Here is a 57060-nt window from a genome sequence, read left to right as displayed (position 1 = left end):
GCAAGCAGCTGCGCATTAAGGCCGAGCGCAATGCCGCTACCCAGTCGCTGCTGGTGGAGTCGCTGTCGGGCATTCAGACTGTCAAGGCACAGAATATTGAGCTGCGCACCCGTTGGAAGTGGCAGGAGCGCTACGCCGAATATGTCAGCGCCGGGTTTAATACGGTGCTGACCTCCACCACCGCCAACTCGGCCAGCAACTTTCTGAACAAGCTCTCAGCCCTGCTAGTGCTGTGGGTGGGGGCCTACCTAGTGCTGGAGGGGCAACTCACCCTAGGCCAGCTGATCGCCTTTCGGATTATTTCGGGCTACGTGACTGCGCCGATTTTGCGCTTGGCCCAGCTGTGGCAAAACTTTCAGGAAACGGCTCTGTCCTTGGAGCGGCTGTCTGACATCATTGACCACCCTCAGGAGACCGAGGCCGACGAGGCCAACCAGATTCCGATGCCCGAGATTACTGGGCAAGTCACCTTCGAGAACGTGGCCTTTCGCTTTGCGCCCTCGGGGCCGCTGCAATTGGCCAGCGTTAGCCTAGAGTTTCCGGCGGGGATATTCATCGGTGTAGTGGGCCAAAGCGGCTCGGGTAAGAGCACTTTGATGAAGCTGCTGCCTCGCCTCTACGAGCTAGAGTCGGGCCGCATTCTGATCGACCACTACGACATCAGCAAGGTCGAGCTGCATTCGCTGCGGCGGCAGATTGGCATTGTGCCGCAGGATAGCCTGCTGTTTGAGGGCACTATTCAGGAGAATATTTCGCTCACCAACCCTGACGCCGAGCCCAGCGTGATTATTGAGGCGGCAAAAATTGCCTGCTGCCACGATTTCATTATGGATTTGCCCCTGGGCTACAACACCCGCGTTGGCGAGCGGGGCTCGACCCTGTCGGGGGGGCAGCGACAAAGAATTGCGATCGCCCGCACCATTCTGCAAAATCCACGCCTGCTGATTTTGGATGAAGCCACCAGCGCCCTCGACTACGATACCGAGCACCAGGTCTCGATGAACCTCAAAGGCTGGGCCGAGGGTCGCACGGTATTCTTTATCACCCACCGACTCAACACCATTCAGCAGGCCGACCAGATCTTGGTGATGGAGCAGGGCTCAGCGGTCGAGCTGGGCACCCACGCCGAATTGATGGAACTCCAGGGGCGCTACTTTACTCTCTACCAACAGCAGCTCAGCGGCGTTTAGGCTAGCAGCAGATAATTTTGAATTTTTAGTTTTGAATTTAATTCCTACCCCGCAATTCAAAATTCAAACCTCAAAATTTAAAACCCTCCATTACCCATCTACCCACCCACTCCCCGACTCCCCTACTTCCCCCATTCCCCAACCATGGTTCGCATCAACAGCATTCCCCCTACTCAATCGCAGACCCCTGACCCAAACGGCGACGCCGTGCTGGCCAACCAGCCCTCGCGGCAAAAGGTGCAGTTCGACAAGCCGGTGATTCTTCGCCAGTCACCCCGTTGGTCGCGAGCGGTGGTGTGGAGCCTGGTCGGAGTGACGGCGTTTACCTTGGCCTGGGCGTGTTTGGCTAAGTTTGAGGAGGCCATACCGGCCCAGGGCAAGCTAGAACCCAAGGGCATGGTGCAGCCGGTGCAGGCTCCGGTGGGCGGTGTGGTGCGGGAGGTGCTGGTAACCGAGGGACAGGCTGTGGAGGTAGGTGACCCGCTGCTGCGGTTTGACCCCGAGACCACCCAGGCCCAGCTCACCTCGCTGGAGACCATTCGCACCAAGGTGCGGGAAGAAAATGCCTACTATAAGTCGCAGCTAGCTGACAATACTGAGGCCAGCGCCCCGGTGGATATTGCTCCCGGTCTGGTGCAGTTAACCAGCAACCGCGCCGCCTTGGTGGCCGAAAACGCCCTCTATCGCGCCCAGCTAGCGGGGGATGTGACAGGGGAGAGCTTGCCTGTCGCCCAGCGCGATCGCCTACGGGCTTCTAATGCTGAACTCAACTCACGCCTCAGCATCGCTAACTTGGAGGTGGATCAGCTGCGTCGTCAGCTCACCCAGACCGAGGCTCAGCTGGCCAATGCCCGCGATGCCCTGCGGGTTAACCAAAATATTCTCGATCGCATTCGGCCGCTGTATGAGGCGGGGGGCATCGGCGAAATTCAATATCTCCAGCAGGAGCAGGAGGTGAACAACCGCCAAACCGAGGTCAACCGCCTGGTGGAGGAAGGGCAGCGGCTAGAGCTGGCGATCATCCAGGCCCAAGAGCAATTTCGCAATACCTCGATCGCCTCCCAAGACGACTTGCAGCAGCGCATCGCCGCCAACAACAACCAGATCGCCACCATTGACAGCCAGCTAACCAAAACTATTCTCGAAAACGACAACCGCCTGCAAGAGCTCGATAGCCAAATTGCCCAGCTCCAGCAGACCCTCACCTACCAAGAGCTGCGCGCCCCGGTGAACGGCACGGTGTTTAATCTCAAGGCCAACCAGGCGGGCTACGTGGCCAACTCCACCGAGCCGATTCTTGAAATTGTGCCCAGCGATGCCCTGGTGGCACGGGTGTTTATCACCAACCGCGACATTGGCTTTGTGCGCGAAGGGATGGAGGTCGATGTGCGCATCGACTCATTCCCCTACAGCGAGTTTGGCGATGTGAAGGGCACTCTGACCCGGATTGGTTCTGACGCGCTGCCCCCCGATCAGATCAACCCCACCTTTCGCTTCCCGGCAGAGATTACCCTAGGCGATCAGGTAATTGCGATCGATGGGCAGCCCGTGAAGCTGCAATCGGGCATGTCGCTGAGCGCCAATATCAAGACCCGACCCCGGCGGGTGATTACCATCTTCTCTGACCTATTTGTGCGCAAAATCGACACGATTAAGACGGGTGGCTAGCAGCCAAGACAGCACTCAAAGCTTTGGTTAACTGAGGTTTTAAGGTGTGAGGTGCAGGGTTTGAGGTTGCCCCTCGCGCCCTAAACCTTGCACCTTAAACCCCTTTTTCAGCTTGTCTTTCCCCAGGCCAATTTTTTCGTGGCGATGCATTCATAGAAAAAGCAGACTAAGTCATCCTGATTTGATAGAATAGCGTCTATGTAAAAAGCGCCGTTGCTTGATTGGGGAGGTTGTTCGTTGATTCATGCCACGCTGCACCAGCTTAAGGTTTTTGAAGCAACTGCCCGCCACGGCAGCTTTACCCGGGCCGCCGAAGAACTCTACCTGACCCAGCCCACGGTGTCGATTCAGGTGAAGCAGCTGACTAAGGCGGTGGGGCTACCTCTGTTTGAACAGATCGGCAAGCGTCTCTACCTCACCCAGGCAGGGCAAAAGTTGTTAGACACTTGCCAAGAAATTTTTGACGGCCTCGACCAGTTTGAGATGGCAGTGTCTGATCTCAAGGGTCTCAAGCAGGGCCAGCTGCGTCTAGCGGTGATCACCACGGCCAAATATTTTGTGCCCCGGCTACTGGGACCATTTTGTCAGCGGTTTCCCGGCATTGATATTTCGCTGAAGGTGACTAACCACCAGCAGATTCAAGAGCGCATGGCCAACAACGATGACGACCTCTACATCATCAGTACGCCGCCCGAACAGCCCGACCTGAAGATTTACCCCTTTCTTGAAAACCCCCTAGTGGTGCTGGGGCCGCAGGACCACCCGCTGGTGGGCAAGGCGCGATCGCCCATTAGCGTCCTCGATGGTGAGCAGTTCATCATGCGCGAGCCCGGATCGGGAACCCGTCACGCGGTGCAAAAGCTGTTTGCTGAGCACGATATAAATGTGAAGGTGCGGTTAGAGCTGGGTAGCAATGAGGCGATCAAGCAGGCGATCGCAGGCGGTCTGGGCATCTCGGTGCTGTCGCTGCACACCATTATTTCTGAAGGCACCAGGGGTGAGTTTGCCATTCTTGACGTTGACCATTTCCCCATCGATCGCCACTGGTATGTGGCCCACCTGGCGGGCAAGCAGCTCTCGGTGGTTTCTCAGGCATTCTTAAACTACCTGCTAGAAGAAAGCCACACCCTGGTAGAAAACCTGCTGCCGGGGATTAGTCGAGCACCAGCTGCGATCGATCCTAAGGGCGCAGAACTGCTGACTAAGGTCTAGCCTGAGCAGATGAGGCTACCTAAGCCACCTTCAAAAAGAGGTCTTGATCTTGGCTAACCAATAGACTTACCCCCTTTTTTGGGGGGTCGCTACCCTGACCGTGAAACAACTCTCGCTCGAACAACGCGAACTGGTATCGTCGCTCGTAAAGCGGCTTGGAATGATCCGTGGGATCAGGGCAGTCGTGCTTGGCGGGTCGCATGCCCGCGGCCGCGCTCAGCCAGGGTCGGATATCGATTTTGGCATCTTCTACTCAGAATCAGATCCTTTCTCTATCCAAAGCCTTCGTGAGCTGGCTGACGCCGTCGACAACACCGCCGCACCAGTGGTCACAGACTTTTATGAGTGGGGTCCCTGGATTAATGGTGGAGCCTGGCTGACCATTGGCGGCCAGCGCGTCGATTTCCTCTATCGCAGCCTTGAACACCTAGAGCGGGTCATCGCCGAGGCAGAAGCAGGCCGGTACGAGCTTCACTATGCCCAACAGCCACCCTTTGGATACTTCAGCGGGACGTACCTTGGCGACGTTGAGGTATGTGTTCCCCTGTTCGATCCCGAGGCCCGGCTCGATTTGCTAAAGCGGCGGGTCGCGAACTACCCGGAGGCCCTGCGCCACTCCGTAGTGCAAGACTATCTTTGGATGGCGGAATTCGGCCTTACTGCATTCGCCCGCAAGTTTGCCATGCGCTCTGATGGCTATGGGACGGCAGCTTGCCTAACCTGTGCCGTGAACCAGCTGATATTGGTGCTTTTCGCTTTGAACCGCACCTACCTGATCAACGACAAGACGGCCCTTGAGGAGATTGCCGAGTTTAAGCAGGCCCCGCGGGAGTTCGGGCTGCGGGTGCAGAAGACGCTCGCGCACCTCGGTGCGTCTCCTACAGAACTCATCGCTGCTGTCGAGAGTGTCGCACAACTGGTTCGGGAGACAGTTGACCTAACAGACGGGCTATACAAGCCACGCTACCCGCTACCAACGTGATTGGGGCCAATCAGCATATTGTTTGATTAAAGGATTTATTCAAAATATTGATGCCTAGCTCACGGCCTAGTCATTCGGTAGTTCTACCTACCCATCGTGTCGCCTCGTTATTAGAGCTGAAATGTCTAACTGGCCTTTTCCGTGCCACAACTATCCCGCTGATTCAACGTTTAAAAAACTTTGGATGGCCAAGCAAGATTGCGCTACGTTGAGAGAAACTTAGGAATAAATTGTGGTAGATATTACTTCTTTCAAGAGGGGGCGTTGTAGATGCGGGCAGGTTCAATTTGAAGTAAGTTCAAAACCTCTGATCACCATGGCCTGCCACTGCACCGGCTGCCAGCAAATGACATCCAGTGCCTTTTCGCTGAGCGCCCTCTACCCTAGCGAAAGCTTCAAAATTACGTTGGGTAGCCCGGTAATTGGCGGTCTGCATGGTGCGACTCGCCATTATTTCTGCGGCCACTGCATGAGCTGGCTTTTTACCCGCCCTGAAGGTCTAGATGACTTCGTCAATATTCGCGCCAGCCTCATGGAAGATGCTCAAGCGTTCAGCCCGTTCATCGAAACATACACGGACGAAAAACTGCCTTGGGTAACAACGCCTGCCACCTATAGCTTCAGTAAATTTCCGCCACCAGAACAGTTTCCGGCGTTACTTGCAGAATTTGCCAAATGATATGGCTTACAAAAAGTGAATCTTTGCTATCTCCACTTAGGCATAGATTGGTTCCTTCCGTTCGGCCCCCACTTGTGTTGGAATGAGTTTTGTTGAGTTTTACTAGCACGTCACTCAACTTACGACTACGCAGAGGTTAGGTCGGTAAACGCAGGGCTACAGTGTAGGACGGACGCTGGGATTTTTCTCGCTGGGTTTTAACAAGGCGAAAATCTTGGTCGATATAGAGGTGGTCGAGGCGAGGTCGGGCTTGGGCGATTTGCTCGTATTGCTTTGTCGTGACGCGATTTTTACCCTGCGCGGGCTTAGTGGTTTGCGGTTGAGATGCAGGATTTTTTTGATGATCGGCTACAGTTTGATTGAACCAAGTTTGAGCCGCATCAGCGCTAAAGGAAGGTGAACCAAAGCGCAAAACCTGTCGGATGCAGACATTTTGAATTTCCCAATAGTCTTGCCCCATTTGCCCTAGGGCCGAGGGGTGATCTGCTTCGGCCAGTGCTTGAACTCCGTAGCTCTGCATGATCATAAAATCGTAGCTGAGTAGCCAGCGAGAGACCCAGCTTAGGATTGGAGTTTCACGACCAGGTTTGTAGCGGGCTAAATTGGCGTAAAAGCCATTGTCGTCAAAAATTTGATAGGACTCGTGATGCACCCGGCCTGGAATGATGTCTTGAAACGGAATGGTAGACCAAATAGGTAGCCAAATTCCTTTTAGCAGCGGGATTTGTTGATTCAAATCGGGAGTAGGGTTGCGGCGTTCTAACTCGTCGAAGAGTGGCAGCAGGATCTCGTTGGCAAAACGGACTTTTTTGGCCATTGGCTCGGACTCCCGCTCGTCTACCTGCTTTAGCAGGCTAGATTTTAAGGCGGAGGTGTCGGCCGCTGCCAGGGCAGCAGTTTCAAAGGGGGGGGCTAGTAAACCAGAGCTCATACCTAGATTCGCCTCATGCAATAAGCCTACAGGCTGCGATCGCCTCCAAAGGCTGGTCTTTGATCATGTCCCTGCTAAGCAAAGGCCGAGTCGCCCAGGGATGGGGGCACATCCTGCCACCGTCCGTTGCCCACCGCTCGCACAGCTTCTTTAAGGCTGACATCTCCCGTGTAGAGGGCGCGACCCACGATTACGCCGGTAACTCCCTGGCTCTCTAGAGCCAGCAGACTGAGCAAATCGCGCAAAGCACCCACGCCACCGGAGGCGATCACTGGCATCGACACGGCTTCGGCCATGGCTCGCATGGCTGGAATGTTGGGGCCTTGCAGGGTGCCGTCGCGCTGGATATCGGTATAGATCACTGCCGCCGCGCCGCGCTGCTCCATTTGCTGAGCGAGGGCGATCGCATCCACCTCCGACGTTTCCAGCCAGCCCCGCGTCGCCACCTTGCCGTCGCGGGCATCGATGCCAACGATGATCTGGCCGGGGAATTCGCCGGCCAAGTCGCTGACTAACTCGGGATTCTCGATCGCAGCAGTACCGAGAATGGCGTAGCGCACGCCCAAAGAGAATAGATCGGTGACGCGGGCGCGATCGCGTAGCCCGCCCCCCACTTCGATGGGAATATCCACTGCTTGGGCGATCGCCTCTATGGCCTGCCAGTTCTCGGGCTTACCCGACTTGGCCCCATCGAGATCCACCAGGTGCAGCCGGGTTGCCCCTTGATCTACCCATTGCCGCGCCACCTCCACCGGGTTGTCGTTAAACACCTCGGTCTGGGCATAGTCGCCCTGGTAAAGCCGCACACAGCGACCCTCAATCAAATCAATAGCGGGGATAACTTCCATGGGTAGCGGAGATGTAAATTTTAGGCAGAATTCTATGCGCCAAGCCTACCTATTCTATCGGGCTATACCCTATTCACCGGTCCCAAATTCCCGTAGACTCCTAAATGCGAATCACCACCGAGAGCCATGCTAGACCTGACTGGTAAAAACGCCCTGGTAACGGGTATTGCCAACAATAAATCCATTGCCTGGGGCATTGCCCAGCAGCTGCACAAAGCTGGGGCTAACCTGGGCATCACCTACCTGCCCGACGAAAGAGGCCGGATGGAAGGCAAGGTCAAAGACCTGGTTGACCCCCTCAACCCCAGTCTGTTTTTGCCCTGCAACGTGCAGGACGAAGCCCAGGTCGAGCAGGTGTTTAGCACTATCCAAGAAAAGTGGGGCAAGCTCGATATTCTGATTCACTGCCTAGCCTTCGCCAACCGGGATGACCTGACGGGCGACTTTAGCAACACGTCTAAAGCGGGCTTTCAGCTGGCCCTGGATGTCAGCGCCTACTCATTAATTACCCTGGCGCGCGGGGCCAAGCCGCTAATGACCGGCGGCGGCAGCATTGTCACCCTCACCTACCTAGGCGGCGCGCGGGTGGTGCCCAACTACAACGTCATGGGTATCGCCAAGGCAGCGCTAGAAATGAATGTGCGCTATCTGGCTTCCGAGCTTGGCCCCAACAATATTCGCGTCAACGGCATTTCCGCTGGCCCCATTCGCACCCTGGCGTCGTCGGCAGTGGGCGGCATTCTCGATATGATTCACCACGTTGAAGAAGTTGCGCCGCTGCGCCGCACTGTAACGCAGACTGAAGTAGGCAACACTGCCGCTTTTCTGTGCAGCGACCTATCGACGGGCATGACCGGGCAGATTCTCTACGTCGATTCTGGCTACTGCATCATGGGCATGTAGGGGCCGTAGATCCTAGGGTTCTTGAATGATAGACAGACCTGGTACAAGGTTAAAAAGAACCCTGAGATCTGGCTGTTGAAGATGGCTAAGTCGAGCTAGCTAGAATAGAGCCTGGAATTGTAGGGAACAACTCGACGAATGACGAGAGCATTCCTTCGGCCTAGGCTGTGGACGGTGGTAGGTCTGGTGGCCGTAGGTGGGCTACTGCGGGTTACGGTGGATTGGCGACTACTGGGGCGATCGCTCACCTATCCCGACACCCCTATCACCTCGGCGGACTGGTATCAGCCCCAGCAACTAGTCCCCGGCGTTGGCCCCCAAGCTCCACCGCTGGTGAAGGTCGAGACGACCGAGATTCCTCCTGAAGCGCTGCAAAAAGCCTTGGACTTTGCCGAGGAGCAAAATTCGGTGGCGCTGCTGGTGATGCACCGCGATCGCCTTGTTCTAGAGCAATACTGGCAGGGCCACCAAGCCAGCGACCCCGTCAACTCAATGTCGATGGTGAAAACCCTGCTGGCGCTGCTGATCGGCGTAGCGATCGACGAGGGGCATATCGGCTCCATCCAAGATCCCGTCGGCACCTACCTTTCAGAATGGGCTAACGACCCCAGGGGCGACATCACCCTAGCCGACCTGCTCTACATGCAGTCAGGCCTGCGCAACGACAACCGTATCGATACACTACGCTCTGATCTGGTGCAGCTCTACGGTGGCTCAAATACCCAAAAACTTGTGCTGGATATTCCTTTGGAAAGCGCTCCTGGCAAGGTGTTTGACTATAGCAACTTCAATTCGCAACTGCTCAGCTTGGTGCTAGAGCGGGCCACAGGAGAATCCTTTGGTGATTACCTAAGTAACCGCCTCTGGCAGCCGTTGGGTGCCGGAGATGGTTTTCTCTGGCTAGACCGTCCGAGGGGGAGCGCGAAACCCTTTTGCTGCTTTTTTGCTACCGCCCCAGACTGGGTGCGGCTGGGGCAGATGCTGCTGCATGGGGGTAAAGTAGGCGATCGCCAAATCATCCCCGCAAGCTGGCTGGAGCAAATGTTAGAGGAGTCGCCCCTAGAGCCGACCTTTGGCATGCACATTTGGCTCAAGGCTCGCACCGCCGACTATCCCCAGGTCAACCGAGCCTCGTCGGCTGCCTTTGCCGCTGCCGACACGTTCTATCTCGACGGTCGCCACCATCAGCGGGTTTACGTGATTCCATTAGAAGAGCTGGTGATTGTGCGCTTGGGCGAAGAGCCTCCCGCCTGGAACGATGCGGTGATCGTGAATGTGATTGTAGAGGGGTTGCGATCGCGGCAGTAAAGCGGCCCTACTGAGTCAGTACCGTAGCCTGGACGCTCCTGTGAAAATTCAAGCTAACTATCTTGGCGACGCTATAGCTTGAGGCCTCCTGCCTAGGAAGGCGAAGCTTTGGTTTTCCTTAAGGCCAACTTTTTGGAGGGCCGAATGTGGTTTACTAGCATTTTTCTATCGCGAGATGAGCGTTCCCAATGCTGCGGCCTTCTGATCTAGACTTGCCGTTGCCCTTCCGTGCTCAGCGATTGGTGCAGCGGGTTGCTGTCATTGTTGCCGTAGTATGTTTTCTGGGGTTGCTAGCGACCAAAACCGAAGGCGCACCGCCACCCCACGAGCCGCTGGCTACCAATTTCCTGTCCCAGGCTCCAGATACTGAGGTTGTGCCCAACGGTGTCGTGACCAACTACGATCGCGCCCTCACCCTACCGGCCAACCGAGTTGAAACATTCCCTCCAACGCCTCTGCCTACTGCTCCCTCTCTGCGCCCCAATGGGTTGTGGAACGGTAGGCTCATTCTCCCCAGTCAGGCCGAGTATGCCGCTGTTCCCGGCGACTGGGTGTGGATGGATCTGTGGTACAGTTCCCCCGACTTTCCTGAGCTGGTAGGCCAAAGGGTGAAGCTCACTTGGAAACCCAATGCCCAGTCCCAGGCTTACATGAAAGCCGTTACTCGCGATGTTGTCTTTAATGCCCAGGCTGAGCGGTCTTTGGCTAATGGCAACATATTGCCCACCCGGCTGAATGGTCGTAAGGCGGTTGGGCCACTGCAATCTTTAGCGGGGGCGCGACCCAACGATGACGTTACTGTTCGCTTGGCAGAGGTGGAGGTGGTCGTAGAAGGCGATCGCCCCATGCTGCGGGTGGGCCTTGAGCCTATTCAAATTACCGGGAGAGAATACGGCCTGGTAAAGCTCCTGGGGCCTGACGAGACCGTCAAAGCCCCGCGTCCTACGCTTTGTCCTGGGGAGCCGCCCTGCCCAACCGAATATTTTCGCGTTCAGTTTTATAACGCCGCGTCGGGCAATTTCAGTGGTCCTACGGGCACCGTGCGTATTCCGCAGCAGCCGGCGATGACGGGCGATCGCTTCATGTCTAACCTGCGAGACTTAGCCGAGTCGCCCGCCGGCAGTGCTGGCTGGTATATCTACGGCAGCCGCGCCGAGGACGGTTTGTTCACCGTGCAGGCTCTTAAGCCCAGAGCGCTGGTTCAGCTTCAGCCTGATGATGTGGTGCTGGGATTGGCTTCAGGTCGCCGCTACCTCGATCGCGACAACTGGCAAGGCACGCCCCAGCGCCAGGGCACCCTTCAGAGCCTGCTGGTGAGCGCCACCGCAGGTAGTGCCGACACCGCCCAGGCTCAGTGGCAAGAGGGTGACTATGGCCTCGTGATTCATCTCTTCGGCGGTATCGGCGGTGAGAAAGCAGAATCTGCTCCGGTCGGCACCATAACGGGCCACTTTGCCTATGGGCTGGCCCAGGTGGTGCGCGAACCCATCACCAACGAGCTGCAATTTGATATTCAGTACCAGCAGATCTACGCTCACAACCCCAACGGCATTGTGTCCGGTGCCCACGACTGGGCCGATTACATGGGCGACATGCAGCGGGGTTGGCTCGGCAGTCGCCCTGTGTCGGATGTGGTAGTTAAGCTCGACGCCTTCATCGCTCCGTTCCAGTTTGGCGACATGCGCATTTCGCTATTTCGCGAGCTGCTGCTACAGCTCCAAGTAATTGCGGCTCGCTACCGCGTTGGCGATGGCACGGGCGTGGCTCCGGTTACCCCCGCCACGTCCTGTGTGCAAGACTCCAACCAGGCCTTGTTTATCGCGATTCAGCAGATTCGCCGCCAGATCGACAGCCAGCCTGAGATTGCCGCCTGGGTGCAGCAAAACCCAGACAGTCCAGAGGTTGAGCGATCTCGACGTTTTGCCGCTTTGGGCAACGACCTCGAAACGATGCTGGTGCCCTACGGTGTGGTGCGTCCCGATTGGCAAGCCAACGCTGAATCGCTGGCCGGGGTTGACTCAACTGGCGATCTTACCAGCAGCCGCAGGTTGTTGAGCGGCATGCTCACTTGGCACAGCATGATGCCTCGCTGGGCCCACGACCGGGTAGCCCGCATTTTTTTAGAGCATGGTGGTCAGCTGTGGTTTTTGCGTACCAACATGGTGGGCGGTTTTGACCCGACTGTGCAGCCGGTTCCCCCGACAACTTTTTTCGGGGGTGTTCCTATTTTGGGACGAGTCACCCAGCGGCTGGCCGATGCCTTTGCCACCGGCTTGAGCTGGCCCATGGGGCTGCTAGGGCTAGTAATGCTGTCGCTCTACGGTCTGGTGGCGCTTCCCTTTGGTTTGAGAAATCGATTTTTGGTGCGGCAGCAGGCGGCGTCTAGCCCGATGGGCTTCGCTTTAGACGCCCTGCGCCGCTTCATTGCCCCTGCCCTGCTCGAAGAAACAATCTTTCGTGTCATGCTGCTGCCCCATCCAGTGGAAGGGGTGCCCGGCGATCGCTGGCTGCTGTGGGGCATCGTCAGCTTTGTAGCGTTTATTTTGTATCACGTTGTACTGAATAGAACCCTGTATAGGGGGGCTAGGGCCGGCCTCTCTGACCCTCGCTTTTTAGTGCTGGCAGGCTGGTTGGGGCTAGTGCTGATTGCCGCGTACTGGATTACGGGCTCGCTTTGGTTGGTGGTGCTGATGCACTGGGTGGTGGTGCTGGTGTGGGTTTATCGCTTTGGTGGTTGGGCGCGGCTGAGCGGTGTGAGGGCGGTTTGTGGCAGAGAGCGCAAGCTTACTGCGCCGTTTCGATAGCGGTAATCCCGCGGTGGTAAGGCCAAGGGAATAGGCAGGAATGACGATGCGATCGCCCAAAAATTTACCTAGGCACTCTTAGATTCCTATGGCACAATACCCAGCGGAGCATTGCAGACCAGTGGGTGGCGCTGAGTCACCTGCGACAGGTCATCTGTCGCTGATGTTTATCTAAAGGAAAGCAAGGGTGTTCCCTATGTCTTTGACTGATACTGATTTGTCGCCCAACCAAGATTTTTTCAACGAAGAAGAAGCCGTTGTTGAATTTACTCCCAACGAATCCTTCTTTAGCAGCACCAGTGTGCTGACCCTGCTAGCCTCTTTCGACCCCAGCTTTGCTGACCTGGTAGCCGATTTTGCCAGGGACCTGCCCGATGCTACGGGCCAAATTTCTGTAGAGGATGGCCGGTTTGATGCCAACCTGCTGCTGGCCGATGGCACGGCCCTAACGGGCACCTTTGATGCCCCTACAACTCTGCGAGGCTTTGCCGATCTGGCCGCTGTCTCGGATGGCACCTTCACCCTAGATGGGGGAATTTTAGAGGCGGCGATCGCCACTGACGGTCAAACAGCTACCTTGCCACCGGTTGACCTGTCTGCTGCCGCTGGCACCTTCGTGCTAGATGCCATCAATGCCATTGATGCCACCGTACCGTTTGCCAACGGCGCGTTTACTCTCGATTTAGCCACAGCTCTAGGCCCCCTCAGCGGCACCGTAGATGTGGCCGGGGGTGATCTCAACCTCGATCTGGCCACGCCTTTTGGCCAGCTAGTAGCCGACATTGACTTTGAGGATGACGCGGTCTTCCCCTTCTCAACGGCGCTGCCTCTGGTGGGCGACATCAACGGTGTCGTGGACTTTAACAGCGGCAATATTGTGGCGTCCTCAAGTGTCTATGGCGATCTGTCGGTGCCCCTCTCGGCGGTGACTGGGTCGCTGAATTTCGCTGACGGACTGGCTAGTTTAGACGCCTCGGTGCCCATCAGCCCTAGTCTGAGCCTGCCGGTAGCGACCGATCTCACCATCGGGCCATTGGCTAGTGAATATGTGGCCGGGTTTGTTCAAGACCTAAATGGTACTGGTACGCTCACCGACGGCGTGCTTGATGCTGCGATCGAAAGCCCATTGGGACTGTTTGAAACCGCCTTTGACGTAGTGGCCTTCACCAATCAGGGCGCCGACTTCTTTGCCGGTGTCGATGGCGTTATTGACGTCAGTGGCGGCATTGCTACGGCCTCGTTGACTACGCCCCTCGGCGACATCAACGACAGCTTTGACCTAGCGACCGTAGCACCAGCGCTGGAAGGTTCTGCCGCTGTGCCGATCTAGGCGATCTAGGCGATCGCAAATTCTCTCAGACAGTAGTCCAGGAGGGTGCCTGATCCGTTTGAAAGCGGGTCAGGCACCCTCTTTTTTAGTCACGTAGAATAGTCTGGCCTATTCTGTGGGCAGCCATGACTGCGTTATGCGCCTGCCTGCTCTGAAAGTTCAGCCTAACCCTAGACTCCCTGGGGCGTTTCTTGCCAGAGCTGGGTGGTCTGGCGCAGGCTGCGGAAGTCGCCGTTGCCGATAATCAAATGGTCGAGCACTGGCACGGCGAGAATCTGCGCCCCCTGAAGGAGCTGACGGGTGAGCGAGAGGTCGTCGGGGGAAGGCTCGAGACTTCCTGAAGGATGATTATGCGCCACGATGCAGCGCACGGCACCGTGGCGAATCACGGTTTTGAAGATTTCTCTGGGGTGAGCCAGGGTTTCGGTGGCGGTGCCGATGGTAATCACTTTGGTGCCCATCAGCCGGTGGCGCACGTCGAGCAGCACCACGGCAAAGCGCTCCTGGGCTTGCCACATCAATTCGTGACTGAGAGCGGCGGCGGCAATGGCGGGGTCGTCTACGACGGTCTTTTCGGGCGGAATCGCTTGCAACACTCGTTTCCCCAGCTCAATGGCAGCTAATATGGTGGTGGCTTTGGCTGGGCCAACGCCTGAAATTTCCTCCAGATCGTGGGCCGATACATCCCTTAACGAGGTGAGCGGATCGCGCTGGTTTTGTCCCATTTCTTGCAGAATGAGCTGGCCTAGCCCCACTGCCGACAGCTTACCTGGCCCCTGGCCGGTGCCCAACAAAATGGCTAGTAGCTCTGCGGTTGATAGGCTTTTAGCCCCGTAAGATAGCAGCCGTTCTCGCGGGCGATCGCTCGACGGCATGTCTAACATGCGGACATGGTAGGTCATGGTGGCACCTCTGGTAGCTGGGCCAGAGGCCCACTGCTAGTAAGCCCAAACCGCTTTGGGATAATTCACCCCCAAAAACAGACAATAGAGAACTCCCTATGACCACCTCGTCCTCTCCCACCGCCGCTGAGATCGCCGCCATTCGCCAGCGGCTGGGCCAGTTTAGCTGCCTTACCACGCCATCCACCCTCAGCGATGCCGAAGCCGTCCAGGTGCGGGCTGACCTGAGCGACTTTAACGACTGGTCTGATTACCAAACCTTGGGCATTTGCGCCGATACCCTGGCTGAGGGGCAGCAGGCCCTAGAGTCGTTTTTGAAAGCCCTTGGGGTTACCGTTAACCTGGACCTGCCCGCCCGTGAGGGAGCGGTTTATCTCAAGTTCAACACCCTCAAAGGCGCATGGTATTTAGATGACTACAGCGGGCGATCGCGCGGGGTGCTAATCACTTTTCACACCTCTGACCCTGAGGTAACTGAATTGTCGGGCACCTATGGCCCGTTTCCGTTTGATCTGTTCTCAGCACAGCCCTAGTCCGCCAAGTTGAGAGTGCAGCAAAAAGGCTTCAGGTAGAAACATATTTCTACCTGAAGCCTTTTTGCTTACATGTTCTGCCTGGCCAGTGCTGGCCTACCAGCCGCCGCTGCCCCACTCACGGCTGGTTTCTGGGGCGGCAGCGATGGGGATGGCGCGGGGAATATCTTGCATAACTTGCACCTGAATGACCTGGTTGGGCTCAATGACAACGTACTGGGGAGAAGTGCCCACTACGGTTGTGGCCCCGACCAGAGCGCCACCGAGCAGCCCGATGCCGCTAAAGCCGGTCAACAGCAGCAGGGCCAAGGCACCTAATCCCGTTCCAGCGGCCAGGCGGGGACTGCTGACCTCAGTATTACCCACCATGTATTCGGTGGTGCTGGCAAAATCAACCTGCTGCCCGTTAGGGGCGATCAGCATTTTGCTCACCCATCGCTGACCTTCAGGGGTGGGTTCAAATTGACCAATCAGTTGACTGCCCGCCGGGGCAACAATGCCGTTGGTGATGGGGTCACGAATGTCGTTGGCCAGCAGCAGCACCTGGTTTTGACTGGAGTTGGTGTTGAGATCGAGGGGCTCATCACCGACGTAGCGGAGCTCTAGCACCGTGCCCGCTGCCACCAGCGTGTCGGGGGAAAGGGGGCGATCGCTAGAAGCCGGGTTAATCGCGCTAGGTAGGGCCGCTTGGTCATTGCTACCGGGCAGTGGGCTGCCAAATAGAACTGGTTCTCCGGCGGCGGCCAACATCACCGGGGTAGACGGGGGGACGACATTACCCTGGCTGGTGGTGGTCGGGGCAGTAGGTACGATTAGAAGATTGGGGTCGGTGCCGGCTAGCTCAACGGGAACCGTAGCCAGCGGGGGCGGCTCTTGGCTAATCGCGTCAGGTTGAACAGCGATCGCCTTAGCCGGCTGGTCTGTGACCCCCGCTGTCTCCGTAGGTAGTTCTGGGAGGGCCGGTGGGTCGGCAGCAATGACCGGGGTTGGGCTGCTAGCTTCGGGAGGGGCAGGGGTTGGAGTAGCCGTGGCCGTCTCCGCGGGCAATTCTGGTAGAGCTGGTGGGTCGGCAGCAATGGCCGGGGTCGGGTTGCTAGCTTCGACCGCAGGGGCAGGGGTTGGCGCAGCCGCGATCGCCTCTGCCGCTGGTTGCCCAGGAGTCGGCAGTTCAGGTGGGGTGACTGCAATCGGCACACCGCTAGTCTCGGTATCGATCGCGGGCGCGGCAGGAGAGGCAGGGGAACTGGCTGGTTGGGTTGCCACTGCTTCTGGGCCAGGGGTCGGAGCTGCGGCAACCGGTGGCTGGGCAGCTCTAGGGACATCGCCCTCGGCCAGCGACGGTGGCTCAAAGGTTAGCACCGAGCCGGTACTGGCGGGCGGCTGTACGGCAGGCAGTGGGGCGATCGCTCCAGGCTCTGCTACTCCAGCGATCGGCGGTTCGGTAGAGGCTAAGCTTGGTTGCTGGGGCGCGGTGGCCACAGGGCCGATCACGGCATCGAGTTCTGCCAGGCTGGGTACTGAAATCTGTTCTCCGGGTTGCCCGAGGTTGAAGGGGTCTACGGGCAAGGTTTCAGGCAGGTTCGTCAGGCTGGCAATATCGCTGGGCAGCATCAGATTGGCGGCCGAGGTGCTCAACCGTCCAGTGCCCGCCTCCGGAAAGCCTAGCTGTGGGTTGTTTCCTGGAATCACCGGCAGTTCCACAATCATGGAGCTGTTGCCCGGTGCGGGGGGGCTACTGGGCGCAGACACCGTAGGGGCAGTACTAGGAGCAGCGGCTAAGGCAGTGAGCACCCAGCGGGTTTGATCACCTGCGGCGATAGAGATCAGGCTGACTCCCTCTGCGGCCAGCTCGGTATTGGCAACCAGGTCGAGCACCACCACGGTGGCATCGTTCACCTGGCTGAGGCTCACCTGACTGACGGCACCGCTGTAGGTTTGCTGGGTGGCTACCGTTCCCAACTGGGTTTCGGGCAAGGTCACCACGATCTGGGAGGCATCTGCTGCGACAGCATATTGCGGAGTGATGCCGCTGGGCAGCGTAAAGGTTAATTGCTGGGTCGCTGGGTCAAACTGCCAGGCGGCAAGAGTTTCGGCCTGAGCGGCAGGGCTAATGATCAGCAGGGTAGACACCATTAAACCAGCGCCTGCCCAGCCACCCAGACGGTAGCCAGTACGCGATGCAGCAGAATGGTGGATTGGGTGTGCCATGGGTTATGTCTCCCTCTGGGGCGGTGTGAGTGTGGAGCGAACGCAGATACCAATGATTCTTCCGGCAAACGCTAGATGCAGCGTCGAACCTAGGTCTGCCTAGCCTAAATACAGCGTGAGCCCAAAGCCTAACTAAGGATACGCACAATCTTGAGAATTGCAAGGGGTAGAGGAAAGTTTAAGAAGGTAACGATCAGATGGGGCAATCAATAGGGAGTGGGGGGAACTTGTCAGAGAGCGATTGCGTCGCGCACTACAGGGAATTGCTTTTGGGATTAAGCAACCTTGCGAGCTGGTCTGTAATTCAGCCGCTGGGGAACCCTGAGCAAAGATGTACTCACACGCCAAATCGACTTCTGGAGGCAGCACACCATGGTTCGTTCTACGTCTGGCACGTTCGCTAAAGTACTCATGGGTGGGCTAACTACCGCCCTACTGACCGGACCGTTTGGGGCCGTGGGCCAAGCCCAAACTCCAGAAAGCACCCCTGAAGGGACTCCCGAAACTACTTCGACAGAGCCTGCTGAAGCCGATACTGCGCCGCGCTTCACCTGTCAGATGCAGGACGGGAAATACACGGTGATGTATTCCCCTACCAGTCAGCCGGGGCAGTCTTACCCCTGGGCGGTACCCCAAGACATGGGCAGTGCCTGGCCCGCTGAACGACGCTGTGCCACCATCAGTGCTCGGCTAGAAGAGTACCGTCCTGACGGTCTGATGGCTCTTGAAACCTCGGTAGAAAACGGTTACAACACCGTCTGTGTGACCACCGAGTCAACACCCGCTTGCCGCATCGTATTCACCGTACCGCCGGGGCAAGATGCCATGGCAACCCGCGATCTCGTGTTTGACAACCTGGCGATCGCCGATCGAGGCGACCAAACCGACGCAGTGACCACCTTTGCGGGCGGCAACAGCGACGTGCTGGGGCAAATTGGCAATATCTTGGGTCTGCCCAGTTCTACCAGCAGCTCGCGCAGCAGCGGCATTAACCTCAAGCCCTTTCTCGACCCCACCGATGGCGGTACCGGTGCTCGTCTGAGCGGCGGCAGCCCCACCGGCCGATCCCTCAACCCCGATGCGTTTCGCTAGAAGCGCTAGGCCGGTCTAGTCCACCATGTGCTGGGCAAACAGATAGCCCAAAAATAAAACTTGCAGGGCGGTAAATACGCTGGCGGCAAATCCTGCCCAGTAAACGCTGGTGTAGAGTTGCCCCCACCGCTGCACTGCTGGCGCTGGCCCAGAGTCCTGGGCCAGCGCTGTTTTTATCCGCTGCCAAAACCAAATCATGCCGGTGAAGTGAACCGTCAGCAGCGCTGGCAGTCCGAGCACGACGGCTAGCTTAATGGCACCGATGGGGCCGTAGCCTGAGGAGCTGTAGGCCATTGTGTAGCCGGTAAACCCCAGCGCCAGAAAAAGCACGGCGGCGATCGCTACCCACCTTGTGCGTCTTGGCTGCGCCGGTGCGTGGCTCCACTGCCTGAGTATTAAGGTCAAACTCACCGCCAACAGTATCGCTAGGGCAAAGCTTGTCCCCAGCCAAGTATTCTCACTTACCCACCGCAGCCAGGGCACCAGCGTACCGGCGTTGGCGCTATTAACCTGAAAGCTGGGGTCTCTCAGGGGCGACACCTGGTGAATCAACCCAGCTAGCCCCGCCGAGAGCAGCATCACCCCTCCAAAGCTCACTATAGAAAGCCGCTGAACGCGTTGTCCCATGACCGTTGACTCCCAAAAACTCGCTATAGACCGCTGTGGATTAAGACGGCAAGTTGGGGCAATGGTTGCCGCGGTTCCCACAGGAGGTTGCGCCAATGCCCCTCAGAGCTAATGCTGTTGGCATGACCTCGCAGATGACCATCGCGTCTTAGCCAGTGGGCAACGGGCAAGGCTTCGTGGTAATCAGAAGGCAGTAATGGCGTGGTTCTATGTTTATCCCTCCCGGTTTTATTCAGCGATCGGTGGCCCTGAGTTTGGGCACGGTGGCCTACATCGAAGCTGACCCCGACTTCTGGCCTGCCCCCCCAGCCTCGTCCGTACCCCTGCTGTTTGTCCATGGTTTTGGCGGTGGGTCATCGAGCTACGAGTGGTCCAAGGTATATCCGGCCTTTGCTGCAGAACACCCGGTGCTGGCCCCCGATTTGATTGGCTGGGGTAACTCTGACCACCCCGATCACCCCTTGACCACCGCCAACTACCTGAGCCTGCTAATCGAACTGGTCGAAAAGCTCTGCCCGGCTCCACCCGTTGTCGTGTCCTCATCCCTCAGTGGGGCCATGCTGGTGCGGGTTGCCATCGACCATTCCGATCGCCTGCGAGGTCTATTTTTGGTAGCCCCAGCGGGGTTGGCCGATTTTGGCCAAGACCCCAGCCGCTCTCCGATCAATCAGATCGTGAAGCTGCCGGTGATTGACCAGGTGCTCTATCGGGGAGCGATCGCCACCGCTGACGGCATCAAGCTGTTCTTGGCCCAGCGACAGTTTGCCGACGCCAGCAAAATTTCTGACGACATCGTAGCGGCCTACCTAATGTCGGCCCAGCAGCCCAATGCCGATGTCGCCGCCTTGGCCTTTGTGCGAGGCGACCTGAGCTTTGATCTGGCCACCTACCTACCCCAGCTCACCACCCCCACCGCCCTGCTCTGGGGCGAAGCGGCCCAACTGACTGACGTGTCGCTTGGCCACCGGTTCGCGGCTCTTAACTCCGCTGCCATTCGTCGCTTTGAGGTGCTGCCGGGGGTAGGGCTGACCCCTCAGCTAGAGCAGCCTGGGGTTACTGTTGGGCTGATTCAGCAATTTCTGGCCGAGTTAGCCCAGTAGGGTTACTCCAGACCTTTAAAGCCGGCCCCGGTAAGCACCTTGCCCTCGGTGTCAATAAAACCCCAGCGGTTGTCGATCTGTACCCGTGCTCGCCCTTCCGAAAATCGCCCGGCATTTGTGTATTGAGGCTCCACAACCCAGGCTCCTTCGGAGTCAATATAGCCGTAGAGGCCGTCTTTTTGAACGGCAGCCAATCCTTCGGAAAAGTCGGCGGCATAGGCGAAGCCGGGGGCAATGGCGACCTTGCCCGTGCGGTCGATGTAGCCCCACTTACTCTCGATCAGCACGGCTGCCAGACCTTCGGAAAAGTCTGAGGCAAAGGGTAAGGTGGCCTCGACCACCATGGCCCCAGTGGCATCAATGAAGCCAAAGTTGCGACCCTGGCGCACCCGGGCCAGGCCGTCAGAAAAGCTGAAGGCCCCGTCGTAGGTGGGAGCAATCGCCATTGTGCCGCTGGGGTCAATGTAGCCGTAGAGCCGATCGATTCGCGCCACCGCCAGTGATTCAGAAAAGCTCCAAGCATCCTTCAGCTCTAGGGGAATGGCGGTGCGGCCTTCGGGGTCAACATAGCCGTAGGTCTCCCCGAGTTTGACCAGAGCGCGATCGCCCACAAACCTTTCTGCTAGGTCAAACTGGGGCTCAATCACCCACTCACCTTGGAGATTGATGTAGCCATACTTAGTGCCCCCTTGCACCGCCGCCAGCCCCTGAGAAAACGACTTAGCCTTACGAAACTGCACCGGTATCGCCCACTGGCCCTGGCGATCGAGGTAGCCAAAGTAGGCTCCGGCTTGAGCCACTGCCAGCCCCTCGGCGTAGTCAGCCGCCACAGTAATGTTTTCGTCGTCAACCCTGATGCTCAGATTGCCCTCGCGATCGATGTAGCCCAGGCTGGTGTTGAGGCGCACTAGGGCAACCCCTTCGGCAAAGTCTGAGACGGTATCGAACAGCAGGGGGCTAGTCATCGCGCTCGCTAGGGCAATGGGTTGAGGGTTTATGAACTCTAGCATTGTGGTGGTCTGCTGCTGCATGCCGTCCAAGACAGCTAGAGGCGGCCCACAGGCCACCAGGGTTGGTAACGCCAGGACTACTCCACCCCAGGCCCACGTCCGCTGTTGTCTGTGCGATCGCGCCATAAAATCCCCCTGGCCTCACCCCAGGCCTGCAATAGCCATTTCTCTCAACCCCCCACCCCTGTAACCATGACGAATTTTTCGTCGGCTGTGGAGAAAATTTAAAGAAACTAGGCCTAGTGTGTGGTGGAGATTAAACGCAGGCGACGCTTTTTAACCTCCCGCCTCACCTAGGTTAAGTGACAGCTGCTCCGGGTAGAGCTCGCGGTAAAGGGTTTCCAGGTCGCCCCGGCGATACATATGGCGATTGCCGCGCCGTGAGGTGCGGCGTTCACAGCCTCGGGCATCGAGCTGCCGCTGCAGTTCAACGCGAGGGCAGTCAAACACCTTGACGGCATCCCGCAGGGGCACCCACTGCTCGACAAACTGCTGCCGCAGGGCATCGTCGGAGGTGTTGGCCAAGCGTTCTAACAGCAGGTTGGCCAGTAGCCAGCAGGCCTTGGTATCGGCTAGGGCGCGGTGCGATCGCCCCACATCAAAACCAAAGTGTCGCACCAGCTGCGGCAAACTGCGGGAGGGCAGATCGGCCAGCAGCAGCCGCGACAAAATTACAGTGCAAAACTGCTGGGCCTCAGGGCGCTTAAAACCCTGGCCCAGCCGCTGGTACTCCGCTTGAATAAAGCTGTAGTCAAAGGCCAGGTTGTGGCCGGTGAGCACCCCTTGGTCGAGGGGCGATCGCAGCGCCTGCCATACCACATCGGCAGCGGTACCCTGCTCGACCATGGCGGTGGTGATGCCCGTTAGCCGGGTAATGGTATGGGGTACGCGCACCTTGGCATTGACCACAAAGGATGCCTCGTGAATAATCCCCTGGTCCAGCGAACCCTGCACCAGCGCAATTTCAATCACCCTGGCCTCGTCTGGACGAGACCCAGTTGTTTCCACATCGACCACCGTCAGCAGCCCCTTAGACAGCTGGCGGTAGTAGGCCAACAACTGGTCTGTCAAGAGCGCAGATTGAGCAATACCACCCACCGACACAGGAACCATAGGGCAATGACTAGGGGGAACCCTCCTAAGGTGCCATATTTTGTCCGACGCCACCGCTCAGACCCTCAAAACTTAGCCAGGCAACCTAATAGCTACCTGGCTAAACCAATGGATCGAGCATATTCCGGTAAGACTATCCAACCTTGCGAGACGTGGCTCCATCTACGGTGGGTTTGCGCCAGAGCCGGGCAAAGCGCTCCTTGATCACCAGCCACAGGAAGGGAAAATCGTCGACCAGGTAGCGCTTCCACAGTCGCCCAGGCTCGGTGCTCAGGCGGTAGAGCCACTCTAAGCCCAGCTTGCTCAACAGTTCCGGCGAGCGGGGCTTATTGCCCGCCTCAAAGTCGATGGCGGCCCCTACAGCTAGGAAAATATCAATATTGGGCAGCTGCTCGCGGTACTTGGCGATCCACTTTTCTTGTTTGGGTGCGCCAACGCCTACGACCAGCACGTTAGCGGGCGACTGACGAATCATCTCCAGGATGCGATCGCACTCGGCCTCGTTCTTTTCAAAGCCAAAGGACGGCGAATGGGCCTGCACAATAATCTGCCGACCAATGCGAGCATTGATGCGCTCCATCGCTTGAGCCGCAATGCCGTCAGCTCCGCCCATCAAAAAGATCTTGATAGCTTCATTATTGCGGTGGTGCTCACAAAACATGGGGAACAGGTCTGACCCCGAGATCTTAGCTTTGAGAGGCGTGCCCAAAAATTTAGAAGCAAACATTAGCACCTGGCTATCGCAGACGCGATAGTCGGCCTTGCTGTAGGCCTTAACAAAGTCCATATCCTTTTGGAGCTTCATCAGGTGATCGACGTTGGGGGTAAACACCACGCCCTTCTTAAGCTGGCTCAAAAAGTCATTAACCGAAATGTTGTCGATCGGAATGCTCAGAATCTCGACCTGGGTTTGAATGCGCTCGTACTGCTGTTTGCGCAGCTCTCGGGCGGTGGATTCTAGGGCTGCTTTACGAAACTGCCGATACAGCTGCTTAACGTTTTCCGCTGGTACCGGCTCACCAGCCTGAACCGCCGCTAGGGAAACACCCCCTGGGTCAATCGATGACAAATTGCTGGGCTCTAAGCCCTGCTCCACAACTGGATTGATAACGACTTCGTTGACAACAGCTGCATCAATAGCTGATGTGACAACTTGTCCAGTAGATTGTGACTCCATAGGATTATCCAACTTCAAGAACCAGAGAGATACCGATTAACTAAAGCGCTTAGGTAACTGTTTGCCCTACGCCAACAACCCCTATTGCTTGCTCAACCCTCGATGGTTCGTTGGGCAAATGCGACCGCTGCTACAAACTAGCTTAGTGTTACAAAAATAACTAGTCATATTAGTATAATCACGGTATTTTATCGGGATGCTTGCTGGTTGGGTGGCGAAAAGGGGTGACCCACCTCAATCCAGTGCGCAGATCTTCGCTTACTGTCTTAGGAGACTCACTCAGTCTAGGGCAGGGTGCGAGAAAGCACGGACAGCATCGACACAGTTCATAAAAGCTGAATACCTCTGTGAAGCTGACTTTGACTTCACTGCGATCGCAGGAGGCAGCTACTTGAGTCAGGAGCAGCTCGGGCTGCTGTTCCCTCTATCCTTTAGAATTGCAGCAGTCTGACTAATGCTTTGGTGGTTCTGTACGGCCTTTCACCGAGTGCAGATTACCTACAGGGCGCTTGAAAACTGCCGTTACCTATTGCCCATGACCTCTCCTCCTCGCGATGTTCAGCTTTACGCCATGGCCGCAGGCACCACGGTCCTGCGCTGCCGCAGTTGGAACCGCCTTCGGTTTGAGATTGAGTACGGGTTAGAGCGCGGCACTACGGCAAATACCTATCTGATTCAGGCCGATCGCACCGCCTTGATCGACCCCCCCGGTGAATCGTTCAGCGACATATTTCTAGCTGCCCTAGAGGGCCACATCGACCTATCTCAGCTGAATTACATCGTTTTAGGGCACATCAACCCCAACCGGGTCGAGACTTTAAAGATTCTGCTGAAGCGGTTGTCAGACGTTACTGTGGTGTGCTCAAACCCTGCCGCTCTAGCTCTTAAGGACCTGCTGCCTGAAGCCTCACCTCACCTTCGGGTAATTCGCAGCGGCGATGATCGCCTCGATTTAGGCCAAGGCCATTATCTTCAGTTTGAGCTGATTCCCACCCCGCGTTACCCTGGCGGGCTGGCTACCTTTGACCCTTACTCTCAGGTGCTGTATTCTGACAAGCTCTTTGGGGCTCACCGCTGCGACGATGCGGTCTTTGACCTCAGCTGGCAAGACCTGCTCGAAGATCGACGCTACTACTTTGACTGTCTGTTTGCTGCCAGTGCTCGCCAGGTGCTCGCAGCCCTGGGTCGTGTGACCACCCTACCCTTTCAGACCTTAGCCCCTGGGCACGGGCCGGTGGTGCGCTACAGCCCCCGAGAACTGGTACAGAGCTATCGCGACTGGGGACAAGCCCAAACTAGCCAAGACCTCTCGGTGGCGCTGATCTATGCCTCGGCCTATGGCAACACGGCCACCATTGCCCAGGCGCTGGCCCGGGGCATCACCAAGGCTGGGGTGTCGGTGGAGTCGATCAATGCTGAGCAGGCCAGTCCCGACGAAATCAAATCGGCCGTGGAAGGATCAGCTGGATTTTTAATGGGGTCGCCTACCCTGGGTGGACACACCCCTACTCCGATGCAGACCGCCCTAGGGATTGTGCTATCGACCGCTTCTAAGACCCAGCCCGCCGGGGTGTTCGGTTCCTTTGGCTGGAGCGGAGAAGCCATTGATCTGCTGGGGAGCAAGCTCAAAGACGGTGGCTATAGCTTGGCCTTTGAGCCCATCCGCGTGAAGTTTAAGCCCACCGATGTCACCCTCAAATATTGCGAAGAGGTGGGCACCGACTTCGCTCAGGGGCTCAAAAAGGCCACGCGAGCGAAGCAGCCGCGCACCCCGGCCTCAGCGGTGGAGCAGGCTGTCGGCCGGATTGTGGGGTCGCTGTGCATTGTCACCGCCCGCCATGGGGAGGTGTCGAGTGCCATGCTGGCCTCTTGGGTGTCCCAGGCTTCCTTTGCGCCGCCAGGGTTTACGGTGGCGGTGGCCAAGGATCGGGCGATCGAGTCGCTGCTGTACCCCGGCTATGGGTTTGTGCTGAATATTTTGGCGGAGGGACGGCACCTGGGGCCGATGAAGCACTTTCTCAAACCCTTTGCCCCTGGCGAGGACCGCTTTGCCGAAATTGAAACTGATGTGGCCGAGAATGGCGCGCCGATCTTGACTGAGGCGATCGCCTACCTAGAGTGCACCGTCGAGCAGCGTATGGAGTGCGGCGATCACTGGCTGGTATACGCCACGGTGCAGGCGGGCCGGGTGTTAGATGGCAACGGTAAAACCGCCATTCACCACCGCAAAACCGGTACTCACTATTAAGCTGCGTGAACGACTGGCCCCGAAGTGGTTACGCCATAACCGAATATGCTACCAGTAGGGATACTGCCCAAGGGGCTGAGCGGCTTAACTGGAGCCTGTTTCAGCTTGCTATGAAACCTAGCTCGTAGGTTCAGCAGGTGGGGCAAATTGGGTCAGGGTGCCGGTGGTTTGGGTTCAGTGGGCCTAGACAACCGGGGCGGCTGGGCATTCTATAGCCAACACCGCCGACCGTGACGAGGTTGACCGCTCATACAGTAAACCGCTTTAAAATCCCAAGGTTTATGCCCGTTGTTTCTCACTGCTCCGATCGCGACCAGACGTTGCAGTCGGCCTACCGGTTTTTAGATCGTCGGTTGGGTCAGGCGCGGCAGAGTCATCAGCCCCAGCTGGTGAGCCTGAGTTTTGATATTCCCCCGGTTGACCCGCTGATGGTGTTGGCCCGGCTGGCTCCCAGCAGCGATCGCCACCTGTACCTTGAAACCCCCGCCGCTCAGCGATCGGTGGTGGGATTTGGGGCCGCGCTAGTTTACGAAACTGCGGGCGCGCGCCGGTTTGCCCAAGCTCGCCGATTTATTGAGCAGTGGCGCAGCAAAACCCACCGCTACAGCGAAGCAGGGCCAGCTGCGGCCCTCAGTGGGGCCGATGGACCCAGATTTTTTTGCGCATTCACCTTCTTTGCCGACTCCCAAGATGGCGAGACGGCCTTTCCGGCGGCGACGGTGGTGTTACCCCAGTGGCAGCTAGTGCGCCAGGGGGGGCAGGGCGTCCTAACGCTGAATTACCTGGTGACGGCGACCTCCGACGTAGACACCATCATTGACAACCTGGCCAACCAGCTGCGCGCAGTAGAGCGCCTGGGCACGGCTCCCTGGCGCGATCCGCTGCATCCGGCTCGGCTGCCGGTACAGCCTGTGCCCGAAGCTGGCCAACAGTTCAGGACGGCCGTAGACCGCGCCCTGAGCCACATGACCCGGCATCCGGTACAAAAAATTGTGCTGGCCCATGCCCTAGACTGGGTCAGCACTGAGCCGATACAGCCTCTAGCGGCTCTGGGGCGTCTACGGCAGCGCTACCCAGATTGCCATGTGTTTTCGGTGGGTCAGGGCAACGGCAAGACGTTCATGGGGGCTAGTCCGGAACGGCTGCTCAGCCTCACCCAGGGCCAACTAATCACCGATGCCTTGGCTGGGTCGGCTCCTCGGGGGGGGGCGCCATTCCAGGATGATTATCTCGCCCAGGGGCTGTTGCACAATCCCAAAGAACGGGGAGAGCACCGGCTGGTAGTAGAGTTTTTGGCCCGGCAACTTCGGAGCGTAGGACTATGGCCCCAGTACCAGCCTCGGCCTAAGGTGCGGCGGCTGTCCAACATTCAGCATTTGCATACGCCGATGCGGGCCCGTGTGCCCCGTCATATTCACCCGCTGCATATCGTGGAGGCCCTGCACCCAACTCCTGCCGTGGCCGGGGTGCCGACCCGCGAAGCCTGCGACCAGATTCTGCGCTTTGAGGATTTTGATCGGGGGCTCTACGCGGCTCCCTTAGGGTGGGTGGGAGCAAATGGTGACAGCGAGTTTATTGTAGGCATTCGCTCGGCTTTGGTGGCGGATACCTGGGTGCGGCTGTACGCCGGGGCTGGTATTGTGGCAGGGTCTAACCCCGATCGCGAGTGGGCAGAAATTAAGCTCAAGCTGCGCGCCCTGGGCGAGTCGCTGGTGTAGGCCCTTGCCCTTGCTATTGATCCATGACTTTTGATTTTCGCAATACTAACGCCCTTTGGGCCTCGGTGCTGGTGGCCACACTGGCTCGGCTGGGGCTGAAAACCGCTGTGATTTCGCCTGGTTCACGCTCTACGCCCCTGACTATGGCCCTGGTCAGCCACCCTGAGATTGAGGCGGTGCCGGTGCTCGATGAGCGATCGGCGGCATTTTTTGCTCTAGGTCTGGCTCGGCGCACCGGGCAGCCGGTGGCTTTGGTCTGCACCTCCGGCACCGCCGGGGCCAACTACTACCCCGCCGTGATTGAAGCGCGTGAAAGCCGCATTCCCCTACTGGTGCTGACCGCCGATCGCCCTCCCGAGCTGCGCGACTGTGCCTCGGGCCAAACCATCGACCAGCAAAGGCTGTTTGGCACGTTTCCGAACTGGTATGCAGAGCTGGCAGTGCCCGTGGCGGAAGTGGCCATGCTGCGCTATCTGCGACAGATCTTGGGGCAGGCTTGGGGGCGATCGCTCTATCCAGTGGCGGGGCCAGTGCATCTCAACTGTCCCTTCCGCGACCCCTTAGCCCCGATCGCCGATGGCTCGGTGACACACTTAAAAGACAAGCTCAGCGATGACTTTCTAGCGGCGGTTGAGGTGCCAGCGTTGAGGGACTTTTCGACACCAGGAATAGATCTGTCTTGGCTGGAGACTTGGCGAGGATGCGATCGCGGCCTAATTATCGCTGGGCCGGCACAGCCCGTCGATCCGCTAGGCTACTGCAAGGCCGTTGCTGCTCTAGCCAACTACCTGGGCTGGCCAGTGCTGGCCGAGGGGCTGTCGCCGCTGCGCAATGCTGCTGCGTTGAATGCTTCTCTGGTTACCACCTACGACATGGCATTGAGACAGCCCACCTGGGCGAAAGATCTGATACCTGAGCAGGTGATTCAGCTCGGCCCCCTGCCCACCAGCAAACGACTGCGCCAGTGGCTACAGGATACTCAGCCTCGCCGCTTGGTGCTCGACCCCGGTGGGACTAGCCTCGATCCTCTCCACGGTCCGGTAACTGCGGTGCCCCTCAGTGTTACCGCCCTGTCACGAGCGTTGCCCCCCATCCCAGCGGCGCCTCAAACGGGGCTCTACCACGACCAGTGGCTAGTTCTAGATAAAGAGTTGCGCCAGCATCTCGATCGCGCCTTAGCAGAGCTGAATGAATTCTTTGAGGGCAAATTACCTTGGCTGCTGGCCCGCTGTTTGCCGAAAGGGACTGCGGTAGTGGTCGCTAACAGTATGCCGATCCGCGATGTGGAATGGTTTTGGCCGCAGGGCGATCGCGCCCTGCGGCCCTACTGCAACCGAGGGGCCAACGGTATTGACGGCACGCTCTCGACAGCTCTAGGAATCGCCCACGGTGGCCCGCCTGCGGTGCTGCTTACAGGCGATCTGGCCCTGCTCCACGACACCAACGGCTGGCTCAGCGTGCCGCGCCTGCGGAGCCATCTCACCGTGGTGGTGGTCAACAACCGAGGAGGCGGTATCTTTGACCAACTGCCCGTCGCCACCCTGCCTGCCCCTGGCGAACGCTGGTTTGAAGACTTTTTTACCACGCCTCAAACCGTTGACCTTAATCGCCTCTGCGCTGCCTACGGCGTGAACTACGAGCGAGTTGAAACCTGGAGTCAGCTAACGGCCAGCGTCAGCAGTTTACCCACCACCGGTGTGAGGTTGCTGGAGGTACAGTGCGATCGCACTCAATCCCACCACTTGCGACAACAGCTCCTCACTCCTCCAGAGAATCTATCGAACCTTTTGCACCAGAATCCTTAGGCTACACGAGCCCAGTTTCAGCAGTTGGCATTCCCAACTACTCATCTACCCCTCTCCCCCTTTTCCTTTCACTCCCTTCGCCTGGGGCAGCCAAAACGTAAACTCACTGCCCTGACCCAAGGTGCTTTTAACCTCAATCTTGCCCCCCTGCACCTCGACCAACCGGCGACAGATGGTCAAACCTAAACCCGTGCCTCCAGAATTGCGGTTGCGGGAGCGATCGGCCCGCCAAAATCGCTCAAATACGTAGGGCAAGTCTTCCTCAGCAATCCCAATGCCGGTGTCAGTCACGCTGACGTAAACCCGGCTGTTCTGGGCCCATGCCTTGACCGTAACCGCGCCCTTCTCGGTGTAGCGCAGGGCATTGCCCAGCAAATTGATCACGATTTGCTCAATGCGGCTGGGGTCGGCGTCCACCAGCGGCAGATCGGGCAGACACTGCAAGGTAATTGCGACGCGATCGGTACTCACAAACTGATCGTCAAAATGCCGCACCAGCGCGGTTAGCAGCGGGCACAGCGCCACTGTCTGAGCTTGGATGGGTAGATAGCCCGCTTCCAGCTTAGATAGCTCTTGTAGGTCATTGACTAGGCGCTGGAGGCGCGTTGTCTCCCCAGCTAGCCGTTGGTAAAGCTCGGGCTCTGGGGCAACTGTGCCATCTGCCAGCCCCTCTAGATAGCCGTGGATGATTGTTAGCGGGGTACGCAGTTCGTGAGTGAGATCGCCAATCAGCTCGCGGCGGTGCTCTTCCACGCCCTCCAGGTCTGCCGCCATGCGGTTAAAACTGCTGGCCAACCGCTGAATTTCCAAAATTTCCGAAGGCGGCACGCGGGCGTTCAATCGGCCAGCGGCAAACGATCGCGTCACCTCCGTCATCTGATCGAGCGGGCGAATGATGCGTCGCGACACCAAGTAGCTCAAGCCCCCGGCGGTACCCCCACCTACCAAGATCGCCCACAGCATGCCCCGGCTCCAGGCGGCCTCAAACCCCTTGACTAGCTGGGTACGACGCTGCACGCTTAGCACCCCATTCTCATAGCGCTCCAGGGAGATCACAAAGAGACGGGGAGTGTAAAGCCTGCCAAAGATAGCCAGGGCCAAAATGCCAATTCCCATCACCGCCAAGTGAGAGATGAAGAGACGACTGCGGAGACTGATTTTGGCCATAGTACAGGACAACCTTGAAGTTTCGCCCGGGGAGGGAAGACCCAGCACCCTAGGCTAGACCAAACTAGGTCGGGGTGTTTTGCAGTTCGGGCTGTTCTTCGGGCAGAATAGCGCCTTCTACAGGGCACACCTGGAGACAAATGCCGCAGTCAATGCAGGTTGAAAAGTCAATCCAGTACCAGTCAGTGCCCTTGGTGTTTTTGCCGGAACCTTCGTGGATGCAGGCTACTGGGCAGGCATCGACGCAGTCGGCGACGCCCTCACAAACATTAGTCACAATGGTATGGGCCACGATCTCTCCTTACGGACACAAAATAATATCGAGGAATCAAAGTTCCCCTAGGCAAACCGTTGGCCACCTGAGTCTGCAACTCTTTCTCTATAAGGAATTGAGTCAGGGTAGAGGCCATCCCCCACGTTAGTTCAGAGCTTCAATATCTGGCAAGCCGTCGGGGCCGATCCAGGCAATGCGGCTAATGCGGCGCTGACGGGCTAGATCGCGGGTGGCAGCGGGCAGCTCACCGTCGGCTAGGTGCACCTCAGCCCGCACCAGACTAGCTGAGGCTCGTAGGGTTTGGGCGTAGGTAAAGGCTGCTGCCGCTGCCTGGGGCACGGTGGGCACCACTAGCCAATCGCTAGGGGGCGTATCCTGAGGCAGATGGCCCGTGAGCAGCAGCGCTTGGTGCAGAGCCTCAATGTTTAGTACGAAGCCAATACCCGGGAACCCCTGACCTTGCGCCTGAAAAACACCTAATAGGTGGTCATAGCGGCCCCCCTGCCCAAGCACTTGGCAGCCCTGCTTAGGGCCAGTGACCACCTCAAATACCAGCCCAGTGTAGTAGTCAAAGGGTTGAATCAAGCTGAGATCGAGCGTCAGGGCTGGGGTAGGGCGCTGACTCCCAGCTTCCGTGTTGATGACGTCTCGCACTAGGGCAACCAGCGACTTTAGACGCTCCACCGCTGTTTGGGCTTCAGGTTCTAGGGCAAGCTGCCCCAAAACCTGGAGCACGTCCTCAGGGTGACCGCGTAGGTCAAGCAGATGCAGGGCGTGCCGGTGCAGGTCTGGGGATAGACCCATGTCATCGAGAGCTACCCGGTCGAGGGCGGCAAGAGCTTGTCGCACCGCCTGGCGCTGGTCAGGAGCAAAGGGGGTGAGCAACGCCTGGGTGAGCTGGGCGTCGCCCAAGATCAAGCACCAGGAGTCGAGGGAGAGGCTGTGGAGACAGTCGAGCAGCAGCAGCACGATCTCGGCATCGGCTACTGTTGCCCCGGCTCCGAGCAGCTCGACTCCGGCCTGGTAAAACTCCTGCTGGCCTCCGTGGCTACCCTGAGTCGCCTGGCGAAACACATTGGCGTTGTAGTAGAGCCGCTGGGGATAGGTGACTCGAGCCAGGCGGGTAACAGCGGTGCGGGCGATCGAGGCGGTCAGCTCAGGCCGTAGCCCCAAACGCTTACCCGCGACGGGTTGAAGCTCAATCACCGCTTCCTGGTCGATCGCTCCCCCCGCCATTAAGGTATCCATCCGCTCTACAGTGGAGGTGATAATGCGGTGGTAGCCCCAGCGCTGAAATACCTGCTCTAGGCGATTCTCAATCCAGTATTTTTGAGCAACGTCAAGGGGTAGTAGGTCGCGCGCACCGGCAGGGGGTTGGTAGGTCATCACTTTTTCTTGCCTCCAAACAGGCCAAAGAAACCGCCGCCCTGGTTGGAAGATTTGGAGTTAGAGGCTTTGGTATTACTTGCTTTTGATTTGGCGGTCTGAGCCGACCCAGATGTAGACCCACCGCTAGTTTTATCTACCCGAGCCTGAACGGACTGCGCCCTTTCGTCATTGGGGTCGATCTCGAGGGCGCGTTTAGCGTGGATGCGGGCCATGGTGTTCTGACCAGCTTTGAGATAGATCGCCGATAGGTAACTATGGCACTGAACATTGTTGGGATAGGCTTTGACGGCTTCCCGCAGCTCTAAAATGGCTCGGCTATAGTCGCGGTTTTGATCGTACTCCTGGGCTCGGTTAACGTAGCTTTCTAGAATAGCCGCCTGGTTTTGCCGGGCCGTTGGCACTGTCGTTGTAGGGGCGGAAGGGGCAGCGTTGGGGCGCGATTTAGCGGCGCTGGCCGGGGAGCCAACCGATGGGCCATCGTTGGCACTGCTGCGGTACAGATAAATTAGGTTGAGCTCACTCAGTTCGCCAATTACCTCAGTCACATTCTCCAGGTCGTCGAATTGGCTTTCGGCTAAGCTACCAACGGCTTTGCGGTAAGCCGCGTCGGCATGGGGAGCTTTGAGCAGGGACTGAGCCTCTGCAGAGCTAACCGTGGGTGCTGTGCCGATCTGACGCAGGGACTGCGCTTTGAGCTTGAGCATGATGCCATGCTCAGTGCTTGACTTTTCTTGGGTCAAGGCCTCGTAAGCGGGGTTGACCAGCTTGGAGAGAATGTCGCTGGCCCGTTGGGCATCGGTAGCGGCGGCCCCAGACAAACTGTCGGGATGCAGCATACGGGCGATCGCTAGGTAGCGCTTGCGCACAGCCTTGGCATCGGCCGTTACTGGCACTCCCAGCACAGCGTGATGGTCATCAAAGTCAAGTTGAAACAGCCCTTGATCTGGTTTCATGGTCACTTACCCGAGGGACGACTCAGGGAGCAATAAGACACAAATTAAATTCTCTTCATCTACCCAGTCAACCTCAGTTTAACCATCCCCTGGTCTTTTTAGCGGTTTGAGGCTAACTGGGATCGAAGATTGGGATACGCACTGGTCAGGTGAGGGAAGGGAGCACTAGTGGCTGAATCTTCCCAAGGGTCTGGCTCATGGCCGAATGAATTTGGCCGTTGGTGGCCAACAGCCGCCCTGTCATCACGTCTAGCGGTGAGCCATCGTAGGCGGTCACCTGGCCTCCTGCTTCTCGCACGATCGCAATCCCAGCGGCAATGTCCCAAGGCGATAGCCCTCGCTCCCAATAGCCATCCAGGCGGCCACAAGCGACATAGGCGAGGTCAATGGCGGCGGACCCCCCTCGGCGCACCCCCTGGGTGAGGTGGGTGAAGTGGCAAAATTCGGCGTAGTTATTGTCGGGGGTTTCACGGCGATCGTAGGCAAATCCAGTTACCAGCAGGCTCTGAGCCAGCTGATCTGTGGTCGAAACCCGGATCGGGCTGCGGTTGAGGGAGGCCCCTAAACCTTTGGCCGCGCGAAAGAGATCGCGGTGAATCGGGTCATAAATCACCCCAAGCACCGGCTCTCCCTCGGCCAGCAGCCCGATGGACACTGCACAGAAGGGGTATTGGTGGGTGTAGTTGGTGGTGCCGTCGAGGGGATCTATGGCCCAAAGAAGGCCGGCTTCTCGGTCTCTAATTACCCCTGACTCTTCAGCTAGAATGCCGTGGTCAGTGGGGAGGTGTCGCTCTAGTACGGCCATCACGGCGGCCTCTGCACCGCGATCGGCTTCAGTAACCAGATCGCCAGAACGACCTTTCTCATCAATGGTGGTGAGGTTGCCCCAGTAGTGCTGAAGCACCGCTCCGGCGGCTAGGGCAGCCTCGGTGGCGCTGTCTAACCAGCGCTGTAAATCAGACTCGGCAGGAAGAGACATTAAATTAGCGTTGGGACGACTCAAGGTAACGGGGTGAGGCTGACTAGTCTTCGTCTAGGGGTAGCCCTCGGCGCACTTTGCCTTTGCCAAAGTAGCGGCCAAACTGTAGCTCATAAACCTCGTCTTCATCCTGGGTTTCGGCCTGGATGTTGCTGCGAGGATAGCTGACGCACAGCAGCGCGTAACCCCGCTCACGCAGATCGGGGGAGAGCCCCATAGCCTCAGGTTGATCGACTTCGCCTTCGAGCAGGCGCACCGCGCAGGTGGTGCAGGCACCGTTGCGGCAGGCAAACGGCAGCTCGACTCCCTGGCTCTCGGCGGTTTGAAGAATGTAGCGGTCTTCGGGCACCTCTACGGTGTATATGCGCCCGGTCTGGCGGTGGTGGACAGTGACGGTGTGGGTGCGGGCCATGGGGATGTCGGTCTTGGCAAAGTAACGGCGGGTGCGAAATAGGTCGGTAAATTGAGGTCGAAGGGGCGATCGCAGGCCAGCGCCCCAATCGTCAATTACCCCTGCTATGGTCTCACGAAACAATTGCTCTAGGGCTAACGAGCCTAATTCTGCAACAGAAACTAGCGTGGCCCCTGTTCTCTGACTCCATTGTTTGCTACGATAGCCTCTCAGCGGTGATGAGCCGCCCCCTGGAGAGATGGCCGAGCGGTTGAAGGCGCAGCACTGGAAATGCTGTTTAGGGGTGACCTTAACGAGGGTTCGAATCCCTCTCTCTCCGTTTTAATTGGTTTAGCTTTCCTACCTTGGTCAATCTGAGGTTTTGGCTAGCTTGTTTTGAAGGCCGTTTTAGGTTGGCGCAATCGAGCCACCAAAATTGGCGGCTTTGATCAGTAGGTTGAGAAGTTGGCGTGGTCAAGCCTCACAACCGCCAGTTTTTAGAACCGGCGGTTGTGCTCGCGCTGAATTCTGCCTGGTGTGCTTTGAGCTGCTGCTGAGCTAGGGCCATTGCCCGGTATTGGGGGGCACGGCACTGCGTCGTTTGGCCTGGCGTCGCTGGCTGGCCAGTCGTTCTAAACTTAAAGAAATCACCCCTAGGGTGACCAAGATTACGCCCATCCACTGGATAAACAGCAGCGCTGACTTTTCGCCAGGGGTAATTAAGTAGGCCAAAATAGCGGTCGCCACCGGCCCGCTGGCGGCCACAATTGAGGCTTGAGACGCCCCAAGCAATTTGACGCCGTAGTTGTTGAAGAGGTAGCCCAGCAGCGTTAGCAGCCCCAGCAGCCCAGCTCCGACATAGAGGCCGAGGGGACGAGTGGGTGCACCAGGGTCGAGGCCAAAGAAAGACCCCACGATCAAAATCACACTGGTGAGAATAAAGATGGTTGAAAACTGAAGCAGACTTGCCGAGACTGGGTGCAGCCGCTTAAAGCACAGCTGCATGGCTATCAAAAATAGCGAAAAGGCAACGCTAGCCAGCAGTGCAGCCCCTACCCCCCACAGCGATACGCCGTTGCCGCTGAGGTCGGTGTAGATCCGGGGCAAGGCGGTGAATACAATTCCCATGGTGATGGCAAACATCACCACTAGGCGCAGGGGTGTGGGGCGATCGCCGAACAAGAACCAGGCCAGCGGCACCGTGATCAGTGGATACATAAACAGCAGCGTCACCGCTACGCCGGGGCCGACGTCGGCGATCGCTTTGTAGATCAGCACCTGCGACAAAAATAAGAAGAAGCCGCTGGCGATTACTTGTACCAGGGGACGCCTTTGATCGCGATGGAAGATTTGGCGTATATCGTTGCCGACGTTGGGATAGAGGCGGGGAGCTACCAGCGCCAGCAGGGGTACGACTACCACCATGCGCAACCACAGCAGCAGCAGCGAGTTAGGAATCGTTAAGGACAAAACCTCTGCCATGGGAATGCGCCCCAGCAGCTGTCCGCCGTAGCCGATTACGCCCACAATGACGTTGTGTAATGACAGGGACAACGTCGAGAGCACCACCATCAGCAACCCTAGCTGGAGATCGGTGGGGGAGGAGCGGCGACTGGTCTCCGAGGGCGCAGTCTCTGCGGGGTTGGGCTGCGATCGCAGCAAAGCTGCTGAGGGGTGCTGCGCGATGGATTGCGAGGGTGAGGTGTAGCTATGGGGCGTAGATTCTGACCCTGGGTAGCTTGGGTCGGACTGGAGCCCTCGGTAGGGATTAGGGGGCAGTGCCGGTTCTGTTAAGCTGCCGGGCTTGGGGGGCAGAGTGCTATGGCCGTTACGGTTAGGGGCAGTAGTTCCTGAGGGCGGCACCATTTGGCTTTGCAGCTGCTGGCTCAGCCGAGCGACCAGGGCTTCTAAGATGGCTTCCCCCTGCTGTTCAACACTCTGCATCCGGCTGAGTTGTTGAGAGATGTTGCTCTGATAGCTAGTCAGATCATGTTGTAGAGAGGCCAGGGTGCTTTGGATCGTTGCGTCGAGGGCGGCCAAGCGCTGACTAGCATTAGCCAAAGGAGGAATTGCGGCCTCGTAGGGGGCGGACTGAAGGGCGTTGGGGTGAGTGTTGGTCAGGGCGGTTTCGAGCCGTCCTTGCAGGTGGGTGGCTAGGGCGATCGCCAGGCGTTTGGCCCAAGCCTGCTGCTGGGCAATTTGCTGCTGGCTCAACCCCTCGGCATAGGTAGTTTGCAACTGCCGATGCTGTGCCTGAAGGGTTTCAAAATCTCCCTCCAGAGCCTCGATGTCGGCCATCAGCCGCTGCTTTTTGGCCTGGAGATGGGCGATGTCCTCTGATAGATAGCCTGAGACCTGGTGGCGTAGGGTCTCGAGGTCATGGCCCAAGATCCGCAAAATAGCCTCAGCCGACTGAGGCTCAGACTGGGAAGTGGCGAAATTGGGTAGATGGTCAGAGGGCCCCATGGGTATGTCTCTCAGGGTGCGGTCATCAGCTACGGTCGGCGGGCAACTTTACAGGCTGCCCCGGCGCGAATGCTAGTATTGTGCTCAAAAAATCCAAAAAGATCTCTAGTATCGCCAGATTTAGAATGACCCGACCTTGCCCAACACTACAATCTCTCGGTGATTTCTTAACGGCCAGGCTGTCTAACGTATTGCCTACCCGGTTTTGTGAGTTGTCGTGATTGGGCGTAATTCTAGTGCTCTCAGTGATGCGGCCGGAGAGGGGACTGCTCAATTATCTGTGTTTCCCATCTACCACCCAGGCCTATGGGCGACTGGATGAAGATACCTTGGCTGTTCTCAGGGACAATATGCTGAACGGCTACCGCTAAAATAGCCAAACCACCCAGGTGATTCTCGGTGAGGTGCTCTGCGACCTCAATGGCACCCAAGCGGGCGGTTTTGGTGAGATCCTCAACTTCATCTAGCCGCGATCGAGCAGGGTGAGCTGCCCGATCGCGCTAGTTTGAGATGTCCCTCAGGCTGGTGGTTTTGACTGACAAACGCTACAAGCTACTCTTGGCCGGAAGATAAGCGATCGCAGAGCCTCCAAGGCAGTTCAAGTCCGCCTGGCCGAAGTTGGCGAGGTGGCCACCATGATTGTCCATGAGGCGCGCGAACCGTTTAACCCGGTGCTACTGGGGTCAAATTCTTTGGGCAGCTGTTGCGGCGAGTGACTTAAGATTGATAATTGCCAAACGCATCGTAGAAGTCAACCAAGGGCAGCTTACCATCGCCGCTGCTATTGACATTGAGGTGATGGTCACCCTACCCCAAGTGAGGCCAGGCTTAGCAACCTAGCGCACTGCGATCGCGTTGATAGCTAGGGCTAAACCCCCTAAAACATGTCTAGGTCCAGGGCCTTAGAGCCGCCTTCTTCAATCAGCACCAAAATTTTGCCCAGCTGTGACCAGATCAGCAGACCGCTGAGCAGGGTCATCGGTACCCCCATGGCGTAGGCGGCCTTAGCCGAAAAGCCAAACAGCTCAATGCCTGAAGCCAAAAAAACGCAGACCCCGGCACAGATGCCAAAAAAAGGAATTTGCAGCTGAGGACCGCGCATGGTGGCCAGAATGCGGGTGGAGCGTTTGCTGTTCCATTCGTTAACCGACTGCTGCAAAGCGGTGCTAAAGGCATAGCCCGAAGTCACAGCGGCCAAAAAACCAGCAAAAAACAAAACGTAGGGCGGTTGTGGGTACACGGATTTAGGAAAACGAAACAATAGTTTACTTTTCCAGATTATAGGGGAGAGCTGCCCCTACCTCTCACTCCCTCACCCATTCACCGCTGACTAAGCAGCTGCGCTTTCGACAGGACTAAGATTTCAGCACCTGGCGCAGATCGCCAACCACTGGTACCAGCTGCTCTGCCCGCTCCAGGGAATAGCTGGTCAGCGCTCCCCAGGCCACACCCAGCACACGGTCAAGGGTAATATCGTCCTTCACCAACGACCACAGCCGCTGCACCTCTTGGGTATGCAGCCGGTCGTCCTCCGTCAGGGCCAGCACAATCATCTGGCGCAGGTGCATCCCTTCCTCAGACATCAGGTAGCGAATGCCCATCCCCGCCGTGGGCAGCAGATCGAAGCCGGTATCTCCCTGGGCGATCGCCAGCATGTTTTCCAGCCGCTGCCATTGGAGCTGGCCGTCCTGAAACAACACCTCCAGCAGACGCTGACGCAGGGCCGGGGTTTCACCCACCAGCAGGCGACGGGCCACATAGGGATAGGCCACATTGATAATTTTGAAGTTGGGGTTGAGGCTTAAAGCCAAACCCTCCTGGGTGACCAGCGAGCGAATGATCAGGGCAAACTTGGCCGGTACCCGGAAGGGGTACTCGTACATCAGCTCTGAAAACTGATCGGTGACGGTCTTGAAGTTGAAATCGCCCACCTTAGAGCCTAGGGCGCTGCCCAACACGCGCTGGAGGGCAGGAATGATCGGGCCGAGGTCGGTTTCAGGCGTGAGAAAACCCAGCTTGACGAAGTCTCGTCCCAGGCTGTCAAAGTCTTGATTGATCAAGTGTACGACCGCGTCCACCAGGGTCTCTTTCGTGACCTGGTCAAGCTGATCCATCATGCCGAAGTCGATGTAGGCCATGCGCCCATCGGCTAGGGCAAACAGGTTGCCGGGGTGAGGGTCAGCGTGGAAAAAACCAAACTCCAGCAGCTGGCGCAACCCTGCTGTCACGCCAATCTCGATCAGGCGATCGGGGTCAAGGTCGTCCTCCTTGAGCGAGACCGTGTCGGTGAGCTTACAGCCGTCGATCCACTCAAGGGTGAGTACCCGCTGACTACAGTAGGGCCAGTAGATAACGGGCACTTTGACCGTGGGATCATCTTTGAAATTGGCGGCAAATCGCTCGGCGTTGCGACCTTCGTTGAGGTAGTCAATTTCCTCAAACAGCTTGGTGCCAAACTCATCCACAATCAGAGTCAGATCGTGCCCTAGGTTGAGCGGTAAAAAGTTGCCCAGCCAGCGCGCGGCCCAGCGCATCAAATAAAGGTCGCGGCACAGCACCGGCCGTAGGTAAGGCCGCTGCACCTTGACAGCAACCTCCTCCCCGGTAAACAGCCGCCCCCGATAGACCTGCCCCAGGCTAGCTGCGGCCACCGGCAGAGCCGATAGATTGCTAAAAATTTCTTCGGGGCTGTAGTTGAGTTCTGCCTCGACAATCGCCATTGCCTTGACGGTGGGAAAAGGCGGCAGCTGGTCTTGCAGCTTGGTGAGCTCGTCGAGAAAGTCTTGCCGCACCAGGTCGGGCCGGGTAGAAAGCGCCTGACCCACCTTAATGAACGTTGGCCCCAAATTGGTCAGTACCTGACGCAGCTGAATGGCTCGGCGAGGGCGATTTTGCTCTTCCCGGCCGAACCATTGATCCATCTGCAGGCCTAGCACGAAGGTGCCTAACCACCACAAAATTTGTAAAACTCTCCAGGCCAGGGTGCCCACCCGCCAGCGAAAGTAGCGAGCGATCGCCGCTGCATCGTAGGTGCCCATCAAAGCCGGATCTGTCGTTGCCACTATGCCACCTGCCCCTTACATTACTGTGCGGTGCTGCCCTAGCGGGTGGGGCTATCGCTGGTTTAGGAATGCCATCAACGGGCAAATAGCACGTTGAGACAAGCGGCGATCGAGAACCCCTAAGCTGGGTTAATCTACCTTAAATATAGTATATAAAACTACAAACAAATCCGACTAAGCCCAGTGAGAGATTCAAAGGCTCGTCGGAATTTTGGCCAGTAGATTGTGGCAGCGGGGTTAGCAGTACTGGGCAGCCTTAAGTCCTACCTCGGCCAACACAGATTTTAACGTTTGCACCACCTGATCCTGAGCCGCTTCCCCCAGTTCGGGGAACATGGGCAATGACAACACCTGCTGGGCCGCAGCTTCTGCCTGGGGAAGATCGCCTGGCTGATAACCCAGGCTACGGTAAACGGGCTGTAGGTGCAGAGGCAGTGGGTAGTACACCATGCAGATCACTCCGGCCTCTCGCATCAGCTGCTGTACCTGGTTGCGCTCTTGGCCTTCAGCGGTGGCCTGGGGTAGACGCAGAGTGTACTGGTTCCACACCGAGCGGCCAAAGGTTACAGGCAGAGGTCGCACGACTTCGGTGACTGAAGCTAGCAGGTGGTAGTAGCGATCGGCTACCTGCGATCGCTGCTGGTTCCAGCGATCGAGGTGGCGTAGTTTAATGGCCAAAATTGCGGCCTGCACCGAGTCGAGACGGCTGTTAACGCCAATGGCCTCGTGGTGATACTTCACCCGACTGCCGTGTTCACTCAGCATCCGGGCAGTAGCAGCTAGATTGTCGTCGTTGGTCGTCAGGGCCCCGCCGTCGCCACAGCCCCCCAAGTTTTTTGTGGGAAAGAAGCTAAAGCAGCCCACTTGCCCAATCCGACCGACCTGCTGCCCCATCCACTCCGCGCCAGTGGCTTGGGCACAGTCTTCGATCATCGTGAGGTCGTAGCGGGCAGCTAAATCCATGATTGGCCCCATATCTACGGGTCGACCAAACAGGTGCACGGGCATAATGGCCCGGGTGCGATCGCTAACAGCGGCCTCAATTTTGGCCACATCTATATTGAAGGTGTCGAGGTCAATATCGACAAACACTGGCGTTGCCCCCACGGCACTAATCGCTTCCGCGGTGGCAATAAACGTAAAGGGCGAAGTAATTACCTCATCGCCAGGGCCAATGTTCAAAGCCCGCAAAGCCAGGTACAAAGCGTCCGTGCCAGAGTTGCACCCAATACAGTGCTTCGTGCCTACATAGTCTCCAAAGGCTTGGGTAAAGGTTTCGACGACAGGTCCATTGATGTATTGTCCAGAGGCTAGCACCTCGGCCACGGCAGCATTCACATCAGATTGAATTGCTCGAAACTGCTCCGTAAGATCAACAGGAGGAATTACACTCACTCGCTCACACTCACCTAGTGGATAGGCCTAGTTTACCCTAACCCCACGGCCGTGTTAGGTGCTGCCTAAAGGGCGATCGCTGCCCCTGCCCAATCTACCCATGGCCCTGTGGTCTAGGAGTTTCCCGTGCTCGATTCATCTCTTACTTCTACTGGCTCGTCTATCCCCAGAGACGAGCACACTCGTTGGATGCAGCGCTGCCTAGAACTGGCTCGGCTCGCGGCCGGTCAAACAGCTCCTAATCCAATGGTGGGGTGTGTGGTATTGCAGCAGGGTTTAGTGGTTGGAGAAGGTTTTCATCCACAAGCTGGGCAACCCCACGCTGAGGTGTTTGCCCTAGCTCAGGCCGGAGCCCGTGCCCAAGACGCCACCCTCTATGTCAACCTAGAACCCTGTAATCACACTGGGCGCACTCCCCCCTGTACAGAAGCGGTGATCCGAGCGGGTGTGCGTCGGGTATGCGTCGGGATGGTCGATCCCGATCCCAGGGTGTCGGGCTCAGGCATTCAGCGGCTTCGCCAGGCCGGTCTTGAGGTCATCGTTGGAGTTGAAGAAGAAGCCTGCCGACAACTCAATGAGGCCTTCGTGCAGCGAATAACTCGCCAGCGCCCCCTAGGCCTGCTGAAGTATGCCATGACCTTAGACGGCAAGATTGCCGCCGTCAGCGGCCACAGTGCTTGGGTAACAGGGCCCACAGCTCGCGCTGCCGTACACCAGCTGCGCGCCACCTGCGATGCGGTAGTTGTTGGCGGCAACACCGTTCGTCACGACAACCCTCGCTTAACTAGCCATGGTCATAGCCCCCATAACCCTCTGCGGGTTGTCATGAGCCGGCGCCTCGAACTTCCCCCTGAGGCCAACCTGTGGCGTACGGAAGACGCACCAACTACAGTTTTTACTGGACCTGATGCCGACCCAGCACATCGACAGGCTTTAGCCACCAGGGGAGTAGATGTCGTCACGCTACCGGCACTCGCCCCTCGGTTAGTCACGGAGCACCTTTACCAGCGCGGCTGCGCCACAGTGCTGTGGGAATGCGGCGGCTTTCTGGCAGCCCAGGCTATCCGAGATGGCGTCATCGATAAGCTTTGGGCCTTTGTGGCTCCTAAGCTGATAGGCGGTGTAGCTGCCCCAAGCCCTATTGGTGACTTGGGCCTTCAGAACATGGGTCAGGCCCTGGCCTTGAAGCGCACTAGTTGGCGTCTCCTAGGAGATGATCTGCTGTTAGAGGGCTATTTGGACCTGCCTGCTGACAGTTAGCCCGACAACATCAAAGCAGACTGCTACAGCTGGATGGAGCACTGTTCTGTCATTGAGGGCTAGGGATAGATACGTACCAGTCGGGGAATATCGTAGGTCAACTCTCGTTTGCGCATAAAGGCGTCAAGTACCAGCCGTAGATCATCCTTGCCGCGAAATGACTCTACTCGTTGACGCACCTCGCCCTGCTCAAATATCAGCAGCGTCGGCAGGTTTGAGAGCCGGTAAGCGTTGGCTAGACGCAAGTTTTCATCGGCATTAACATCGACTAGCTTAATATGGCCCTCCCACTCAGCCTGAAAGCTTTGCAACACTGGGATAATGAGCTTGCAGAGCCCACACCAAGGAGCCCAAAAATGAACCAGTACGGGGAGTTCTGACTCAAGCACAGCTGTTCTAAACGTGGCTTCGCCAACAGACATCGGCATCTATAAATCAATGAAGGAATTTAACTAACTCTCCAGGCCGATTCCTGAGCGGAACCGCTGAACAAATATGTTTTTGTTGAAGTTGAAGGAAAATATGCGGTTGCTATCGGGATCATTGTAGACCAGTTGAGAATGGAAGTTAATAGGTCAGAATAAGGATTCTGCCAAAGCCCCAACACAGGGCTTTGGCAATAGAAGCGGCCGCTGGTTTACGTCATGGAGCAGTTGTAAGTAGCTGCTCTATCTAAGATCTGGGAGGTAGTATGACCCCCAAGCCAAAGATTTAGCACCCAAGGGGCTGGTGCTGCCGGAGTAAGTTCAAAGCCTCATCGGCCGGTAAAGGCTTGGCAAAAAAATAGCCCTGACCATAGTCGCATCCCTCCTGCTGTAGCATGGCGACCTGGGTGGCGGTTTCTACTCCCTCAGCCACCACCTCCATGCCAAGTTTTTGCCCGAGGGTCAAGATAGTGTTGATAATGGCTCGATCTTCGTTGCTTTTCTCTAAGCGCCCTACGAAGGACTTATCCACCTTCAGAGTATCCATAGGAAATCGGTGCAAATAGCTGAGGGACGAATAGCCAGTCCCAAAGTCATCAATAGCCAGCTTTAGGTCTAAAGACTTGAGCTTGAGCATCAGGTCGATCGCAGCATCCACATCGCCCATCACCATGCTCTCGGTAATTTCGAGTCGAATGCAGTGGCCGTCAACCTGAGTTTCTTTTAAGGCGGCTTCGATTTGACTGACCAGATCAGTTTGACCAAACTGACGATTAGAGAGATTGATGCTCATAGTCAGGTGGCGATATTGGGGCAGTAAGGTGTGCCACTGGTGCAGTTGCTGACAGGCCTCGCGAAAAATCCACTGCCCTAAGGCCATGATTAGTCCGGTTTCCTCTGCTGCTGGAATGAATGCACTGGGCAGAACAAAGCCTCGATCTTTCTGGTGCCATCGCACTAGAGCTTCAAATCCAGCCAGTGCTCCCGTTTTGAGATTGATGATTGGCTGGTAGTAAAGCAAAAACTCGTGGTTGTCAAGAGCGCTAATTAAGTCGCTTTCGAGCTGAAGGCGGTTGACTGCTTCGGTTAGCATGCCAGCAGCAAATACCTCAAATCGCGACTTGCCCAAGGCCTTGGCTCGGTACATGGCGGTATGGGCGTCGCGCAGCAGATCGGCCGGTTTGTGCTCTAACCCCGGCTGGCTGATAGCTACCCCAATGCTGAGGGTGCTGGGCAATTTTTGGCCATGCAGGGTGAGAGGTTCTGAAAGGACGTATTGGAGCTGATCCATCAGTTCTCCAGCAGCGGTGCTAGAGAGCTGAGTGAGTAGCAGGGCAAACTCATCGCCTCCTACCCGGGCTACTTGAGCCTCCGGAGGTATGTGCTGCACCAGTCGCCCAGCCATCATTTGCAGCACCTCGTCACCCACCTGGTGCCCCAGACTTTCGTTGATTACTTTGAAGCGATCGATACCCATAAACGCCACTATCACAGGCTGATCGGGATTTTGTCGGTGGTAGAGAGCCTGCTGAATAGTATTGATAAAGGCTTCACGGTTGGGCAGGCCGGTGAGGGAGTCATGGGTGGTGCGGTAGAGCAGCTTGTAAGCTAAAACCACTGCTGCTGCAGTTACCATTCCTAAGGCCGGCTCGGCTAGGGGGAGCCACACTAATCCATTAACCCCTAGCCAGCCAACTACTCCTAGGCCTCCCAAGAGTAGTCCGGAGGTCAGCAGCAGCTCGCTAGGGCCCTTAACGACCCAAACTAGGGTGCTGGCGGCTAAACACCAGCTCCAAAGCCAAAATCCTTCGGCCCAGGGCGGCAGAAATCGGTAGCTGGCGGGCTGTCCGGTAAGAATATCAAGCAGCTGGCGCACCATCTGCCCGTGGATGACTACCCCAGGCATGGTCGGTTCGCCGTCTTGATCGAAGCTGAAGGGTGTGTAGAAGCGGTCTTTGAGGCTGGCGGCGGTGGTGCCAATGAGGACAATATTATCGTCAATCCAGGCTGGATCAAACTGCTTGCTGAGTACTTGGCTAATGGAGATGTGGCGAGCTGGCATCTGGTCAGCGTGATAGCGCAGCAAAATTTGGTAGCCTCTGCTGTCTACGTTTTGGTAGCCACCATCGCGGGCAGAGAGCACTGGAATAGCCCGATCGCCCAGGTAGAGGTGATTTGCCTCAGCAGTTAAAGCCTCGGATGCATAGCCCTCGTAGGCCATAACTACCCGCAGGGCGAAGGAATAGTAGCCACCGTCAGGACTGCGCACGAAAACCAAGTTGCGGCGGATAATGCCGTCAGAATCGATGGGAAAATCGTTGAAGCCGACCCGCTCTGGCTCAACGGTGGGCGGAGGAGGCACTTCGCCCTGGCCCTGGGTACTGCCCACATTCATAATGGCCATCAGGTTGGGGGCGGCTAAGGCTTCGATCAGGTCAGCCGACCCAGACGGACTCAGCGTGCTGCGGTAGAGGTCTAGCCCTATCACCCTTGGGGTATGAACTTGCAGAGTTTGAATGACATCGGCTAATAGCTCGTCACTGAGGGGCCAGCCGTACTGGCGAATATCTGCCTCGGTAATGCCCACAATTGTCATGCGAGGGTCGAGGTCTTGGCTAGGGCGCGTTCGCACCAGATGGTCGAAGAGAAAGAGCTCAGCCGGTTCTAAAACGGTCAATACTTTGGCGCTGGTCACTAGGGCACTGGCCACTAAACTGGCCAACAGTACAATCTTGCCTCCGGTGGTCAGTGGGGTCGCTCCCCACCAGTGAAGCACTTGGGGAACCACCCGGCGCCGCAGTCGGTGGTTTATTCTGTTGAGCGTCGCTTTCACAATCGCTGGGCCTTTGAAGACAGAAACTAAATGACGAAGAATCTCTCAGGTAGCACACCCAGTGCCCTAACCTTAGAACGCCAACTGAGGTGAAGGACATTTGTTAAGCATGCCCAGATCGATCTGTGTAGCTCTTGTCGGGTAGTTGCTTGCGATCGCCCCTGTAGCCTAACAAAGGCTGATGGTGATGATGGCTTTGGCTTTTGTAATACAAGTCAAAGGCGGCAGTCCCAAATATAGGGACTGCCGCCTTTGATTGATATTTGATTTCAATATCTCTATTGCTAATGTGCCTCCGCCGTCGCCATAGATGGCACGGGGCGATTGTTCTGCACTAGTTGTCGCTAGGTTGCATCGGAGTCACCCAGTGGGTGCCGCCACCCTGGCGTCGGCCTGGAAATTCGTCTCGGCTTTTGGCGCTAGCTGCTGACCCTGTGTCGAGGGCTTGAAAAACGATCAAAATAGCTAGCGATATCGCTCCAATAGCAAGAACCGAGGGGTAAGAACGAACCGTGTGCTCTAGTGAAGTTTGCATAACAGTTATCGTTGTGTCCTCAGGTATATAAATAACCTGAGGGTTAGACGCTCCCTAAACAACATTGATGACTTAGGCCTGCTCTACAACATAGCTCCAGCCTAAATCTATTAAGGCTGAAGCTGGCGGTGACCATCGACAGAGGACCCACGGAATTTAGGATTACGAAAATTCACGGAACTTTTCCAAACTCAAGACAAAAGTTTGTGAGGATTGTATAAAAATTCCTAAAACTTTCCGGATTTCGGTAGATGCCTGTGGGAGGGGTAGCGTCTTAGTCTGATGCCCCCAGCAGGAAGTTTAAACAAATCATCTGTAAACCTACGGAATTCTAGCCGCGATCGCCATCACTGGTTTATCTGTGCCACTGCTAAGCCCAACAAGAGTCCAATCAGGGCACCAAGAGTAGTGTTCATACCGTTGACGACTTCATTGGTTAACCACGGTATGCGGGTTTGCAGTGTGGCTCCAATGAGACTTTCTACAGTGGTTGCTACAAAGGCCGCCACCAGACAAATGATGATGCCCCAGAGGTTAAGAAACCCCACGGCCCAGCCCACCAGCGCCATCACCACCGACCCAGCTACTCCAGCTAGGGTGCCCTCTAAGCTAACGGCTCCTTCGGTCCCAGCTGGTACTGGCTTGAGCGAGGTAATCAGAAAGGTATGGCGACCGTAGGCTTTGCCCACCTCACTGGCGGTGGTGTCGGAGAGTTTGGTGCTGAGGCTGCTGACGTAGGCCAGCGCCAGCAAGGGCAGCCAGAGGGCTTGGCTGGCAGGGCTAGCGGTTACGCTGAGAATTGCAATCGCCCCAGCACAGACCGCCGCCGCTAGGGCAGAGCCCCATACATTCTCTGGCCCTCTCACCCCCGATCGCCCCTCGGCAATGCCGGCCGCCTCCTTGCGGCTTTTACCTAAGCGGGTAACCGCTGTCCCGGCCAGAAAGTAAGTAATCATCACGATGTAGCCTCGCCAGCCTAGACAGCCCCAAATGATTACCCCTAGCACCCAGGCGTGGCAGTAGCCTGCGGGGGTTAGCAGCTTTTTGGGTAACTGCCAGGCGATCGCCAGCAGCAAGGTATTTACCAGCCCGCCTATGAGCCAGTCGGTTAGCTGGCCGGAGCCTTGAACAGATGGGGTTAGCGCTAGGAAAACTTCAGATAGAGCCATAGTGTCACTCTAGAGGCATTGTTATCCTATAGGGCAAAGGTCTTGTGCAGATGTAGACAGTTCCCCTGGTTGGGGGCAGGTTCATAGGTGAGGCGATCGGCGACGAGATACATGATCTTCAGTCCCCGTCCTCCCTCTGAGTCAGGGGTGTTGACGCTAATTTTGTGCCTCAGCATTGAGGCCAAATCGAATCCGGGGCCGCGATCCCAAATGCGAATATCGATAGTGCGATCGCTTACCGACACTTCAATGCCAACGGGGGTTTCTAGGGGCAGTCCGGCGTGGGCATGGCGCACCGCGTTGGTGAATCCCTCAATTAGAGCGAGCTGACACTGAAGCCAAATATTGTGGGGGATAGGCGTTGCTTGAAACTGGTCAAACCACGCCAGTACTGACTTTAGCGCCGTTGGATCGGTTTGGGTTTCAATCTGGCTAGTGTGCTGGTAAGTCAAAGCAGTCAACGGCTAGATAGCTCACCTTTGCATCATAGGCCTAACCCCACCCTGGCAAAAGCCTTAAGGGCAAGAGTTTTACATCGCCTATCGACCCATTACACCCGAAGGATTAAGCCAGGTCAGCAAATGGTGGCGTAGGTGAGTCAGGTCTCGATAAAACTCCTGGCGCATAAATTGCCCCAAAGCATCGAGGGGGCTGAAGGCTTCTCCTGGCTGCCAGCTTAGCTCTTGGGCAATGGGGGTGGTGTGAGAACCTTGCAAAATTTGAACTGTAGTGGACTGGGGAAACCGCCGCACCAGCACCTCCGACAAGGGACGGGTTTGGTCGATAGTATCGCTGCGAAATTTAATGAGTAGATTATGGGACACGGGATAGCGATCGCGCACCAAAGCCAGAGTAGCCTCAGGGTCGGGGGTAAATTCCATATTGAAGGCAGGGTTAAACTGCACCACCTGCTCTAAAAAGGGAATCGCTCGCCGGGCCGGGTAGTTATTGAAACTCATATACATATTGCCAGCGCGCTCTACCTCCCACAGGCTGTTGATCAGCAAATGGACTTTGCAGCCCATGCTGTGCCCTAGGCCGTAAATGGGCATCCGGTAGTCAGCTAGCCCTCGCTTGTCGAGATACCGCAGCGCTTGACCGAAGGTGACCAGCACTTCCTGGGCAATAGCTGCATGGTCAAAGGTGTTGATAAAGGGCGTTGCTACCACCAAATAACCCTGCCGAGCCAGATTTTCTAGCAGCCATTGGTAGGTGACACTGGGGGCAGCTGCCACAAATGCTCCCCCCAAAAAATGCACGATCGCCGTGGGGTTAGGCGGCACTAAAATCCAGTTACCGGAGACCTCTTGCCAGTTCATTTTGCTTTGTAGTGGTAGCCTTTGCCCAAGATTACAGTGGAGGGGGATCCCTCTCTATTTATTACTGTAGCCAGTTTGGGGCAGTGGCGGTATCACCGCTGCTGAGTTGGGGAGACTGGCCTGGCTAAGTTACCGCTGTTGCATTCCAATTCCGTGGGGCGGTAAGCTCGGTGGGCTGGGTTAAGGAAAGGCTATGAGTCAAGATGCTGCGATCGCAGAGCGCACGGTGTCGGTCAACGGGTTGACCTGGTTCTACCGCGACCTTCAGCCCCTGGGCGATTCCTCCCGGCTGCCGGTGTTGCTGCTCCACGGTCTGGTATCTCAAAGCTACAGCTGGCGGCAGGTCATGCCCACCCTGGCTCAGCGGGGATTTCGAGCGATCGCCCCCGATTGGCTTGGCCACGGCTTTTCCGATAAGCCCGATCGCCGCGACTTTGACTACACCCCCGCTGCCTTGGCCTCCGCCTTGGGTGGTTTTATCGACGCCCTAGAGCTACCCCAGGTGCATCTAGTGGCCCAGGGATTCCTCGGTGCCGTCGGCATTCAGTATGCCCTCCAGCATCCCGAGCGAGTCGATCGCCTGGTCATGATCAATGCTCCCATTGGCCCTGGTGCCAAATTGCCTTGGAAGATTCGCCAGATGGGCCTACCCCTAGCTGGCGATATGATCACCCAAGATCCGCTCCTGGTCGATCGCACCCTAGAAGGCGGTGGCCCCTACCAAATCGATGACGCTGATTTAGACGTATATCGCCGTCCGTTCCTAAAAAGCTCTGATGTGGGGCGGGCGTTGATGACTACCGTACGCCGCATGGACATTGAAGCCAGCAGCCAGGCGATCGCCGCTGCCCTGCCCCATTGGGATCACCCCACCCTAGTGCTCTGGGGTCAAAAGGATCCTTGGCTGCCGGTTAGTCTAGCTGAGGCCGCCGTTCAAACCCTACCCAATGGTGAACTACAAACCCTAGAAGAAGTGGGCCACTATGCCCAAGAAGACTGGGCCGAGAAAGTCGCCGCCGCTCTCGATATTTTCCTGCGTCAGATGGCCGTGTAGCCAAGTTTGGACGGCCAAGCTAAGGCTATTCATCCTTCCCCGCAGCCCAGCTCAATTGATAACGAGTTAGAACAATAAAATAGTGCCTAAAGCAGTAGCTTATCCTAGATAAATGGGCAACGCTGTTGCTTAACCAATAGGGGTTACCAAAGGAGTATGTGATGGCGGTTAAACAGCAGTTTCAGAGCTTTGAAGACTTACTTGCTGGAGCTTCAGGCCCCGTGCTAGTGGATTTTTATGCTACATGGTGTGGCCCTTGTCAAATGATGGCAGGCATTCTAACCACCGTTAGCAGCCAGCTCAAAGGACAGCTCAAAATTGTCAAAATCGACACTGATAAATATCCGCAAATTGCCTCTCAACATCGAATTGCAGCCCTGCCTACGCTAGTGTTATTCAAAGCCGGGCAGCCCGTAGATCGTATCGAAGGCGTGCTGCCAGCTGACCAGCTAGTGGCCCAGCTTCAGCCCCATCTGGGCTAAGGCATGACGGTTGTACCCTGTGCGATCGCCCTGGGCAGCAACTTGGGCGACTCTCGAAAAACTTTGCAGCAAGCCCTCACGGCTCTGCATCAAAATCGCTACATCGATGTCATAGCGCAGTCGAGCCTTTATAAAACTGTCGCCATCGGCCCCCCTCAACCCGATATTCTAAATGCCTGTGCTCTACTCGAGACCTCCCTCTCAGCCCAAGACCTACTCACTCAGCTACTAGTCATAGAACAGCACTTCGGTCGAGTGCGTCGTGAGCGGTGGGGCCCACGCACCCTTGACCTCGATTTGCTGTTCTACGGCCAGTCAATTATCACCGAACCAGCCTTACAAGTTCCCCACCCCCGCCTGCGGGAGCGCGCCTTCGTACTTATCCCTCTAGCCGAGATTGCTCCTCACTGGCGCGATCCTGTCAGCGGTCAATCGATACGCTCCCTACGTCAGGCTGTTGACCCTACTGGAGTTCAGCCACTTGGCCCAATCGGCGGCTTCACTTAATCTACGCGCTCTCAGCCCGCTACAATAGGTTGACCGCCTGCGCCCTTTCTTCGCCGTTACCTATGCCTTTGGGTCAAGAGCCTCCTCAACTGCTCAAGCAGCGCTTGTTTTATGAGGGTCGCAAGTTCAACTTTGAGGTCAATCGCCTGCGCCTGCCAAACCGAGCAGAAGGCGACTGGGAATGCATTCGCCATCCTGGCGGGGCCTTAGCTGTACCTGTAACCGCCAGTGGTGAGTTAATTATGGTGCGTCAGTATCGCTTCGCGGTGCTTGGGCGACTGCTAGAGTTTCCAGCCGGCACAATCGAGGCTGATGAATCCCCTGCCGAAACCATTCGTCGAGAGATCCAAGAAGAAATTGGCCACAGCGCTCAAACCTGGCTACCCATTGGCAACTTTCCTTTGGCCCCTGGCTATTCAGATGAAATTATCTATGCATTTCTAGCAACTGACCTAGATGCCATTGAGTTGCCTCCTGACGCCGATGACGATGAAGATATCGAAGTCGTGCGGCTTACCCCTGCCCAGCTCGAGAAAGCAATTTTGGCTGGGGAAGCGGTAGACGCTAAATCTATTGCCAGCTTCTACCTGGCAAAACCCTATTTAGAGAAGCTAGCAGCTCTATAAGTCAGTCAAAAAACCAGGCTAGTCGTAGTATCCCAGTACGGTTTCCGGAGCATAACGCACCTTCGGTAAGGTGGCATATTTGTCATCGTCGGCACGATAGCCGACTGCACATAGCACCACCGCCGAATAGCCCTGCTCGGGTAGTTGCAGCAGCTCGTTAAACTTATGTTGGTCAAAGCCTTCCATTGGGCAAGTATCGACCCCGAGGAGGGCCGCAGAGTACATCAAAAACCCTAAAGCAATATAAACCTGCCGAGTTGCCCAATTGTCCATTGTGATGGGGTAAGGAGGCTCCGCCAAAAAACCCTTGATCATGTTGCCATAGCCATCAAGCGTTTCGGCAGGCATCTGGCGCACCGTTGCCATGCGCTCTACGAACTGGTCAACCTCCGTAGTACCCACGTCTTTCTTAATAGCCAGCACCACTAGGTGAGAGGCATCGGTAACTTGAGCTTGACTCCAGGCATGTTCTTTCAGCTGCTGACGCAAGGCCGGGTTCCTCACCACGAAAAACTTCCAGGGTTGCAGCCCAAAGGAAGACGGAGACAGCACCAGACTCTGCTCCAGGGCTGTCCATGTGCCATCAGAAATTTTGCGGCCTGGGTCAAACTGCTTGGTAGCATAGCGCCAGTTCAACTGCTGAATAACCTGGTCAGGAGTAGTAAGTGAATGTGTCATGGCGGTTGTGGAAGTGCAGTAACAGCAGACTCAAGGCAAGAATGATAGGATTTTGCGGATAACGTTCTTGTATGGCATCCTAAGTCACGGAGCTACCCACTGCGTTAACACCGACCACATTTAAGCTGAAACCTGTTCGGTTCTATCAGGCCCAGATCCGTAGTAGGGTTTCAGCCAGTCTAGGCTCAGTTCGTAGAGATGATCGATCGCCCATGTAGCTCGACGGTGAATCATCTGGTACGGGTAGACATGAGCCACGCCTAGTACGGGTACTCCTGCCCGTTTAGCGGCCTCAATACCAGCGAAGGAATCTTCTATGGCTAGGCAATCTGTCGGCTGTAGAGCTAAGTCGGCAAACTGCTGATTGAGGCGTTCAATGGCGAGTAAATATCCATCTGGGGCAGGCTTACTAACCCCGATAGTCAGATCATCCGACGAAACAATCAGCTCCACATATTTGCCCCAAGCCGTCTGCGCCAGTACGGCTTCAATTTCCTCGCGCCTTGCTCCAGATACAATAGCTAGCTTGAGCTGGGCTGCCCTAATTTGGTAAATCAAATCATCGAGGCCTGGATATAGCGGCAGTTGATCTAAGGCGGTCAGTACTTCTCGGTAGCGAGCAGCTTTACGGTCAAGCAATTTTTCTAAGTACCCCTCGGATATCACTCGTCCTTGACGAGTAAGTAGCTCACTGAGACAAGCGGCATCAGAGCGGCCTAGGCAATATTCCGCCAGATCCTGGGGGTTGGGTCGAAGATTCTCTTCTAGGAGCAACTCCTCAATCAACCGCCCATGGATGGCCTCATCGTTAATCACGACACCGTTGAAGTCGAGTAAAACTGCCTTAAGAGCCATTAATCTAATCGGAGGGATGTTAAGAGATGTAATGTCCTGGACGCAGCCTCTAGCTTAGCCCGGTTTTGGCTGCTAAAGAAGGCTCTTCCGGCCTTTTAGATCAACGAGTTCGAGGTATTGCCAATCAGTTCAGTTCAGTATGACAGCCAAACATCATCTCTAGATTAAAGGCGTTTAGCTGCACTTCGAACTACGGATTCTTGCCCCGTAAAATTACGGAGATTAGCGTTGACCCTCTGCCGGAGTACCGTGGATCAACGATGGTGAATATCGGTGTCAATCCCGAGAATAAGGACAGTTCTCAGCGAACCCGCTCTCGTAAGGACACCCGCAGATATGGCTACTCAAACTTCGACAATTCGCTCCCGTGGCATGGAACTGCTGATGCAGTACAAGCAGTCTCCCTCTGTACAACTGCGTAACCGGTTGGTGCAACTCAATGCTGGACTAGTGCGCAAAATTGCCCACCGCGTCAGCCACCAGTGTTCTGAGCCCTACGAAGATCTTGAGCAGATTGGCTACATCGGTTTGATTCGTGCCATTGAGCGGTTTAACCCTGGTCAAGGCTGTGCTTTTAGCTCCTTCGCCGTACCCTATATTCGCGGTGAGATGCTGCACTTCCTGCGCGATCGCGGCACTACAGTTAAGATTCCCCGCCGCTGGCAAGATCTACAAAAAGAGTCTCAAAAATTGCAGATGGAGCTGATGCGCTCTTTAGGCCGCAACCCCAGCGATAGCGAAATGGCTGAGGCACTGGGTGTACCGGTTAAAGAGTGGCGCGAAGTCAAAATGGCTCACAAAAATCGCCTTCCCCTCAGCCTTGATGCAACTGTGTGCCAGCAGGTTGACTCTAATATCACCTTAGGTGAGACCCTACCTGACAGTCACTATCAACTCATGCAGGCTTTGGAAGAAGATCGTCAACAAATCCAGCGGGCGTTGAACCAGCTTGAGGCTAAAACTCGCACTGCTATTGAGTTTGTCTTCTTCAAAGGTCTGTCCCGCAAAGAGGTTGCTGAGAAAATCGGCGTCAGCCCCATGACCGTCACCCGACGCATCCAACGGGGTGTCGACGAAATGATTGCTTACCTGCAACCTCAAGAGCTTCGCACGGATCCCTAGTCTAAGCCGGATTCCTAGTCTAAAGTTGTTACGAGAGCGATCGCCGTAGGTAGTCTGTCCGAGACTATCTACGGCTTTCCCGTTCTAGGGTGTACCGCTTAGGTCTCCTGTAGAGATAGGCAGACCAAAACTGGAAATTCTAGACAGCAAAAAGCCTTGCCAACTGGCAAGGCTTTTTGTATATCGGAGCGGCGGGATTTGAACCCACGACCCCCACTACCCCAAAGTGGTGCGCTACCAAGCTGCGCTACGCCCCGGTCTTTTAATCGTGCTTAACTAGAATAACACAGGGAGGTACATAGCCAGATGAAATCCGAGAAAGTTGCAATCTGTTCTAGCAAACCCTTAAAACACCGTGAGGTGAAAGATGGCCTGCAACATTTGCTGGGTCGCCTCCACGTCCCACTCACCTTCGCATTGACGACCTGACTTGAGAATAAACCGTATGCCATAGGCTTCTGGAAAGCCTTCTGCTTCTATCCATAGGTGATCGGCTTCTGCTTCACAGGTAACGCGTTCATCGTCCATAAGTTCGCTGGCAATCGCTTGCATAGTTTCACTTATTTCCATCGCTAGCCGTCGAAAGGCACGAAACTCGGTTTTGGTTAACTCTATAGCCCAATTAGAGCCAGCTAATAGCCCGCAGTATTTAGGAGCGGTGGCGTCCCAGCCGAGCCGCCACCCATTGCCTTCCTTCGTAAACCGCTCACCCATGAACGCGGCCGGTCTTGCTGTTACTACTCGCCAATAATCTCAGGCTGGGTCAACTCATCGGACATCTCGATGATGGCTCGCAGCACGGGCTTCATCTTGGGGTCTTCATAGTTTTCAAAGTCTTCGAAGCGTCTCCGCTGGGCTCGATTAGCTACTTGTACCGTGATGCGGTAGCGGTTTGAAGCGGCCCGGATCAGGTCTTCGGTGCGTCGCATAACCTGCGTACTGTCGAAAGGGGAGCGCTTAGCCATAACAACCTGAATAAATGACTCAAGCCCTCATTCTACCAAGAATCTTTGGTATCACCGCCCCCAATTAAGCATGGCCGCCTAGAGTTGAACCCTAGACAGCCATTGGAGACATTTAGACTTGGCTTTGTAACCGCTGCTTAAGGCGAGCCGGCTCGCCTTCGTCCAGTACCCGTCCTGCCTCCAGTAGAAAAGCGCGATCGCAGTAGTCAAGTTCCACCAGTCTGTGGGTTACCCATAAAGCTGTTAGCCCCCGCTCTTTAACCAGATTTCTTACCCGTTTCACCAAATCAATTTGGCTATCGGGATCCAGTAGAGCAGTAGGCTCATCTAGCAGTAGCACCTGGCAGTGTCGGGCAATGGCCCCAGCAATTGCCACCCGCTGCTTTTGCCCGCCGCTGAGGGCATAAATGGGCCGACGTTTGAGTTCCAACAGATTGATGGCGGACAATGCATCGTCAACCCGATTGCGAATTTCTGCTAAGGGAAGGTGCTCATCCACTAGGCCAAACGCTACATCAGCCCCCACAGTGGGCATTACCAACTGGTGGTCGGGGTTCTGAAAGACGAAGCCCAAGGGCTTTTCAACCAACCACTCTCCCCCTTGAGGTTTCAGCAGCCCTCCTAGGATCTTTAGCAAGGTTGACTTGCCACTACCATTGTTGCCTAGCAGCATGCAGAACTCACCCGGCTGCACCTTGAGCGAGCAGTTTTGCAGAACTGACAGCCCCGATGGCCATTGAAACTGCAACTGATTGACCCAAATGGCACTAGGCTCTTGAGCTGAAGCAATGTTACCAGGCATTGATCTTGACTCCTTAAGTAGCGATCGCTTACTGATCGCTACTTAAGGAGAAGAATCCTGGTGGGCGACCCGATGCTGTAGCCGTACCGCTTTTCTCAAAGATTTGGACGGCCGCAATCTCGCTACCCAAGACGCTAATGCGTTTGTGAGGTTGTTGGTCGCAGGTGATTTCGATTAGATGACCATTGTTGTTGCGTAGGCTCTCTGTAAGTGAGCCAAAAAGAGCCTGTGCCTCACTGGGTTCCTTCTTTTGCACGGAGAGGGGCATTGGCGTATGTTTCAGCGTTAACTCGATCGTGAACATGGTTGACTACTACTCAGTAAACAGAATTTTTAGAGACGCAGGTGGCTTGAACTAGGTTTGCCTATCTATATATAAAGTGTAAAGGTTCCTACTCGACAACTACAGCTCTGACGGGAGTAAAGAGCTACCTGTGTAGATGATGTCTAGTAGCTTGCTGTCTAGCATCGGACAGCCATGGCTCCGAATAGAGTTAAGAGATGCCGCTTGTCCCTTTAACACCTAGGCGAAGCTACAACACTCTAAAAGAATAAACTTGAACTAGAACAACCTAAATTCCTTCCTCAAAAGGTAAGCAAAAATACTTATTAGAACTGTTGAAATACAAAGATAATCTGGGTTCCCCAATGGGCTCTCCTAAAAATACGCCTTATAATGATACGTACGGTAAAGAATAGTAAACACTACTCATAATTCGCGGATAGGTGACTGACCTAGTAAATCACCTGTCGACGAGTTAGAAGTAGCGGCATCATCTTCCGTGTATATACCTTGTTGTTAGATAGTTACGGAGATTAGCGTATGACCATAGCAATGGGACGCGCGCAAGCCGAGCGAGGATGGTTCGACGTCCTTGACGACTGGCTAAAGCGCGATCGCTTTGTGTTTATTGGGTGGTCGGGCCTTTTGCTGTTCCCCTGCGCCTTCATGGCCGTAGGTGGA

Annotated in this window: 50 protein-coding genes, 2 tRNA genes and 1 pseudogene (1 of these 53 only partly in view); 23 read left to right on the top strand and 30 right to left on the bottom strand. The window is 56.5% G+C overall.

Annotation, left to right across the window (positions count from 1 at the left end; genetic code table 11):
* The 5 genes from H6F59_RS14120 to H6F59_RS14100 form a co-directional block, all read left to right on the top strand.
* Positions 1 to 1190, top strand: the final stretch of a protein-coding gene (locus H6F59_RS14120) for a type I secretion system permease/ATPase (RefSeq protein ID WP_190700985.1). The gene continues 1795 nt to the left of window position 1, outside the view; only the last 1190 of its 2985 coding nucleotides appear in the window; its start codon lies beyond the left edge, outside the window; its stop codon occupies positions 1188 to 1190.
* A gap of 144 nt (positions 1191 to 1334) precedes the next feature.
* Positions 1335 to 2858, top strand: coding sequence for an HlyD family type I secretion periplasmic adaptor subunit (locus tag H6F59_RS14115; RefSeq protein WP_190700982.1), 1524 nt, complete (start codon positions 1335 to 1337; stop codon positions 2856 to 2858).
* A 237-nt stretch (positions 2859 to 3095) separates the two neighbouring features.
* On the top strand, positions 3096 to 4070 hold the full coding sequence (locus H6F59_RS14110) for a LysR family transcriptional regulator (protein WP_190514848.1): 975 nt from the start codon (positions 3096 to 3098) through the stop codon (positions 4068 to 4070).
* 100 nt (positions 4071 to 4170) lie between these two features.
* Positions 4171 to 5052, top strand: coding sequence for a nucleotidyltransferase domain-containing protein (locus tag H6F59_RS14105; protein ID WP_190700979.1), 882 nt, complete (start codon positions 4171 to 4173; stop codon positions 5050 to 5052).
* A gap of 232 nt (positions 5053 to 5284) precedes the next feature.
* On the top strand, positions 5285 to 5731 hold the full coding sequence (locus H6F59_RS14100; RefSeq protein WP_313887213.1) for a GFA family protein: 447 nt from the start codon (positions 5285 to 5287) through the stop codon (positions 5729 to 5731).
* Between the two features lie 136 nt (positions 5732 to 5867).
* On the opposite strand, the gene H6F59_RS14095 is transcribed toward H6F59_RS14100, so the two are convergent.
* Together H6F59_RS14095 and hisA are read right to left on the bottom strand one after the other, a co-directional pair.
* Entirely contained in the window at positions 5868 to 6662 is a 795-nt protein-coding gene (locus H6F59_RS14095; protein WP_190700976.1) for a hypothetical protein, read from the bottom strand.
* Between the two features lie 74 nt (positions 6663 to 6736).
* The gene (hisA, locus tag H6F59_RS14090) at positions 6737 to 7510 is read right to left on the bottom strand and encodes a 1-(5-phosphoribosyl)-5-[(5-phosphoribosylamino)methylideneamino]imidazole-4-carboxamide isomerase (RefSeq protein WP_190700973.1); all 774 of its coding nucleotides are present in this window, start codon (positions 7508 to 7510) and stop codon (positions 6737 to 6739) included.
* 126 nt (positions 7511 to 7636) lie between these two features.
* On the opposite strand from hisA, the gene fabI reads away from it, so the two are divergent.
* The 4 genes from fabI to H6F59_RS14070 all read left to right on the top strand — a co-directional run bounded on the left by fabI (position 7637) and on the right by H6F59_RS14070 (position 13855).
* Entirely contained in the window at positions 7637 to 8413 is a 777-nt protein-coding gene (gene fabI, locus H6F59_RS14085) for an enoyl-ACP reductase FabI (RefSeq protein WP_190700969.1), read from the top strand.
* Positions 8414 to 8551: 138 nt separating this feature from the next.
* Complete coding sequence (locus H6F59_RS14080) at positions 8552 to 9721, top strand: serine hydrolase (RefSeq protein WP_190700966.1); 1170 nt, start codon at positions 8552 to 8554, stop codon at positions 9719 to 9721.
* 188 nt (positions 9722 to 9909) lie between these two features.
* Positions 9910 to 12525: a type II CAAX prenyl endopeptidase Rce1 family protein gene (locus tag H6F59_RS14075; RefSeq protein ID WP_190700962.1), complete on the top strand. Its 2616-nt coding sequence runs from the start codon at positions 9910 to 9912 to the stop codon at positions 12523 to 12525.
* A 196-nt stretch (positions 12526 to 12721) separates the two neighbouring features.
* The gene (locus H6F59_RS14070; RefSeq protein ID WP_190700959.1) at positions 12722 to 13855 is read left to right on the top strand and encodes a hypothetical protein; all 1134 of its coding nucleotides are present in this window, start codon (positions 12722 to 12724) and stop codon (positions 13853 to 13855) included.
* A 170-nt stretch (positions 13856 to 14025) separates the two neighbouring features.
* Here H6F59_RS14070 and radC read toward each other — a convergent pair whose 3' ends face one another.
* Positions 14026 to 14757 (bottom strand): DNA repair protein RadC, encoded by a 732-nt coding sequence (gene radC, locus H6F59_RS14065; RefSeq protein ID WP_190700956.1) that lies wholly within the window; start codon positions 14755 to 14757, stop codon positions 14026 to 14028.
* 98 nt (positions 14758 to 14855) lie between these two features.
* On the opposite strand from radC, the gene H6F59_RS14060 reads away from it, so the two are divergent.
* Complete coding sequence (locus H6F59_RS14060; RefSeq protein WP_190700952.1) at positions 14856 to 15290, top strand: DUF1824 family protein; 435 nt, start codon at positions 14856 to 14858, stop codon at positions 15288 to 15290.
* 96 nt (positions 15291 to 15386) lie between these two features.
* On the opposite strand, the gene H6F59_RS14055 is transcribed toward H6F59_RS14060, so the two are convergent.
* Positions 15387 to 17498: an AMIN domain-containing protein gene (locus tag H6F59_RS14055; RefSeq protein ID WP_190700949.1), complete on the bottom strand. Its 2112-nt coding sequence runs from the start codon at positions 17496 to 17498 to the stop codon at positions 15387 to 15389.
* 372 nt (positions 17499 to 17870) lie between these two features.
* Between H6F59_RS14055 and H6F59_RS14050 the strand changes: the two genes are divergently transcribed.
* Complete coding sequence (locus H6F59_RS14050) at positions 17871 to 18590, top strand: COP23 domain-containing protein (protein ID WP_242021473.1); 720 nt, start codon at positions 17871 to 17873, stop codon at positions 18588 to 18590.
* A 15-nt stretch (positions 18591 to 18605) separates the two neighbouring features.
* Here H6F59_RS14050 and H6F59_RS14045 read toward each other — a convergent pair whose 3' ends face one another.
* Positions 18606 to 19217: a hypothetical protein gene (locus H6F59_RS14045; protein WP_190700945.1), complete on the bottom strand. Its 612-nt coding sequence runs from the start codon at positions 19215 to 19217 to the stop codon at positions 18606 to 18608.
* A 209-nt stretch (positions 19218 to 19426) separates the two neighbouring features.
* Between H6F59_RS14045 and H6F59_RS14040 the strand changes: the two genes are divergently transcribed.
* On the top strand, positions 19427 to 20317 hold the full coding sequence (locus H6F59_RS14040; protein WP_190700942.1) for an alpha/beta fold hydrolase: 891 nt from the start codon (positions 19427 to 19429) through the stop codon (positions 20315 to 20317).
* 2 nt (positions 20318 to 20319) lie between these two features.
* Here the strand turns inward: H6F59_RS14040 and H6F59_RS14035 are convergent, their stop codons facing one another.
* From H6F59_RS14035 to H6F59_RS14025, 3 genes are all read right to left on the bottom strand, one after another.
* Positions 20320 to 21453, bottom strand: coding sequence for a WG repeat-containing protein (locus H6F59_RS14035; protein WP_190700939.1), 1134 nt, complete (start codon positions 21451 to 21453; stop codon positions 20320 to 20322).
* 150 nt (positions 21454 to 21603) lie between these two features.
* Entirely contained in the window at positions 21604 to 22440 is an 837-nt protein-coding gene (locus H6F59_RS14030) for a PolC-type DNA polymerase III (protein WP_190700935.1), read from the bottom strand.
* A gap of 133 nt (positions 22441 to 22573) precedes the next feature.
* Positions 22574 to 23617 (bottom strand): WecB/TagA/CpsF family glycosyltransferase, encoded by a 1044-nt coding sequence (locus tag H6F59_RS14025; RefSeq protein WP_199325792.1) that lies wholly within the window; start codon positions 23615 to 23617, stop codon positions 22574 to 22576.
* A gap of 535 nt (positions 23618 to 24152) precedes the next feature.
* Between H6F59_RS14025 and H6F59_RS14020 the strand changes: the two genes are divergently transcribed.
* From H6F59_RS14020 to menD, 3 genes are all read left to right on the top strand, one after another.
* Positions 24153 to 25865: a diflavin flavoprotein gene (locus H6F59_RS14020; protein WP_190700932.1), complete on the top strand. Its 1713-nt coding sequence runs from the start codon at positions 24153 to 24155 to the stop codon at positions 25863 to 25865.
* 281 nt (positions 25866 to 26146) lie between these two features.
* On the top strand, positions 26147 to 27583 hold the full coding sequence (locus H6F59_RS14015; protein ID WP_190700929.1) for an isochorismate synthase MenF: 1437 nt from the start codon (positions 26147 to 26149) through the stop codon (positions 27581 to 27583).
* Positions 27584 to 27606: 23 nt separating this feature from the next.
* Positions 27607 to 29388, top strand: a complete 1782-nt coding sequence (gene menD / locus H6F59_RS14010; RefSeq protein ID WP_190700926.1) for a 2-succinyl-5-enolpyruvyl-6-hydroxy-3-cyclohexene-1-carboxylic-acid synthase — start codon at positions 27607 to 27609, stop codon at positions 29386 to 29388.
* 45 nt (positions 29389 to 29433) lie between these two features.
* On the opposite strand, the gene H6F59_RS14005 is transcribed toward menD, so the two are convergent.
* From H6F59_RS14005 to H6F59_RS13980, 6 genes are all read right to left on the bottom strand, one after another.
* A complete protein-coding gene (locus tag H6F59_RS14005) occupies positions 29434 to 30555 on the bottom strand; it encodes a cell wall metabolism sensor histidine kinase WalK (RefSeq protein ID WP_190700923.1) in 1122 nt (373 codons plus the stop codon).
* Positions 30556 to 30619: 64 nt separating this feature from the next.
* Positions 30620 to 30847 (bottom strand): indolepyruvate ferredoxin oxidoreductase subunit alpha, encoded by a 228-nt coding sequence (locus H6F59_RS14000; protein ID WP_190700920.1) that lies wholly within the window; start codon positions 30845 to 30847, stop codon positions 30620 to 30622.
* 126 nt (positions 30848 to 30973) lie between these two features.
* Complete coding sequence (locus H6F59_RS13995) at positions 30974 to 32215, bottom strand: ATP phosphoribosyltransferase regulatory subunit (protein WP_190700917.1); 1242 nt, start codon at positions 32213 to 32215, stop codon at positions 30974 to 30976.
* Positions 32215 to 33171, bottom strand: a complete 957-nt coding sequence (locus H6F59_RS13990; RefSeq protein WP_190700912.1) for a J domain-containing protein — start codon at positions 33169 to 33171, stop codon at positions 32215 to 32217. The genes H6F59_RS13995 and H6F59_RS13990 overlap by 1 nt, the downstream gene beginning before the upstream one ends.
* Before the next feature lie 145 nt (positions 33172 to 33316).
* A complete protein-coding gene (locus H6F59_RS13985) occupies positions 33317 to 34150 on the bottom strand; it encodes an inositol monophosphatase family protein (RefSeq protein ID WP_190700909.1) in 834 nt (277 codons plus the stop codon).
* Between the two features lie 43 nt (positions 34151 to 34193).
* The gene (locus tag H6F59_RS13980; RefSeq protein WP_190702090.1) at positions 34194 to 34562 is read right to left on the bottom strand and encodes a 2Fe-2S iron-sulfur cluster-binding protein; all 369 of its coding nucleotides are present in this window, start codon (positions 34560 to 34562) and stop codon (positions 34194 to 34196) included.
* Between the two features lie 232 nt (positions 34563 to 34794).
* Here H6F59_RS13980 and H6F59_RS13975 point away from each other — a divergent pair.
* Positions 34795 to 34881: transfer RNA gene (locus tag H6F59_RS13975), tRNA-Ser, on the top strand.
* A 218-nt stretch (positions 34882 to 35099) separates the two neighbouring features.
* Here H6F59_RS13975 and H6F59_RS13970 read toward each other — a convergent pair.
* From H6F59_RS13970 to H6F59_RS13955, 4 genes are all read right to left on the bottom strand, one after another.
* A complete protein-coding gene (locus H6F59_RS13970; protein ID WP_242021472.1) occupies positions 35100 to 37007 on the bottom strand; it encodes a DMT family transporter in 1908 nt (635 codons plus the stop codon).
* Positions 37008 to 37884: 877 nt separating this feature from the next.
* The gene (locus H6F59_RS13965) at positions 37885 to 38196 is read right to left on the bottom strand and encodes a hypothetical protein (protein WP_313887230.1); all 312 of its coding nucleotides are present in this window, start codon (positions 38194 to 38196) and stop codon (positions 37885 to 37887) included.
* A gap of 166 nt (positions 38197 to 38362) precedes the next feature.
* A complete protein-coding gene (locus tag H6F59_RS13960; protein WP_190702082.1) occupies positions 38363 to 40045 on the bottom strand; it encodes an AarF/ABC1/UbiB kinase family protein in 1683 nt (560 codons plus the stop codon).
* A 261-nt stretch (positions 40046 to 40306) separates the two neighbouring features.
* Positions 40307 to 41464: an aminotransferase class I/II-fold pyridoxal phosphate-dependent enzyme gene (locus H6F59_RS13955; protein WP_190700905.1), complete on the bottom strand. Its 1158-nt coding sequence runs from the start codon at positions 41462 to 41464 to the stop codon at positions 40307 to 40309.
* A 126-nt stretch (positions 41465 to 41590) separates the two neighbouring features.
* Between H6F59_RS13955 and ribD the strand changes: the two genes are divergently transcribed.
* Positions 41591 to 42724, top strand: coding sequence for a bifunctional diaminohydroxyphosphoribosylaminopyrimidine deaminase/5-amino-6-(5-phosphoribosylamino)uracil reductase RibD (ribD, locus tag H6F59_RS13950; RefSeq protein WP_313887211.1), 1134 nt, complete (start codon positions 41591 to 41593; stop codon positions 42722 to 42724).
* Between the two features lie 59 nt (positions 42725 to 42783).
* Here ribD and H6F59_RS13945 read toward each other — a convergent pair whose 3' ends face one another.
* From H6F59_RS13945 to H6F59_RS13925, 5 genes are all read right to left on the bottom strand, one after another.
* On the bottom strand, positions 42784 to 43152 hold the full coding sequence (locus tag H6F59_RS13945; RefSeq protein ID WP_190514873.1) for a co-chaperone YbbN: 369 nt from the start codon (positions 43150 to 43152) through the stop codon (positions 42784 to 42786).
* Between the two features lie 283 nt (positions 43153 to 43435).
* The gene (locus H6F59_RS13940) at positions 43436 to 45982 is read right to left on the bottom strand and encodes an EAL domain-containing protein (protein ID WP_190700901.1); all 2547 of its coding nucleotides are present in this window, start codon (positions 45980 to 45982) and stop codon (positions 43436 to 43438) included.
* 882 nt (positions 45983 to 46864) lie between these two features.
* On the bottom strand, positions 46865 to 47686 hold the full coding sequence (locus tag H6F59_RS13935) for a TIGR00297 family protein (RefSeq protein WP_190700896.1): 822 nt from the start codon (positions 47684 to 47686) through the stop codon (positions 46865 to 46867).
* A 26-nt stretch (positions 47687 to 47712) separates the two neighbouring features.
* Entirely contained in the window at positions 47713 to 48138 is a 426-nt protein-coding gene (locus H6F59_RS13930) for an anti-sigma regulatory factor (RefSeq protein ID WP_190700893.1), read from the bottom strand.
* Between the two features lie 87 nt (positions 48139 to 48225).
* Positions 48226 to 49005, bottom strand: a complete 780-nt coding sequence (locus H6F59_RS13925) for a DUF1350 family protein (protein WP_190700890.1) — start codon at positions 49003 to 49005, stop codon at positions 48226 to 48228.
* Between the two features lie 193 nt (positions 49006 to 49198).
* On the opposite strand from H6F59_RS13925, the gene H6F59_RS13920 reads away from it, so the two are divergent.
* From H6F59_RS13920 to H6F59_RS13905, 4 genes are all read left to right on the top strand, one after another.
* Entirely contained in the window at positions 49199 to 50059 is an 861-nt protein-coding gene (locus tag H6F59_RS13920; RefSeq protein ID WP_190700886.1) for an alpha/beta fold hydrolase, read from the top strand.
* A 161-nt stretch (positions 50060 to 50220) separates the two neighbouring features.
* On the top strand, positions 50221 to 50541 hold the full coding sequence (trxA, locus tag H6F59_RS13915) for a thioredoxin (protein ID WP_190700883.1): 321 nt from the start codon (positions 50221 to 50223) through the stop codon (positions 50539 to 50541).
* Positions 50542 to 50544: 3 nt separating this feature from the next.
* Positions 50545 to 51048, top strand: coding sequence for a 2-amino-4-hydroxy-6-hydroxymethyldihydropteridine diphosphokinase (gene folK / locus H6F59_RS13910; RefSeq protein WP_190700879.1), 504 nt, complete (start codon positions 50545 to 50547; stop codon positions 51046 to 51048).
* Between the two features lie 62 nt (positions 51049 to 51110).
* Positions 51111 to 51674: an NUDIX hydrolase gene (locus H6F59_RS13905; RefSeq protein WP_190514881.1), complete on the top strand. Its 564-nt coding sequence runs from the start codon at positions 51111 to 51113 to the stop codon at positions 51672 to 51674.
* 18 nt (positions 51675 to 51692) lie between these two features.
* Here H6F59_RS13905 and H6F59_RS13900 read toward each other — a convergent pair whose 3' ends face one another.
* Positions 51693 to 52352 carry an NAD(P)H-dependent oxidoreductase gene (locus tag H6F59_RS13900; RefSeq protein WP_190700875.1) on the bottom strand — a complete coding sequence of 220 codons (660 nt, stop codon included), beginning with the start codon at positions 52350 to 52352 and terminating at the stop codon, positions 51693 to 51695.
* A gap of 120 nt (positions 52353 to 52472) precedes the next feature.
* Positions 52473 to 53207 carry an HAD family phosphatase gene (locus H6F59_RS13895; RefSeq protein WP_190700873.1) on the bottom strand — a complete coding sequence of 245 codons (735 nt, stop codon included), beginning with the start codon at positions 53205 to 53207 and terminating at the stop codon, positions 52473 to 52475.
* A gap of 336 nt (positions 53208 to 53543) precedes the next feature.
* Between H6F59_RS13895 and H6F59_RS13890 the strand changes: the two genes are divergently transcribed.
* Positions 53544 to 54329, top strand: a complete 786-nt coding sequence (locus tag H6F59_RS13890) for an RNA polymerase sigma factor SigF (RefSeq protein WP_190514884.1) — start codon at positions 53544 to 53546, stop codon at positions 54327 to 54329.
* 183 nt (positions 54330 to 54512) lie between these two features.
* Here H6F59_RS13890 and H6F59_RS13885 read toward each other — a convergent pair.
* The 5 genes from H6F59_RS13885 to H6F59_RS13865 all read right to left on the bottom strand — a co-directional run bounded on the left by H6F59_RS13885 (position 54513) and on the right by H6F59_RS13865 (position 56400).
* Positions 54513 to 54586 (bottom strand) — tRNA-Pro (locus H6F59_RS13885).
* 88 nt (positions 54587 to 54674) lie between these two features.
* Positions 54675 to 55043 carry a DUF1818 family protein gene (locus H6F59_RS13880; protein ID WP_190700870.1) on the bottom strand — a complete coding sequence of 123 codons (369 nt, stop codon included), beginning with the start codon at positions 55041 to 55043 and terminating at the stop codon, positions 54675 to 54677.
* A gap of 23 nt (positions 55044 to 55066) precedes the next feature.
* Positions 55067 to 55294 carry a DNA-directed RNA polymerase subunit omega gene (locus tag H6F59_RS13875; protein ID WP_073610122.1) on the bottom strand — a complete coding sequence of 76 codons (228 nt, stop codon included), beginning with the start codon at positions 55292 to 55294 and terminating at the stop codon, positions 55067 to 55069.
* 112 nt (positions 55295 to 55406) lie between these two features.
* Positions 55407 to 56096, bottom strand: coding sequence for an ABC transporter ATP-binding protein (locus H6F59_RS13870; RefSeq protein ID WP_190700867.1), 690 nt, complete (start codon positions 56094 to 56096; stop codon positions 55407 to 55409).
* 28 nt (positions 56097 to 56124) lie between these two features.
* Positions 56125 to 56400: a hypothetical protein gene (locus H6F59_RS13865; RefSeq protein WP_190700864.1), complete on the bottom strand. Its 276-nt coding sequence runs from the start codon at positions 56398 to 56400 to the stop codon at positions 56125 to 56127.
* A gap of 519 nt (positions 56401 to 56919) precedes the next feature.
* Here H6F59_RS13865 and H6F59_RS13860 point away from each other — a divergent pair.
* Positions 56920 to 57060 (top strand): annotated as a pseudogene (locus H6F59_RS13860) (photosystem II D2 protein (photosystem q(a) protein)); the annotation flags it as partial.

This window comes from Nodosilinea sp. FACHB-141, from assembly GCF_014696135.1.
Classification (GTDB): domain Bacteria; phylum Cyanobacteriota; class Cyanobacteriia; order Phormidesmidales; family Phormidesmidaceae; genus Nodosilinea.
The sequence above is the reverse complement of the archived record's forward strand: the minus strand, read 5'-3'. Positions and strand labels throughout refer to the sequence as shown.

Excerpts from the sequence above, each read along its gene's own strand:
- fabI (WP_190700969.1), top strand. The coding sequence starts at position 7,637 with ATGCTAGACCTGACTGGTAAAAACGCCCTGGTAACGGGTATTGCCAAC.
- H6F59_RS13995 (WP_190700917.1), bottom strand. The coding sequence starts at position 32,215 with ATGACCTACCAACCCCCTGCCGGTGCGCGCGACCTACTACCCCTTGAC.
- H6F59_RS13920 (WP_190700886.1), top strand. The coding sequence starts at position 49,199 with ATGAGTCAAGATGCTGCGATCGCAGAGCGCACGGTGTCGGTCAACGGG.
- H6F59_RS13935 (WP_190700896.1), bottom strand. The coding sequence starts at position 47,686 with ATGGCTCTATCTGAAGTTTTCCTAGCGCTAACCCCATCTGTTCAAGGC.
- H6F59_RS13925 (WP_190700890.1), bottom strand. The coding sequence starts at position 49,005 with ATGAACTGGCAAGAGGTCTCCGGTAACTGGATTTTAGTGCCGCCTAAC.
- H6F59_RS13960 (WP_190702082.1), bottom strand. The coding sequence starts at position 40,045 with ATGGGCACCTACGATGCAGCGGCGATCGCTCGCTACTTTCGCTGGCGG.
- H6F59_RS14060 (WP_190700952.1), top strand. The coding sequence starts at position 14,856 with ATGACCACCTCGTCCTCTCCCACCGCCGCTGAGATCGCCGCCATTCGC.
- H6F59_RS14030 (WP_190700935.1), bottom strand. The coding sequence starts at position 22,440 with ATGGTTCCTGTGTCGGTGGGTGGTATTGCTCAATCTGCGCTCTTGACA.
- H6F59_RS14115 (WP_190700982.1), top strand. The coding sequence starts at position 1,335 with ATGGTTCGCATCAACAGCATTCCCCCTACTCAATCGCAGACCCCTGAC.
- H6F59_RS13980 (WP_190702090.1), bottom strand. The coding sequence starts at position 34,562 with ATGGCCCGCACCCACACCGTCACTGTCCACCACCGCCAGACCGGGCGC.
- H6F59_RS13880 (WP_190700870.1), bottom strand. The coding sequence starts at position 55,043 with ATGGGTGAGCGGTTTACGAAGGAAGGCAATGGGTGGCGGCTCGGCTGG.
- H6F59_RS13890 (WP_190514884.1), top strand. The coding sequence starts at position 53,544 with ATGGCTACTCAAACTTCGACAATTCGCTCCCGTGGCATGGAACTGCTG.
- H6F59_RS14055 (WP_190700949.1), bottom strand. The coding sequence starts at position 17,498 with ATGGCACACCCAATCCACCATTCTGCTGCATCGCGTACTGGCTACCGT.
- H6F59_RS14075 (WP_190700962.1), top strand. The coding sequence starts at position 9,910 with ATGCTGCGGCCTTCTGATCTAGACTTGCCGTTGCCCTTCCGTGCTCAG.
- H6F59_RS14025 (WP_199325792.1), bottom strand. The coding sequence starts at position 23,617 with ATGGAGTCACAATCTACTGGACAAGTTGTCACATCAGCTATTGATGCA.
- H6F59_RS14050 (WP_242021473.1), top strand. The coding sequence starts at position 17,871 with ATGGTTCGTTCTACGTCTGGCACGTTCGCTAAAGTACTCATGGGTGGG.
- H6F59_RS14005 (WP_190700923.1), bottom strand. The coding sequence starts at position 30,555 with ATGGCCAAAATCAGTCTCCGCAGTCGTCTCTTCATCTCTCACTTGGCG.
- hisA (WP_190700973.1), bottom strand. The coding sequence starts at position 7,510 with ATGGAAGTTATCCCCGCTATTGATTTGATTGAGGGTCGCTGTGTGCGG.
- H6F59_RS13875 (WP_073610122.1), bottom strand. The coding sequence starts at position 55,294 with ATGGCTAAGCGCTCCCCTTTCGACAGTACGCAGGTTATGCGACGCACC.
- H6F59_RS13945 (WP_190514873.1), bottom strand. The coding sequence starts at position 43,152 with ATGCCGATGTCTGTTGGCGAAGCCACGTTTAGAACAGCTGTGCTTGAG.
- H6F59_RS14015 (WP_190700929.1), top strand. The coding sequence starts at position 26,147 with ATGCCCGTTGTTTCTCACTGCTCCGATCGCGACCAGACGTTGCAGTCG.
- folK (WP_190700879.1), top strand. The coding sequence starts at position 50,545 with ATGACGGTTGTACCCTGTGCGATCGCCCTGGGCAGCAACTTGGGCGAC.
- H6F59_RS13970 (WP_242021472.1), bottom strand. The coding sequence starts at position 37,007 with ATGGGGCCCTCTGACCATCTACCCAATTTCGCCACTTCCCAGTCTGAG.
- H6F59_RS14070 (WP_190700959.1), top strand. The coding sequence starts at position 12,722 with ATGTCTTTGACTGATACTGATTTGTCGCCCAACCAAGATTTTTTCAAC.
- H6F59_RS14035 (WP_190700939.1), bottom strand. The coding sequence starts at position 21,453 with ATGGCGCGATCGCACAGACAACAGCGGACGTGGGCCTGGGGTGGAGTA.
- H6F59_RS14020 (WP_190700932.1), top strand. The coding sequence starts at position 24,153 with ATGACCTCTCCTCCTCGCGATGTTCAGCTTTACGCCATGGCCGCAGGC.
- radC (WP_190700956.1), bottom strand. The coding sequence starts at position 14,757 with ATGACCTACCATGTCCGCATGTTAGACATGCCGTCGAGCGATCGCCCG.
- H6F59_RS14040 (WP_190700942.1), top strand. The coding sequence starts at position 19,427 with ATGTTTATCCCTCCCGGTTTTATTCAGCGATCGGTGGCCCTGAGTTTG.
- H6F59_RS13895 (WP_190700873.1), bottom strand. The coding sequence starts at position 53,207 with ATGGCTCTTAAGGCAGTTTTACTCGACTTCAACGGTGTCGTGATTAAC.
- menD (WP_190700926.1), top strand. The coding sequence starts at position 27,607 with ATGACTTTTGATTTTCGCAATACTAACGCCCTTTGGGCCTCGGTGCTG.
- H6F59_RS14080 (WP_190700966.1), top strand. The coding sequence starts at position 8,552 with ATGACGAGAGCATTCCTTCGGCCTAGGCTGTGGACGGTGGTAGGTCTG.
- H6F59_RS14045 (WP_190700945.1), bottom strand. The coding sequence starts at position 19,217 with ATGGGACAACGCGTTCAGCGGCTTTCTATAGTGAGCTTTGGAGGGGTG.
- H6F59_RS13870 (WP_190700867.1), bottom strand. The coding sequence starts at position 56,096 with ATGCCTGGTAACATTGCTTCAGCTCAAGAGCCTAGTGCCATTTGGGTC.
- H6F59_RS13865 (WP_190700864.1), bottom strand. The coding sequence starts at position 56,400 with ATGTTCACGATCGAGTTAACGCTGAAACATACGCCAATGCCCCTCTCC.
- H6F59_RS13985 (WP_190700909.1), bottom strand. The coding sequence starts at position 34,150 with ATGTCTCTTCCTGCCGAGTCTGATTTACAGCGCTGGTTAGACAGCGCC.
- H6F59_RS13900 (WP_190700875.1), bottom strand. The coding sequence starts at position 52,352 with ATGACACATTCACTTACTACTCCTGACCAGGTTATTCAGCAGTTGAAC.
- H6F59_RS13990 (WP_190700912.1), bottom strand. The coding sequence starts at position 33,171 with ATGAAACCAGATCAAGGGCTGTTTCAACTTGACTTTGATGACCATCAC.
- H6F59_RS14095 (WP_190700976.1), bottom strand. The coding sequence starts at position 6,662 with ATGAGCTCTGGTTTACTAGCCCCCCCCTTTGAAACTGCTGCCCTGGCA.
- H6F59_RS13905 (WP_190514881.1), top strand. The coding sequence starts at position 51,111 with ATGCCTTTGGGTCAAGAGCCTCCTCAACTGCTCAAGCAGCGCTTGTTT.
- trxA (WP_190700883.1), top strand. The coding sequence starts at position 50,221 with ATGGCGGTTAAACAGCAGTTTCAGAGCTTTGAAGACTTACTTGCTGGA.